Source organism: Halobiforma nitratireducens JCM 10879 (assembly GCF_000337895.1).
Lineage (GTDB): Archaea > Halobacteriota > Halobacteria > Halobacteriales > Natrialbaceae > Natronobacterium > Natronobacterium nitratireducens.
In genome coordinates, this window is the sequence record NZ_AOMA01000048.1 from 1 (window position 1) to 51845 (window position 51845).

The following is a 51845-nucleotide window of genomic DNA, read 5'->3' on the forward strand; positions in this document are numbered from 1 at the left end:
TTCAAAGTACGTATTGGAAACTCGAACTGGAGTGTCGAAGGTGGGCTGATTCCAAGTTGTCGGATTCATCCTGCGGCTAAAGCCGCAGGTATTCTCCTTGATTTCGTATAACTCGCTCACCAGTCGGTCACTGCGTAAGGCTGCAGGGAAAGACCACTCCGCATCGCCGTCAACGCTGGTTCGCTCGTGTTCGACATCGACGAACTGTATCTCGACCGCCAGGGGCTCCTCGGTGAGGGGATCGATCGCCGCCACGAGCCGTTCGACCAGGTCCGTCCGTGTTTCGGTGTCGGGACCGTCGATCGTGATCGCGATTCGGTCGACTGACCGTACGGGATAGTCGTCGTCCAACTCGACCGACACCGAGTTGGCGTCGTACGGGGCGTAGGCCGGGTCTTCTAGCACCGCATCAGTCTCCGTCGCAACGTCGGACTCGAGTTGTGTCGCTTCCAGTTCGACGAGTGTAGCACCGAGAAGCGGCACGAGCAAGAGGACCATCGCCGCGCCGAGGATCGTCACGAACGCGATCGTTCGCCGCCGCGCAGTCGTGACGGCGAACAGCCCGGGGGGTCGGTACCCCCCGATCCAGAGCGTGAGCAACGCGGCGAGGTTGATCGACAGGGCGTTGACGAGGACGAGGACGGTCGCCCCTGCCGCTGCTCCGTACATGCCCCAGGCGAGCGCGACGCCAACTGCCGCGGCCGGTGGGATCAACGCGGCGGCGATCATCACGCCGACGATCGCCTCGGACAGCTCCCGCGTGAGACTCAGGATGCCTGCAACGCCGGCTCCGAGGGCGATCAGGAGCGCGAGGAGGTTCGGAGCGACCCGTTCTTCCAGCTCCGCGACGGCTACGATATCGATGCCCGCGGGCTCGAGCCCGGCCATGCGGGCGAATCCCGCGAGGACGATCGAGCCGAGGACCGCGATGGCGATGCCGCTGCACTGGTAGGAGAGGCCGGTCGAGCGGAGAGCGTCGTCGTCGACCACGATACCGACGCTCGCGGCCAGCGCGGGCCCGATTAGCGGCGCGATCACCATCGAACCGACGACGACGGCGGGCGAGTCGAGCAACAGGCCGCTGGTCGCGACGACGGCGCTTATCAGCGTCATGGCCGCGTACACGGAGAACGTCGGCGTCAGCCCCGCCGCACGGGCCTGCAACTCCTGTCTCGAAATCCGACCCCCGAGCGACTCACCCCGACCGTACTCCGATCTGAGCGTCGCGAACTCCTCTGAGACGACGGTCTCGGCGTCGATGACGACGACCCGAACGTCGTCACCGATCCCGGCCTCGGAGAGTCGATCGAGGACCGATTCGACGGCGGTACTCGGCAGCGGGAACCGAACCGTCGCGGTGTACTCGCGTGCACTCACTTCGTCGCTGACCGCGTAGTCGATTCCCTCGTCGTCGAGAATCTCGAGGACAGCCTCCTGCCGTCCTGCAGGGATCATGACCTCCAGATAGCGCACGGGGGCCGCTACTGTAGACAGTCACATACCAGTTGTCGGCGTTCGGTGGAGAGTCGCCACTCGGTGACAGTCGCGGGTCGCGATCAGTCGCGAGGAGAGCGACGAGGCGGTAGAGAGTGGTCACGACGGGTCGGTGCCGGAAGGGACTGGCGAGGAGCTCCCTTAGCGTTTCAGTTCGGTCGCGATCGCTTCCATGTCCGCCTCCGACTCGACTTCCTCGAGTAACTCCTCGCGTTCACGGACGTCTTCCGCGTTGGCACCGTACGCACGGACGTACTCCGCGCGGCTGTGTTCGTTAAAAGCGTGGCGGATCGCCAGATAGCCATCCGGAACGACGGTCCCACAGACTTTACACTCCCGGCGCTCGTGATCGGTCGCCTGATGGACCACGGCCGACTCGACGTCGGCGAACACCTCACCGCAGCCGTCGATTCCGCATTCCCAGGCCATTTAGGGGGAATCGGTGGGCCGACCTAATGATCTTTTCGTCGTCAGATCGTCCCGAGATAATCGACCGGAAAAGCACGGTAGTTCCGCCTCTGGCCGCCAACCGCTCGATCAGGACCGGCAGTTCACGAATCAGAACCCCTAACTCACCCCTCCCGTAATCCCACCGTGTGAGCGAGAGGGACGGCGATGGCGACGGAGACGCCGACGGAGACGCCGATACCGACGGCAACGCTCCGCCAGCAGGCGGTAACGCGGCGTCCGCGACCACGGCTACGCCCGCCTCGCGGGTCGACTGTCACGTGAAGGTACTCAACGACGACGTCGTCGATCGAGCCAAACGTGCCGGACTGGACGCGATCGTCTATGCACCACATTTCACCCGGCTGCCGGACATCCGGCGAGAGGCCGAACGGTACTCGAGCGAGGACCTGCTCGTCGTTCCCGGTCGAGAGGTGTTCACCGGGCCCTGGCACGAGCGCAAACACGTCCTCGCGATCGGGTTGACGGAGCCGGTGCCCGACTTCATTCCGCTCGAGACCGCGATGGACGAGTTCGACCGACAGGACGCGACCGTCCTCGCACCTCACCCGGAGTTCGCGACGGTCAGTGTCACCGCGGCCGACGTTCGCCGGTACGCGGACCTGATCGACGCGGTCGAAATCTTCAATCCGAAACACCTCCCGTCCCACAACAGCCGCGCACGGGAGATCGCGGAGTCACTCGAGTTGCCGCCGTTTACCTCCTCGTACGCGCATCTCCCCCGGACGGTCGGGGTCTCCCACACCGCCTTCGACGTCCCGATCGAGACGGAGGCCGACCTCCGCAAGGCCCTCGAGGACGGTGTCGCCCGGCGGGTCGTCTACAGAAACGGCCTCCAGCGGCTCGCGACGACGGCGGGCGAACTCGGCCATCTGCTGTACGAGAACACGTGGAAGAAAGGCGACCGACTGTTCCTGTCCGGGATCGAGCCGACCCATCCCCGCCACATCGCTTACGACGGCCGGTTCGATGACGTTTCCGTCTATTAACCGCGCCGATACCGTCTCGTCGAGACTACGCCCGAGCACGCTCGAACCGCGAGACCAGTCACGCGTCGAGCGGCTCTATTCTCCAGCGGCGTCGGGCCCGGGATCGATCCTCGAGAGCGTCGCCTCTACCCGGTCCCAGTGGCTGCCACGCCAGAAGAACTGACCGCAGCTTCGACAGCGCCGGAGTTCGAGGTCCCGGCGACGGTTTTCACCGCTGTCGTCGCTGTCGCCCCCAGCCGTTCCCATCCCCCGTCGGTGCCCGTCGTTTTCTCCAGCCGCCGATCCTGGAGCGCTGACGGGCGTCGGAACGTAGTTCGGTATCTCCCGTCCCGCACGCGCTTCACTGGCGGGGCTGGTTGCCTCGAGCGTGCCGTTGCACCGTCCACAGAACTGTGGCTCGTCCGCGAGTTCGAGGGGGACGCCCGCGGCTGCAAGCTCCTCGAGTTGTGCCTCGACCTCGCGACACTCGAGCAGGATCAAGCCGGGGTCCGACGCCGCCCGGTTCGCGAGCGCGACATCCCGCGTCACGAGCGTTCTGTCCTCCGCTCGTGTAGCGGCGAGGACGGCGTCGTCGGCTTCGAGGTCGCGATCGCCGGCGTAGACGGTGTCGTGGTTACACATCCGGAGGTAAGAGACGAGCCCGCCGCACATGACGTCGAGGAGGAATCGCATGGGTTTTGGTCTGGTTTTCGTTTTCGCTTTCGCTCTCGATTTCGATCTCGATCTCGATCAGTGGAGGAACGCTCGCAACTCCTCGCGGTCCCAGGCGTTGATCACGTCCGCCGGTTCGGCCCAGCCGCGGCGGGCAGTGTGGACGCCCCAGCGCACGAACTCGAGGGTCGTCGTCCGGTGAGCGTCGGTGTTGACCGCGATCGGCGCACCTTCTTCGATGGCGGCCTGGACGGCACTGCCCCACAGGTCGAGTCGGCGGGGGTTGCTGTTGACCTCGAGAGCAGTACCGTGTTCGGCTGCAGCTCGGCCGAGTTCGGCGGCGTCGAACGCGAGGCCGGAGCGTTCGTTGAGCAGCCGTCCGCTGGGGTGGCCCAGCACGTCGACAGCCGGGTTCTCGATCGCGCGGACGAGCCGTTCGGTCGCTGTCTCGGCGTCCTGGTCGAGGCCGCTGTGGGGCGAGGCGACGACGACGTCGAGCGCGTCGATCACGTCCTCTGAGAGGGCGATCTCGCCGCTGGCGTCGACGTTCGCCTCGATCCCCGCGAAGACCTCGATCTCGGTGTCGGCGTCGACCTCGCGGACGACGTCGACCTGCTCTAGGATCTCCTCGTTCGAGAGCCCCATCCCGCCGACGACGCCGGGGCCTTCGGCGTGGTCTGCGATCCCGAAGAACTCGTAGCCGCGTTCCGCTGCGGCCGCGACCATCTCCGCAACGGTGTCGTTACCGTCCGACCACTCGGTGTGGGTGTGGAGATCACCGCGGATGTCGTCCCGGGTCAACAGGTCCGGGAGGTCGTCGGTTTCGGCGGCAGCGATCTCCCCGCGATCCTCCCGGAGTTCCGGTGGAATCGCCGGGAGCCCGAGGGCTTCGTACATCCCTTCCTCGGTATCGCCCGCCACGCGGTCGCCGACGCGTTGCCCTTCCTGGGAATCTTCGAGGTCACTGACGTCGAACGCGCCGTACTCGTTTAACTTCATCCCGCGGTCGATCGCGTAGTTGCGAAGCCGAACGTTGTGGTCTTTGCTCCCCGTGAAGTACTGCAGCGCGGAGCCGAACTCCTCGGGTGCGACGACCCGGAGGTCCACCCGGATCTCGCCGATGCGGACGCTCGCCTTCGCCGGACCCGACTCGATTTCGCTGTCGACGGAGCCCCAGTCGACGAACGCCTCGACAACGGCTTCCGGCGAGTCGGTTGCCGCAAGCACGTCCACGTCGCCGATCGTCTCGCGCCAGCGACGGATCGAACCAGCGACCTCGCAGCGCTCGACCGTCTCGAGGTCTTCGAGGTAGGCGAGCACGTCGTCCGCGAGCGGCCGCCCCTCGCCGAGCAGGTGACGCTGGCCGACCTCGCGGGCGAACTCGAGGTTGTCGCGGATGTTCTGCTCGGTCTTGGGGCCAAAGCCCGTGACCTCCTGAATCTCCCCGGCCTCGGCGGCTACCTCTAAGTCGTCCAGGGTCTCGATGCCGAGTTCCCGGTAGAGTTTCCCGGCCGTTTTCGGGCCGACGCCTTCGATCCGGGTTATGTCCGCGATGTCGATCGGCAACGCCGCGCGTAGCTCCTCGAGTTCCTCGATCCCGCCGGTCTCGACGTACTCGACGATCTTCGAGGCGATGGCGTCGCCGACGCCCTCGATCCCCTCGATGGCTTCGCGGTCCCCGTCGGCGACGTAGTCCGCGATCGGCGTCGGGTGCGACCGGACGTTCTCGGCCGCACGCCGGTACGCGCGGGGCTTGTACTCGACGCCGTCGGCCTCGAGTAGGTCGGCGAACTCCTCGAACCGGCCGGCGATTTCGGCGTTGGTCGCCATCTAGCGCCCCCTCCGTTTGCCCTGGTCGTCGTCCCGTCCTAGCGCCTTTTTTAGGAACGACATCCAGCGTTTGCGGTCCTGGGCCTGCTGGGCCTGCTGCTCGCGCTCGAGGTCCGTCGACCCGAGACTCTCGAGGGCGTTCAGCGCACGGTCGATCCCGATGATACTGCGTGCAAGGTCCTCGCCTTTCTCGCGGGGAATGTCCCCCTCCTCGATCCGCTCGAGGCGCTCGAGCCGTTCGCGACGCAGGTTCTTCTTGGCCTGCTCGACGCGGTCGCGCTCACCCGGCGGGACCGTCTCGCGGCGTTTGATCTCGAAGACGAAGGTCCGGAGGTCGATCTCTTCCCCCTGAACCTCGATCGTCTCCGGGATATCCGCGCCGACGGTCGCGCCCTCGCGCTCGACCCGCTCGAGCAGTTGCTTTCGCTCGTACTCTTGCACACCCGAATGTGGGGCCCGGGGAGCCAAAAGTGTACAGTACGTGGCGAGTCGTCGTTCCGGTGACCGTCGGCCCGCCATCCGAAAGAGAGACGTTTTTACACCTCGTTGACGAATCGGACGCGATGAGCGATCCCGAGAAAGACGAACGCAGGGACGAGGCAAGCGGGGCGGGACACGCGGGAACGGGTTCGACTCGCTGGTTCGACGCCGTCGACGCTCGAGTGCTCCTCGCGGGTACGCTCCTGGTCGGCGTCGCTATCGGCACGGTCGCCGTCGGCGGCTTGTCGTTCTTAGACGAGTCCCCACCCGATCCCGAAATCGAGTCCGTCGAAATCGTCGACTCGGGATGTTACGAGGACGTCCGTGCATACACGAAATCGAGCAGTAGCGGGGTCTGGGTCGGCACGATCAACGAGACCTCGAGACATACCGAGGTCTCCGCCCAAATCCGTCGAACGTCACCGGACGATGCGACGGTCGCCGCGTATCGGGTATACGTCGAGACGCACAACACGACGACCGAGTCAGACGAGTGTCCCGGACAAGTTCTGTACCGCGTCGAGTACGACGCGCCGTATCCCGACGCTGCAGATGCGGTACGGACCGAACGGTATCGCGATGATGACCTCCGTGGGTGTGGCTTTTCGACCAGTGGGCCGGACGCAGGCTGTCTCCAGTTACGGGAAGACCGGCCTGTCCACTACTCCAACGGAACCGTCACACACGAATCGCTCTGACTCGGCTGCCGTGCTATGGTAACAACTGCAACGATTTGCACACTGATCGCCGATCAGTCTGGCGAGCAGGTACGCACTGACTTGCAGTGGCTATAGATAGTGCCCCAGTCACCTCCGACTCACTCGGCCTCGAGGCGACGCGAACCCCAAATCCCTTAGCGACGCCCCACTTACCCCAGCCCAATGGCCCAGTGCGACGTGTGTGGGAAAGACGAAAATATGCCGTACAACTGTCGGCACTGTGGCGGTACCTACTGTGCCGACCATCGGCTCCCGGAGAACCACAGCTGCTCCGGGCTCGAGAACTGGAACGATCCGAGCGGGGTGTTCGACAGCGGCTTCGACGACAGCGTCCAGGCCGGTAGTTCGGGAACGTCGAAGTCGGTCGGCTCGAGGGCCCTCGACGCGCTGCCGATCGATACCGGTCCCGGTGGCCCGCTGGCGTACTTCCGCGGGAACATGACGTACACGTTCCTCGCGTTGATGTGGCTCACGATGGCGGCGCAGTTTCTGGCCTACGCCGTCGGCGGCGTTGGACTGCACGATTATCTGTTCACGCTCTCGTTAGCCAACCCCGAACACGTCTGGACGTGGATCACGTCGATCTTTGCGCACTCGCCGTTCTTCATGCCACTGCCCGAAACGACGATATTTCACATCATCTTTAACAGTATCGTGATTTTCTTCTTCGGGCCGCTAGTAGAGCGTTATACCGGGTCTCGAGACTTCGCGATCCTGTTTATTGTCAGCGGCGTACTGGCGGGACTCGGACAACTCGCAGCCGTGGTCGTCTTCGGAGACCCCACGTTCGGTGCGAGCGTGCTCGGTGCCAGTGGCGCAGCACTGGCGATTCTGGGCGTCGTGACGGTCTTGAACCCTGACCTCCGAGTGTACTTCTTCTTCGTCATCGAAATGCCGATCAAGTACCTCACGATCGGGACGGCGATCATCAGCGCGCTCCTGATCGTAATCGGTGCGCCGGGCGGCCTCGGAATCGCCCACGGTGCACACCTCGTCGGTCTGCTCGTCGGCGTCGCCTACGGCGAGTACCTCAAGCGGAACAAGAACATCCGAACGCCGAATCAACTGCAGATGGGGCCTGGTGGCCCCGGTGGCCCGGGTGGTCCCGGCGGGCCGGGTGGTCGCCGTCGGTTCTGATTCCAATCGCAACGTCGCATCACAACCCTACAACTGATTTTCTCATGCCGGCAACGGTTCCGTATTCATGAGCGATCCGCGCCCCGATCTCGCGCCCGAACCCGGCCTCTCGCGCGACGACATGGAAGCCCTCCAGAGCGAAATCGCCGACGCAGCCGTCTTCGCGGACGACTTCTCGTTCGATGTCGACGCCGTGACGTCGTCGCGACGAGACGACCGGCAGTCCACCCAGACGACCCTCTCGGAGTCGTCGACACCGGCCACAAGTTCCGACGACGACCAGACGCTCGAGAACCCACCTATCGTCGCCGGCGTCGATCAGTCCTTTCTCGGCGACGACCGCGCGCTCTCCGCCGTCGTCGCCATGCAGGCTGGCGAGGTGATCGAGCGCGTCCACGCCGTCACGCCCCTCGAGATACCCTACGTCCCCGGCCTGCTGGCGTTTCGCGAAGGTGGGCCGATCCTCGCCGCACTCGAGGAACTGTCGATCGACCCCGATCTCCTGTTGTTCGACGGCAGCGGCCGCATCCACTTCCGGCAGGCCGGCATCGCGACCCACATCGGCGTCGTTCGCGACGTACCGAGCGTCGGCGTCGCCAAGAGCTTGCTCTGTGGGGAGCCCATCGCCGACACCGAGGGGCTGGCTGCGGGCGAACGGGTTCCTATCGAGGCCGACTCGAGCGTCGACGCGTCAGCGGGGACCTTGCTGGGCTATGCGGTCCAGACCCGCCAGTACGACTCGCCGGACCGGCACATCAATCCGCTGTACGTCAGTCCGGGACACCGGGTCGGGCCGGAGACGGCAGCCGCTCTCGTCCAGGCGCTCGCGTCGACGTACAAGCTCCCGGAGCCCGTCCGGCTGGCCGACAGCTACGCGGAGGAAGCGAAGGGGCTCGTCGATTGATACGACCAGTGGATGTCGTTTCCGGCGCGACCGCAGACGAGAGCGATCGCGCGGGATATCTTACCGCATTCCGTACGAGCCGTTCGCTGTGGCTCGTCGGCCGTGTTGCGGGCGAACGACCGCTGCTCTCTCGGGACGACCGGTACCGCAGGGTGAATTTCAGGTCGGCGCGACAAACCGTCGATACTTAGGTATCGTCTCACGAACGAATCGCACATGGCTACCGCTGACGACGAGGGTACCGACGAGACGACCGGTTCCGTCGGCGACGATTCGGGCGGGGCGACCGACGACACCGCCGACGACCGCTACACCCGGAAACAGTCCGTCCTGATCACCGGCTGTTCCTCGGGAATCGGCCGTGCGACGGCCGAAGCCTTCCTCGAGGGGAACTGGCAGGTGTTCGCGACCGCTCGCGACACCGACGATATCGCGGACCTGGCCGACGCCGGCTGTACGACGTTCGAACTCGACGTTACGGACCCCGACCAGGTCGCACGGGCCGTCGAGCGTACCGTCGACATCGGCGGCGCGATCGATTGTCTGGTGAACAACGCGGGCTACGCCCAGATGGGCCCGCTCGAGGACGTCTCCACAGCGGACCTCCACCGGCAGTTCGACGTCAACGTCTACGGCCCTCACCGGCTCGTCCGTGCCGCCCTGCCGCATATGCGCGCCCAGGGCGCGGGTCGAATCATCAACGTCTCGAGCGCGGCCGGCCGCGTCTCCCTCCCCGGCTCGGGAGCCTACTCGGGGTCGAAGTTCGCCCTCGAAGCGATGAGCGACTCCCTGCGGACGGAGATCGATGAGTTCGGGATCGACGTGGTCGTCGTCGAGCCTGGCCCAGTCGAGACGAACTTCACGGACCGCGTCGACGAGGAGTTGCCCGAGAACGAACGGACACCGGCCTACGAGACGCTGTACGAACTGTACGACGAGATGGAGCTGATCGGCGGTGGGAAAGGCGGCCCCTTCGCCTCCGCGCCCGAAGATGTCGCCGAGGCGATCCTGACCGCGAGCACGACCCCGGACCCGCCGGCTCGGTATCCGGTCGGGCCGATCGCCCAGTACGGCGTCTACGCCAGGTTCCTGCCGGCTCGCATCCGTGATGCTGGGTACGCGTTCCTTCGAAAGCTCGTCTGAGAACGGCCGTCTCCCCCAACTCGCCCGCATCGACACCGCTCGAGCGCGACAGAACGTTCTTGATAGCGGAACGAAAACCACGGTATAAGCGTGCCCTCCGATTCAGACTCTCCGCCCGGCATCGTCGCCCTCGCGGATACCGTCTCGGACCTGCTGTACGGCATCGCCGGCTGGTCACTGGTACTGCTCGCAGTGATGATCGCCTTCGCCGGCGTTCAGGTTCTCGTCTCGCTCGAGACGGCCACGACAGCGGTGATCGGTGCGACGATCCTGTTCTGTATCGCGTTCGTCACCGCCGCGTTCGGTATCTTCGTCAATCCCCGGTTCCGACAGCGACTGGACCGTCGCCACGGCGTGACGACGTTCGGGCGCGTCCATAGCGTCGACCAGCGCGTCGTACGTCCCGAGGAAGACTGTCGCAACCAGTGTGTGTCCTGTCAGAGCCCAGTCAATAGAGGGCTCGTCCGGCGCTATCGCGAAGAGTACGCGTTCGCCGGCATTCCAGTGTATACGAGTTCAGTCGGGTACAATCACTACTGTCTCGAGTGTGCCTCGAGCGAGGTGGTCGGCACCGATCGTCGTGACCGACGAGACGCCGACCCTCCGCGCTCGACGGTCGACTTCGATCGCGGCGACGACGAGCGGGTTCTCGAGACGGAGTAGCGGCCGATCGATCTACCGGTTGTCGTTCGGTAGCTGGGTGTCTGGGAGGAGATGGCCCGCCGAACCGAGTCGGTACGCCTTCGTCGATCCAAACTCGGACCGGCTCGACGATTTCCGGACGATAGTACCCTACGTCCGAAACGCAGACGTGGCTCGATCGGTAGTTGTGGGATAGAACTATTTCACTGTCGACAATCCGTTCGACCATGTTCCGAGTACTGTTACCGATTGATGAATCGGAGTCGCGAGCACGCGAGCAGGCCGAGCGGATCGCCGAACTTCCGGACGCTGCGAACGCCGTCACGGTCGACGTTGTTCACGTCCACGGGGCTTCCGGCCCGGAAGCACCGACCTCGCCGAGCGGGAGCTTCGACCCGAATTCGGCGGCCGTTCAGGAGGACGTGACCGACCTCGAGTCGCTGCCGGACTCCATCGAGACCGCGACGGACCTGCTGGATGCCGAGGGCGTCGAGTATGCGGTTCACGAGGCGAGAGGGGACCCAGCGGAGGTAATCGTTTCCCTGGCCGAGAAGTACGAGAGCGACAGGATCGTTATCGGTGCCCGCTCGCAGTCGCCGGTCGGAAAAGTACTGTTCGGCAGCGTGGCACAGGCCGTCATTCTAGACAGCGACCGCCCAGTGACGACCGTCGTCGTGAGCTGATCGACTCGACTCGAGCACCGGCGGCGATCAATCGCTTGCGACCTGGCTGGCAACGTCTCCCGGCTCGTCGTCGCTCTCTGCGAGGATGAACTTGCCACCCGTGCATTGCCGTATGCGCCCGTCGTGCTGGAGCGCGAAACACCGTCGCTCGATCGTTGCAGGGTGGTCCCCTAACCGGTCGGCCAGCTGCGGAACCGTCGTGGGACCGGTTTCCGCGAGGGTCTCGAGGAGGGCCAGGTCTTGTTCGTCGGGTCGGTCCGGCGGTTGGTCGGTCGGCATTCAGTGTGGTAGGTGTTCACTCGGATAGGTATCAATCGCCGTCGCGGTTCTCAGTTACTGGGAGCGATGGTTCAGCAGGCCGTGTTTCGATTCCAAACGCCGGAGAACACGTCTACGGAACGGACGGTGGCCTCAGTCAGCGGTGCTCTCCGAGACGGGTTCTTCGACCGGGTCGTCCGCGTCGATGTAGCGGTCCTTCCAGGTGCCGCGTGCGAACCACGCCGCGCCGACGATTGCGCCGAGGATGTTGCCGACGGCCATCCCGACCCAGATTCCCGTCGGGCCCCAGTCGAAGATGAACACGAGGGTAAAGACCGTTCCCACCCGGCCGACCCACAGGGTGAGGATCGAGATGACCATCGCGGTCGTCGTGTTCCCGGCCCCGCGGAACGCGCCGAGCATCACCTGTGAGACGCCGATAAAGGCGAACTCGACCGAGCGAATCTGGACGTACTCGACCCCCAGGGCGATCGTCTCGGGAGCGTCGGGGACGTCGCCGAGGAAGACGCTGACGATCGGTTCGGTGAACGTCACGGCGATCACGGCGACCACCAACATTACGCCGGCCCCCGTCGAGGCCGCGAGCCAGGCCGACCGCGCTGCCCGGTCCGCTCGGCCCGCGCCGAGGTTCTGCCCGACCATCGTATCGATGGCCCGGCCGAGCCCCATCGCGGGGAGGAACACGAGCGAGATCAGCCGGTTGCCCAGCCCGTAGGCGGAGACGACCGGCGGGGAGAACGTGACGACGATCGCAGTCAGGGCGATCATCGCCAGCGCACTGGTCGACTGCTCGACCATACTCGGCGTACCGAGCCGAATGATGTCCTCGATGAACTCGAAGTCGGGCCGTAGATGCTCGAGATGGACGGTCGGGCCGACGCCGGTCGCGAACAGTATCCAGAGGCCGATCGCGGTCCCGACACCGCGGGCGACGACCGTCGCGATCGCTGCCCCTTCGATCCCCCAGCCGGCGAACTCGGTCGCGGCGTACAGGGTGTTCTCGAGGGCGGTCAGTCCGAGCCACCCGAACAGTGGGTTGTCCTGAAAGCCGAAGATGAAGACCGGATCGAGCACGACGTTGACGATCACGGAGACGACCATCACGAGCATCGGCGTCCGCGTGTCGCCGTACCCCCGCATCAGCGCGGAGAAGACGAAGAACCCGAACATCAGCGGCAAGCCGAGGAAGATGACTTCCATGTAGTCGGCCGCCAGCGGGATGACGGTCGCGGAGGTGTCCGGATCGCTCGGGAGAATCTCGAGGGCCGGTCTGGTGTAGAAGTAGCCGGCGATCCCGAGGACGACGGACAGAACGCTGACGAAGAAGACGGTCTGGCCGGCGACCATCCCGGCCGATCGATCGCCCTCCGCGCCGGTATACTGGGCGACGAGGATAGCCCCGGCGGTCGTAAAGCCGCCGGCGACGGCGATCAGCAGGAAGATAAGCGGAAAAGCGAGGCTGATCGCGCCGACGGCTTCGGCGGAGAGCCGCCCCAGGTACAGGGTGTCGACGACGTTGTAGGTGACCTGCAGCAACTGGATGACGACGATCGGCCAGGCCAGGTGAAAGAGCGGTTTGACGAGGCTCCCGCGGGTGATCGAACTCCCGGAGGGGAGGGAACTGACTTCCGACTCGGATTCGGCTCCCGATCCCGATCCCGATCTGGAGCCGGACCCGGAAGACCCGTCGCTACTCGTTTCGCCTTCGGGTTCGTCGCCGACGTGGTCGTCGTCGGGGTCGGAGGCTGGCTCTTCCGGACTCATCTATACGGATGCGATTCGGATTCGACAGCGTCCACCGACAGGAGGAAAGGAATCGATACTCGCGCGACCGCACGTCCTCTCGGGGACCGCCGAACCGTCTACTGACTAAATAGTCAGTCATGGACCGTAAAGCTCTTTCGAAGCGGTCGAGACGACGCCACAGCGGCCGCGATTGACAGTCACGCCCGGGTGAGTAACGCGGCAAAAGCCGTCCTCGAGAGGGAATCGACGGGGGACCGAAACAGTCGCCAGCGGACGCCGGCTACCGAAGACAGGCCCCGACGACCCCGAGCATCTCCTCGCCGCGAACTTCGTCCGCGAACAGCGGGACCCGTTTGACCTCGGGGCCCCGGAACAGCTCCTGGGCTTCGGCCAGCGCCGACTGCTGGACGTCCCACCGGCGCTGGCAGAACTCGCAGTCGTCTAGATTCGGCTCGAGGAACTCGGCCTCACCGTCGATCGCCACGTCGTCAGTTACGTCCGACAGCGGCTCCATGACTCGGTTGACTACGACCGTTCCCACGGGAATGTCGAACTCCTCGAGTTGTCCTCGCAGTCGTTTGGATTCGAAGACACTCATTTCTTCGGGAACGAGGACGATCCGGAAGTCCGTCCGTGCCGGGTCCCGCAGCGCCGCACGGAGCCGCTCGATTCGTTCACGGAGCACCTGCAGGTCCTCGAGATCGTCCGGGTCGTCGGGAACGTCTTCCCCGCCGCCGAACATCCCTTTCATGTTCTCGAACATCCCGCTGAGTCGCTGGCGGAACTGGAGGATGCGTCCGAGCATGGTGTCCATGACCTCCGGCAGCTCGAGCAGCCGAAGCGTGTGGCCCGTCGGTGCAGTGTCGACGACGACGCGGTCGAAGCGGTCGTCGTCCAGATACTCGAGCAGGAGTTGCATGGCGGCGGCCTCGTCCGCCCCGGGCATGGAGCCGCCAAACAGCGCGTCCATCGGGGAGTCGCCGCCGAGCATCTCGCCGAGGCCGCCGAAGGGGCCGCCACCGGCCCCCGAGCCCGTCTCTCCGAGGGAGCCGTCGTCGCCAGCGCCCATTCCCATGTCGCCCATCCCACTTATACCACCCGTATCGTCGCCGAGAAACGCTGCCTGACCGCGCTCGGCCGCCGCGTCGGGATCGATCTCGGCACCGTAGAGCGGAACGTCGTCTCGCAGTCGGGCGGGCTCGGCCGGGATGTCGGTCTCGAATGTGTCCGACAGCGAGTGGGCCGGATCGGTCGAGACGACGAGCGTGCGCACGCCTGCTCGGGCGCTGTCGAGTGCCGTTGCGGCGGCCATCGTCGTCTTTCCGACGCCCCCTTTCCCCCCGTAGAGAACGTAGTCGGGCCCGTCGATCGGGTCGTCCGTGGGATCGATGTCGACCGCGTCCCGTCGTCTGTCGGGCTCCTGGTCTCCCTCTTCGCCGACGGAGTCCGTCGGTGTCACTTCGATCGTGTTGTCGTCCGCCGATTCGGCGCTCGAACCTGCTTCGGTCTCGGCGTCGCCGTCGGTCTCCTCCTCGTCGACCGGCTCGACGTCGATGCCACTCATACCACCCCGTTTCCCGGCGGCACACGAGTATTCGTCGGTCTCGAGTGCCGGGTGACTCACTCGAAGTGGGTCGCCAGCCGCTCGGCCGCCTCTTCGACCCGCGGGGTCACCAGGGCAAACCGGACCCAGTCCGACCGGGAGTCGCCAAATGCCGTTCCGGGCATCCCCGCGACGCCGGTCTCGTCGATCAACTCGAAGACGTTCTCGAGTGTCCCCGGATACCCCTCGAACCGCGCCAGCACGTAGAACGCGCCCTCGGGCTCGGTGTACGCCGCGCCGGCCGCGTCCAGGGCGTCGGTGAACGCGTCGACGCGCTCGCGCAGCCGATCCCGGTTTCGCTCGTAGTACGCCGGTTCGGTCTCGCGAAGCGCCTGCAACACCGCGTACTGCGAGGGGCGACTGCCGGCAACGTTGACGAGCATGTGCCGGCTCTTCGCGTTCTCGACCAGTTCCGAGGGAAAGACGGCGTAGCCGACCCGGAACCCGGTAATTGCCAGCGACTTCGAGAAGGCGTTCGTGACGATTCGATGGTCGGAGTCGACCTCGAGTGCGCTCGCGAAGTTCCCGGAGAGGTCGAAGTGGTCGTACACCTCGTCGCTCACCAGGATCGCGTCGTACTCCTCGGCGATGGCGACGAGTTCGCGAACCGTCTCCTCCGGGTAGACCGCGCCGGTGGGGTTGTTCGGCGAGTTGGCGACGATCGCAGCAGTGTCCTCGCTTGCGGTCTCGCGAACGGCCGCAGGATCGAGTTGCCCGTCGTCGTCGGTCGCGACGTAGGTCTGGGTCCCTCCGAGCATCGTCGTTTTTCCTGGGTAGTAGGGGTAAACCGGGTCGGTAAGGACGATCTCCTCGCCACGGTCGCGCTCTAGCGCGCGGGCCATCGCGAGGTAGTTGGCCTCGCCGGCACCGTTGGTGACGACGACCTGCTCGGTGTCGACACCGCGTCGGGCGGCGATCTCCTCACGGAGATCGTCCAGTCCGGGACTCGGCGGATACTGGAAGGCGTCGGGCTCGAGGTCGGCGTACTCGTGAAGCCCGGCCCGAAGCGATTCGGGTGGCTCCCAGTCGGGGTTGCCACTGACCATGTCGATGACGTCCCCGTCGGCCTGCGAGGCGTACTCCATCACGCGGAAGAAAAGTGGCGTCTCGTACTCCATACGGTACTCTCCAGGCTAATCGTACGTCGGTCTTTCCGTTCGTCGGCTCGGGGCTGTCGCGGAAACGGGCGACCGGTCGGCCGCGCCCGCGCTTTGACAACCCTCGAGCGCGTTCGACCGCGTAGATGAACGACGACGTCGACAGGGAACTTCCCATGGCCGTCGCAGACGCGCTGCGGGAGACCGACGCTACTCTCGCGGTTGCCGAGTCCTGTACCGGCGGGCTAATCGGCGCGGCACTGACCGCCGTCCCGGGTGCGAGCGACTACTTCCACTCCGGCTCGACTACCTACGCCTACGACGCCAAACGCCGACGGCTGGGCGTCAGCCGCGAGTCGCTGGACGAACACGGTGCTGTGTCGGAGCCAGTCGCTCGCGAGATGGCTCGCGGCGTCCGCGACGTGGCCGACGTCACCTGGGGAATCGCTACGACCGGAATCGCCGGCCCGACCGGGGGCACCGAGGAGACCCCGGTCGGAACGGTGTACGTCGGCGTCGCGTACGCCGGTCCCTGGGGAAGCGAGTCTTCGTACTCGACCGTCTCCCGGTACGTGTTCGACGGCGATCGAGCCGAGGTCCGGGCCCGGACCGTCGACGCTGCGTTCGAGGACTTGCTCGAGGAAGTCGAACGGGTACGCGACGATGGCGCGGAAGCCGACGGGTGACGAGACACAGCAGGCGTCTCGAACCACGTGGCTCCGGCAGTTCACGGTCACCGAAACGGGACTGTTCCCCGAGAGGAAAGCTATTCAGGACTCGACTCACCAGTAGCGGGTAATGAACAAGCGAGGTCACGTTCTCAACGCCGTGTTACTCAGCATCGGGCTGGGATACCTGCTCGAGCCTGCCGGGAACCTCGAGACGTTCGAGACGATCGTCATGATCGGGGTGCCCGTCACGCTGGGGGCCATGGTTCCCGATATCGACACGGCGTTCGGTAAACACCGGAAGACGCTGCACAATCTCCCCTTACTGGTCGGTTTTTTCCTCTTCCCGGAACTGTTCGATAACCTCGAGTACGTCTGGATCGGCGTCCTCACCCACTACGTGCTCGACGTCGCGGGGAGCAAGCGCGGTATCGCGCTGTTTTACCCGGTCTGGAAAGAGGAGTTCGGCCTACCGATCGGCGTACCGGTCAGCAGCAACCGAGCGGACCTGATGACCGTGATCGTGACGGTCATGGAACTCGCCGTCGCCGCGGCGATCATCTACGAGCTTCCCCGACACGGGTTCGAACTGGCACGCCAGTCGATCGGGATCTAGGGGGTTCCGTGTGTCGGGACGCCTTTCAGACGTCTGTCCGAAACGATCCCCCGACGGAATTTCGCTTCGTAACTCCACGCTGATATCGAGGTCGCCGTCGTCGACGAGGCGCGTGTTTACCGTTGCCGTTCCGAACGAGCCACCCCGGTCGACAACGTGACTGCGTTCCTCGAGTTCGTCGACGACTTCTGGGCGCTGGGGCCGAACTCGGCGACGCTGACGAACTGCAGGGTCTGTCCCCCGGGCTGGGTGTCGACCTCGGAGTTACCGCCGAGCACGTATGGCTCCCCGTCGCGGGTCCCGAGAGCGGGATTGGTGGTGTCTCGAACCGTACCGCTGGGGGTCAGTCAGTTCGGGTCCATTCTCGAGCGAGAGCATTCGCAGCGGTTGTTGCTGTGGCTGCCAGTGTCGCCGACGACCTGGAACTGCGCACCGAGACTGGTGGTTACAGTCCCTGCTCGCCCATTACGCCACCTTTCTCACCCTCGAGTTCCGTTTGCCGATCGGTGTTCGCTGACTCGCGGTCGTGAGGGTATTCGTCGGGGTCGCCCTTGATCCGCATCGCGCGCAGGACAGTGACTGCAGCGAGGCCGAACAAAACAGCCGACAGATACCAGTAGCTCGTCCCGCCGAGAAACAGCGTTCCGGCGCTTGCAACGACACACAGCACCGCAGTGACGCCGTACTCGTTGAGGTCGGATAGCCGAGAAACCGACATACGATCGAAAAACACCTTTTTATTCAAAAAACCTTGCAAAATAGGCCGTCTTCGATGGATTCGGTGGCTACCCGACGGTTTCGAGAGACGGATTCGCCCGTGACGAACAGCCGGACTTCGGATGTCGCCACTCGAGTTCAGTCCCGGTTCCGGTTCGGTTCCCACTCGCCGCAGGCGTCCATGTCGTCCATTGCGGTCTCGTGGTAGGTGCAGTACGGCACCATGCCCGACGAGGAGCGGGCGTACTCGAAGTGCCGGCAGTTTCCACAGTAGCGGTCGGCCGGCTCCCGGTCGGCGTCGGTCTGTGGGTCCGGCGAGCCGACGATCTCGGCGCTGCCTGGACCCGTGTCGTTGGCGTCGAGCGGTGACGTAATGTCCGAGGCAGCCGATCCGCCGTCGCTCGTGGCTCGGTTCGTAGCTCCGATCCGGTTCGTCGACGACCCCTGCGACCCGGACGACTGCGTCCGTCCGTCGCCGGCGTTCGTCTGGGTCTCGACCTCGCCGTCCGGTGTCGATCCGAGAAAGCCAACCCCGCCGACGCCGGTCGCCGGTTCGTCGTCGTCCTCGACCTCGAGGACGGTCTGGTTCTTCCGGGTGACGTTCATCTCGAGCATGCCGCCGGGGTCGTTGCGCGTCTTGAAGTTGACGACGGCGGTGAACAGACACCAGACGGCCGTAAAGAGCCCCAGCAGGTAGATCGCCGACACCTCGAGGGTGAGCTGGTCGCTGCCGTAGCGCCAGTTCTCGGGGTAGGCGTACCAGAAGAGGCTCACACCGAGCAGACAGAGGCTGGCGCTGATCGCCGCGGCAGCCCGTACCCGTGGTCCGGCCGGGAGCACAATGAAGACGCCGACGAGCGCCGCCGGGACGCCCAGTCCTGCCAGAACGCCGGCGACTTGGACGACGACGAACTGGTCGGCTATCCCCCAGTCGACGAGGCCGATCGCGAGGCCTGCGAAGAAGTCCGTCGTCGCCACGAGGACGGCGACGATCGAGAGCGCCGCCCCGAGCAGTACAAGCGCCGTCCCTGCGTACAGCCGCCGGAGGCTCGTCACCTCTCGTTCCGCCCCTTCGTAAACCTCCGTCAGGCTTGTCATACCCGGGTCGTTCGACCTCCCGTCACAAAACGGTACGTCAGACACATCTCGAGAGTCGGAGAGGTGAGGCCGCTTGTAGTCATCCCACGGACCTGTCCGGATATGGCCCATGATAACGTGGGTAGAGAGAAGTTATTTATGTCTGCTCCGCGTCGCCAGGACTGTACCGGAAATAAGTTTCCGGCCTGTGTCGACGATGGAACGGAACACTCCCACCGCGACGGACGGGCTACTCTCCCGCGAGAAGAGCCGCTACCGGGATCGAACGACCGACTCAGCCGAGATGGCCGACGAGTTGCGGGAACTGGTACCGGCCGGCGTCTGCAGCACCTTCCGAGCCTACGATCCGCATCCCGTACACGCCGACCGAGCCGAGGGCACGTACCTCTTCGACGTCGATGGCAACCGCTACGTCGACTTCGCGCTCAACAACGGGGCGCAACTCGTTGGCCACGCACACCCGCGACTGACGGATGAGATTACGGAGCAGGTACAGCGGGGGACGCTCTACACACGCCCGAACGAACTGCTCGAGGCCGCGGCGCGACCCCTGATCGAGCGCTGGGAGGCGATCCAACAGGTCCGCTTTACCAACAGCGGCACGGAGTCGGTAATGCACGCCAGCAGGCTCGCACGAGCCTACACCGGCTGTGAGAAACTCATTCGGATGGAAGGTGCGTATCACGGCGCACACGACCCGGCGCTCGTGAGCAAGATGCCGCCTCTCGAGGCCGTCGGCCCCGCGGACGACCCGAACCCGGTCCGGGAGTCGAAGGGCGTCCCCGCCGACGCCGAGGACCAGCTCCTGTTGGCCCAGTACAACGACGCGGACAGCGTCGAACGGCTGTTGCGGGACCACGGGGACGAGGTCGCAGCGATCCTCGTCGAACCCGCCTGTCTCAACCTCGGGCTCGTCGAGCCGGAAAGCGGTTTCCTTCATCGCTTGCGCGAACTCGCCGACGAGCACGACGTGTTGCTGGTGTTCGACGAGGTGAAAACCGGCGTCAAGCTGGCTCCAGGGGGCGGGGCGGAGTACTACGGCGTCCAGCCTGATCTGGTCGCGCTGGCGAAAGCCATCGGCGGGGGATACCCCGTCGGCGCGTTCGGCGGCCGCCGCGAGATCATGCAACTGATCGCCGACGACCTCGAGGACGGGACGGCGACCGGTGCCGCCCACTACGGCACCTACAACGGGAACCCGCTCGCATTGCGGGCGGTCAGCGTCACGCTCTCGGAAATTCTGACCGACGATGCCTACGAGCGGATCGACGACCTCTCCGAGCGGCTGGCCGCGGGCTACCGCGGGATAATCGAGGACGTCGGCCTCGAGGCTCACGTACGACGCGCGGGCTCCCAGGGCATGGTCTACTTCACCGACGAGCGGATCAGCACGTTTCGTGACTGGAGCCGCATCGACGAGGAGTTCCACGAAGCGTACTGGCTGGGGATGGTCAACCGCGGCGTGTTCCCTCACCCACACGACGCCTCCCAGCAGTGGACCGTCAGCGTTCAGCACGACGCCGACGACGTCGACGCCCACCTCGAGGCGTTCGCGGACCTCGCCACTGATTTAGCCGCCGCCCAGCAGTGACCGAACGAGCATGACGAGCGATCCCGACCGCCGGACCTACGACGTGCTTCGCCTGCTGTCTGCCCACGAACCGATCGGCAGCGTCCATCTCACCGAGCACCTCAGGGAGCGAGGGTACTCGGTGACCGAACGAACTGTGCGGCTCACGCTGGCCGAACTCGACGAGGAGGGGCTGACCGAGAAAGCCGGCTCGCGGGGACGGCGGCTGACCGAGGCTGGCCACGCGGAACTCGAGCGCGGCGGCGTCGCGGGTCGTACCGAACGGCTCCGGGAACGGCTCCTCGAGCTGACCAGCCACGTCACCTACGACCCGGGCAGCGACGAGGGAGACCTTGTCGTCGGTACCGTAACTGTGCCGGCGGCCGAGCGGGATCGACTCGAGGAACTGCTAACACGGATCGACGAGTCGCCGATGGGGCCGGTTCGTGTGTCGGTCCGGCCAGTCGGCGGCGAGGAGGACGCGGATCGACTCGAGGTCGCGGTCCCCTCGAGCGTCACGATCGACGGTGTGCTCCTCTCACGGGGAATCGATGCCGACCTCGAGGCAAGCGGTGTAATCGAGTATCACGCCGCACCCGATCCGGAGATCGTTCCCTACGACGACCTGGACCCGGCGACGGACGGCGGCGCTGTCCTGCGGTTTACGGACGTGATCGGCGACGAGCGGGCGACCCTCGATATCGTTTCCCTGCTTATCGAGGCCGGCCGGACCGACGTCGCCGGTGCGTTGGCGGACGAACGCGGGTTGCTCGTCGCGGACGCCCTCGAGTTCCCGCTGTCGCGGTACGAGACCGTCACCGACGTAGCCGGCGAGACCAGAGACCGGCTCGGGGGCGTCCTCGACCATCGGCGACCCCGGGAGACGGGACCGTTCCCGTGGGGCGAGCCGGGGTGGACCTCCGGAACTCTGACTTACGCCGGCGCTGCCGGGTGTGTCGTCGCCCGGTGTGTCGAAGCCGGTATCGCAGACGAGTGGCGGATGCTCGACTCGGTCCGGTCCGTCTCGACGCTCGAGGACGGTCCCTCGAGTGGGACGTACTGACAGGGCGGACGTTTTGCCGGCCGATCCGCGTCGACGCGTCGGATATCGGTGTGCGAAGTTTTATACCGGTCACATGGATACTGAGGCGTAGGTGGCAATGACATGCCAGGGAAAACCACGCACGATCGACGGACGTTCCTGCGGTCCGCCGCGGCGACCGGCGCGGCTGCGACTCTCGGGGGGCTCGCAGGCTGTACGGGCTTTCTCGAGGACGACACGTTGAGCGTCGCCGTCTACGGCGGCGTGTTCCAGGACGTACTCGAGGACGAACTGTTCGAACCGTTCAACGACGAGGTCGACTTCGAGGCGACCTCCGAAGAGCAGCCGACGGCCGAGGAGGCGCTGGCCCAGTACGAGAGCGCGGTCAACGCGGGCGAGGCACCCGTAGACGTCGCGATCATGTCCACCGTCGGGGTTCTCCGGGGTCTGAACTCCGATCTGTGGCACATCTGGGGGAGCGAAGACGAGTTCGAGAACCTCGAGTACATCAGTGACGACCTGATCGAGGAGGCCGACGGCGGTATCGCGAGTATCGGTGCTCTCTCGTGGTACATCAATCTCGTCCAGAACACGGAAGTCGTCGACGAACCACTCGATAGCTGGGAAGTCCTCTGGGACGACGAGTACGAGGATACGTTCGGGCTGTTGGGCCTGGCGTCGAACTCGTTTCTGCTCGATATCACTGCGGAAGTCCAGTTCGGCGGTCAGGAGATACTCGAGGACCGCGACGGCGTCGAGGACGTGTTCGAGGAACTCGAGGGCGTCACCGACCAGGCGAACTTCTGGTACGAGAACGAGGCCGAGTTCCAGCAGCGACTCCGCGACGGCGAGGTCCCTGCCGGGATGCTCTACAGCGATATCACGCGAGTGATGCAGGACGACGGCGCGCCCGTCCAGTCGAACTTCGTCGAGGAGGGATCGGTGCTCGACTCCGGCTCCTGGGTCACGCTCGAGACCTCCGATCGCACCGAGGAGGCCCGACAGTTCATCGACTACGCCAGCCGGCCGGAGATCCAGGACCGCGTGGCCGAGAACCTCTATACGGCCCCGACGATCGACCGTGAACACTCCGAGATCGACGACGAGACCTACGAGGAGATCGCGGGTCCGGGCCCGGAGGAAGCGATCGTCCCGCACTACGAGCTGTATCTCGAAGAAGAGGACTGGGTCAACGAACGCTGGGAGGAGTTCATCATCGGCTAAGCGATGAGCGGCATCACACTCGAGGGCGTCGAGAAGCGGTATCCGGGCGGCGTGCTCGCAGTCAAGGGCGTCGACATCGATATCGAGAGCGGCGAGTTCGTCACGCTCGTCGGCCCGTCCGGCTGCGGGAAGACGACCACGCTGCGGACGATCGCCGGGTTCGAGCAGCCGACCGACGGGACGGTCTCGATCGCCGACGAGGTCGTGACCGATCTGCCGCCGTACGAACGGGATACGGGGATGGTGTTCCAGGACTTCGCACTGTTTCCCCACATGACCATCCACGACAACGTCGCCTACGGGATGGAGGCCGACGGCGGCTACCTCGACGAGGAGATCGACGCTCGGGTCGCGGAGATGCTCGAACTCGTCGAACTCCCGGGAATGGGCGATCGGACGCCCGACCAGCTGTCGGGTGGGCAGCAACAGCGTGTTGCTCTCGCTCGCGCGCTCGCGCCGAAACCCCAGGCGTTGTTGCTCGACGAACCGCTCGCGAGCCTGGACAAGAAGCTCCGGGAACAGATGCAAGTTGAGCTCCGGCGCATCCAACAGGAGGTCGGCATCACCACCGTCTTCGTCACGCACAACCAGGAAGAGGCGCTGACGATGTCCGATCGAATCGCCGTGATGAACGACGGCCGCTTCGAGCAGGTCGGGCCGCCGGGCGAGGTGTACGACGACCCTGAGACGCGGTTCGTCGCCGACTTCCTCGGGACGGCCAACATCTTCGACGGCACCGTCGAATCGGTCGCAGACGGCGTCGCTACCGTCGAGTGTGGCGACACAACGCTCCGGGCGCGGAACGTGGGCAGCGTCGGAGCCGGAGACAGCGCGTCGGTCGTAATCCGTCCCGAGCGGTTCGACCTCGAGGCCGCCTCGACCGACGGGGGAACGACTGCTACGGCCTCCGAGGGTGCGAACGTCTTCGAGGGCACGATCACGTTCCGACGACACCTCGGGAGCAGCATCGAGTACCACCTCGAGACGCTCGCGGGACGCGAACTCGTGGTCGTGAGACGCAGCGGACACGACGAACGAACCGCCGGCGATCGGGTCTCGGTCCGTGTCGGCGTCGACGACTGCCGGATCGTGGAGGCATAGATGGCGGCGGAAACGCCACCGTCCGAGGCCGACGCGGACGACCCGGGCTCCGGCTCCGAGACCGTCAACTCCGGCCGTGCAGGGTTGAAGGCCAACGCGAAGTGGTACGTCGTCTCCTACCCGCTGTTCTGGCTGGGGCTGATCTTTCTCGTACCGCTGGCGATGCTGTTCGCGTTCAGCTTCTACGTGAACATCCCCGGCGGTCGGTACGAGATGGGCCTTACCCTCGAGAACTACGCCCGCTTTCTGACCAGCGAGCTCTACCTGGGCCAGCTGTGGCTGACGATCGAGATCGCGCTGGTCACCGCGGCGATTTCGCTGCTGCTTGGCTACCCCATCGCGTACTATCTCGCACGCATGGAGCGGGCGTGGCTGCGGAGTCTGCTACTGATCACGATCATCTCGTCGCTGTGGGTAACCTACGTCATTCGTGCCTACGCGTGGCAGGTGATCCTCGCGTCGGGCGGGCTCCTGAGTTCGGTCGGCGTCAGCGTGGGACTCCTGTCCGAACCCCAGGCGTTCTATCCCGGCTACTGGGGACTGATCGTCGGCATGGTGTACGTCTTCCTGCCGTTTATGATCCTCACGCTCTACAGCAGCATCCGCAACATCGACGGCGAACTGCTCGAGGCCTCGAAGAACCTCGGAGCGGGACCGGTTCGGACGTTCCGGCGCGTGACACTCCCGCTCTCGAAGAACGGGATTATGAGCGGATCGGCGCTGGTCTTTATTCTCGCACTGGGTTCGTACGTTCTGCCGCGACTGCTTGGAAGCTCCGCCGAACGGACGCTGCCGGTGCTGATCGAGCAACAGATCATGAGCGAGGCGAACTACCCCTTCGGTGCCGCGATGAGTATCGGGCTGATCGTCGTGGTCGTCGCGTTCCTGTGGGTAATGGTCCGGTTCACGAACCTCACGACTGGCAGCCTCGGCGGTTCCGAGACGGCGACACCCGACGGTGAGTCGCCGAGTTCGGCAGCACAGTCGACAGGCGTGGGTGGCCGACTCCGGAGTGGGTTCGGGTCGCTCGCCGCGGCCGTCGGGCTGACTCGAGCAGTCGCCGGCGTCGGGTCGGCCGTCAACGCTGCCGTCACCGTCGTCAACGCCGAGACGCGCGAACGGGTGCTTTCGATCGCCAGCAGGGCCTACGCGGCCGCCGTGATGGTCTTTATCGCCGCACCGCTTGCGATCATCATCGCCGTCTCGTTCACGCCCGAACAGTTCCTCACGTTCCCGCCTGGCGGGTTCTCGATGCAGTGGTACGTCGAGTTCTTCACGGACCCCGACTGGGTGCTGGCGCTGTTGAACAGCCTCGGGATCGCCGGTGCCGTCGCGGTGCTCAGCACGACGATTGGCGGTAGCCTTGCGTTCGCCCTCGACCGGTTCGACTACCGCTGGGGGACGATCTTCGGGACGTTCGGTGTCCTGCCGATCCTCGTCCCGCCCGTCATCGTCGGGGTTGCGTTCCTAGTGTTCTTCTTAGAGCTCGGGCTGGCCGGCTCACGGTTGAGCATTATCGTCGCTCACGGGATTTTCTACGCGCCGTTTCCCTTCATCTTGATCTCGCAGGGACTGCGCGAGATCGATCGGACCTACGAGGAGGCCGCGATGAACCTCGGTGCGTCGCCAGGCCGGACGATCCGGACGATCACGTATCCGCTCTTGCGGGCCAACGTGGTCTCTGGTGCGCTGTTTGCTTTCATCCTCTCGCTGAACGAGTACATCATCGCGTGGCTCCTGTCGCTGTTTTTGGTCGATACGATCCCGATCCAGATATTCAACTCGCTGCGATACGGGTATACGCCGACTATCGCAGCCGCGAGCGTGGTCTTCATCGTACTGACCGTGGTCGTGATGAGCTCGATCGACCGCATGTCCGGAGGGATCTGGGAGTGACAGCCGAGCGCGTCCGCGTCGCTGTCGCCCAGACGGTCCCCGAGTTCGGGGCCGTCGAACGGAATCGGCGACGAACACTCGAGATCGTCCGGCACAACGCCGACGCCGACCTCGTCGTCCTCCCCGAACTCGCGACGACGGGGTACGTCTTCGAATCCGAGGACGAACTCGACGCGCTCGCGGAACCTCGAGAGGGCGAGACGGTAACCGCCTGGGCTTCCGTCGCCGCGGAAACGGACACCCGGATCGTCGGTGGGATCGCCGAGCGCGTCGATGCTTCTGCGGGCGAACCGGGCGAACCGGGAGAACCGGGCGAACCGGGCGAATCGACGTACTACAACAGTGCCGTCGTCGTCTCACCCGACGGCCTCGAGGGCGTCTACCGGAAGGTTCACCGCTGGAACGAGGAGAAACGCTGGTTCCGGGCCGGCTCGGAACTACCCGTCTTCGAGACGCCGTTCGGACGGCTCGGCGTGCAAGTCTGTAACGACCAGTGGTTCCCGGCGGCGACGATCACCCAGGCGCGAGCGGGTGCGGACTTGATCGCAGTGCCGACGAACTGGGTGCCGAACCCGGTCGTCGGCGACGGTGAACACGAGCTCCGCAGCGAGAACGGGGGCGACGACTACGACGACGACCGCCTGTCGGGTTGGACGATGGGCGTCCACCAGGCGATCGCTCACGCCGACGCGAACCAGGTCTGGATCGCCTGTGCCGACAGAGCCGGCACCGAACGGGGCACCCAGTTCGAAGGACAGAGCGTGATCGTCGGTCCTGGCGAACTGGCCGCGGGGCCGGCCCCGGCCGACGGGGAAGCCGTGCTGACAGCCGACTGTGATCTCGCTCGAGCGCGGGACAAGGCGTTGACTCCGCGTGACGACGCGCTCGAGGATCGCCGGCCGTCGGTGTACGATCTCCAGGGCGGATCGAACAGAGAGGAAGACACCGACGCCCAAACGGAAACCCCGACCGAAGCCGAAACCGACGGCGACGAGGCTTCGAGCCGACGCTAACCGTCCGCCGTTTCCGGTGGAACGCGTGTGACGCTTTCGAACTCTCGACGCGGCACCGTCCCGTACAGCGTCTCTCACGATACCGCGAGGCCGTACTCGTCTATGGCCGCAAGCAGTAGCTCGCCCGTTCCGACGTGGGTGACCAACCCGAACGTCCACGCGGGGTCGCCGCCAGGCAACCGATCCCGATCTCGCGGTCGTTGCCGACGAGGAGACCGGTACCGGCCGTTCGCGTCGGTTGCACGCTCGTCTCCGTCTCGTCGGTTTCCTGGAGGAAACGCAGGACGCGATGACGTCACCCGTATCCTCGAACGGATCGTAGGTTACCCGACTCGAGAGCGTGGCGATGCGGGTCCGAATGTGCTCGAGTCGGGCGTTGACGTCGCCGTGCTCGAGCTCCTGTCGGCCGCGTTCGGTGAGTCGTCGGCCCTGGCCGGGCACTTTTTCGGTGAGTCCGTGGTCCTCGAGTTCGGGGAGCGCGAGCCGGATCGTTCGGTCCTTGATGTCGTAGCCGTGGTGCTGTATCAGTTCGACCAGCTGGATGCTGCCGATCGGGCCGTGGTGGTCGACCAGACGAAGAATGTCGTACAGCCGCCGATCGAGGTACGGCGGCATTCGACCGCTCGTTGGAGAGTGACGACACTAACCTTTCGGGCGGGACCCGTGGGGTCGTCCTTGCCTCCCAGATACGCTTTTGTGCCTGCTCGATCAACCGATTGGGTGGCAACAGATTGCCGGGTTGTGCACATATGGCACTCGAGCTGAACGAACGCGAGCGGTCGAGGGGGCAACGTGTAGGGGACGTGTCGACAGTGGGATGGAACCATGAGTGAGCGCAATCGTGCGACCGAGTTCCGTGAGTCGGTATCGGGCACGAACGTCGAACTCGGCTACGCGGGTATCAAGACGTTCCTGAAAAGCGACACACGGGACGTAGACGACGTGGCGGACGTCGACGCGGCCGTCCTCGGCGTTCCTTACGACGGGGCCGTCTCGAACCGGCCCGGAGCCCGCTACGGCCCCGACGCGATTCGCCGGGCCAGTGGCTGGTGGGCCTACCTCTCGGCGTACAAAGGCGGGCTGACGAACATGCGGACCGAGAAGACGGTCGATTTCGACGATCTCACCGTTGCGGACTGTGGCGACGTGCCCGTCTTCCCGATGGACAGTGAAACGACGGCCGAGAGCATCGCCGCACATGTGGCGACGGTCGCCTCCCAGGCATTTCCCGTGTTGCTCGGCGGCGATCACTACTGTACCTTCCCCGCGTTCCGGGGCTTCGCCGAGGGCGCGGGCCACGACAGCGTTGGCTTCGTCCAGATCGACGCCCACACCGACACCGTCTCCGAGAGTCCAGTCTTCGGCTCGGAGTTTCACGGCTCGAGTACGGCCCGGATCGCAGACTCGCCGTACGTCGACTACGACTCGGTGAGCCAGATCGGTATTCGGGGCTACGAGTCGCCCGACTTCTTCGAGTTCGCGGACGAAACCGGGCTCGACCTCTATACGATGCGGGACATCTCCGAACGTGGCGTAGGACCGGTGATCGAGGAGGCCGTCGCGGCGGCCGCGGAGGACACCGACGCGGTGTACGTCAGCTTCGACATCGATGCCGTCGATCCGAGCGTCGCGCCCGGGACCGGGACACCGGTTCCCGGCGGCCTCTCGGCGGATCAGGCACTCGAGATCGTGGAGGTGCTCGGCGCTCACGACGCCGTCGGTGCCGCCGATCTGATGGAGGTCTCGCCCCGATACGACTCGACCGACGGGACCCAGCGACTCGCGGCGTACCTGCTGGTCACGCTGCTGGAACGGGCCTTCGCCGAGTGAGCCGACGGTACGGCTACCGGGATGGTGACGCCCACGAGCGATAGACTGGTTCGGAACACAGTCCGAACCGGACGAACCGGCGTCATCGCCGAGTCGGTCGTCGGGGAGGTTCGCCCCCAGAAGCGAAACCTTGAATCGACGCCCTCGCGAACTGCCACCCATGAGCGACGAGGAGGACGAGGAACCCGCCGTCACGCTCGGGGACCGAACGCCAGTCGAGGGCGCACCGCTTGCCCGCGTCAGCTCCCGGCTGACCTGGCCGAAGGAGAAAAGCGAGGTCGACCGCCTCGAGGGCGAAAGCACCATCCGGACGCCCGACGGCCCCCGCGAGCTGTCGGCCGTGCTCGAGGAGATCGACGAGACCTACTTCGAGCGCCGCCAGGAGTTCGAGACCCACGTCCGCGATGTCGTCGGCACTGGCCCGGTCCCGACGGCCGAGGAGTGAACGGTCGCTGCCACTGCTACTACCACTGCTGTTGCACCAACGGAGACTAGACAACTGTGGTGACCGAGGAGAGCCGACCAGTCCGCGACCGTCTCGGTTGGGTTCGCGACCAGTTCGATCGGCTATCCTGGTTCCAGAAGTCGCTGCTGACCGGGGCCGTCCTGACCCTGCTGTGGATGCGGTACGTCCCCGGCGACCTGCTGGGTCGGGCCGTCGTCGACGCCGTCGTTCTCATCGGCGGTCCGCTCGCGCTTGGCTTTTCCCACGGCAGACACATCGGCTGGACGATCAACCGCGTCGCGGTCAGAAACGCCGTCCTGCTCTCGCTTTTCGTCTTGCCGTTCTACGTCGTCGGCTCGACGCTGCCGACGATTCGGGCGTTCTACCCGATGTGGGAGACCTCGGCGGCGGCCGGCGAGTTCGTCCCCCACGCGCTGAAACTGTTCGTTCTCGCGCTGGCGGCCGAAACCTACTACCGTGGACTGCTCTGTGTCGGCGTCAAGGAGATCGGGTTCAAGGCCGTGCTCATCAGCCCCGTCGTCTACATGATCCATCACTCCTCGAAGCCGCCGATCGAGTTTCTCCTGTCCGGGCCGACGGACGTGCTCTTCGGTGCGGTCGACTACAAGTCCGACTCGATCCTCCCCTCGGTGATCGCCCACGGGGCCGGCCTCGTCTTGCTCGACTGGCTCGTCCTCCACGAGCCGTTGTTCGATCCGACGCCGTTTCTCGCCGTCCTCGAGTGGGCACCGATTCCGCTGTAACTGCCCTCGAGCCGAATGAACGAGCACGCATCACGATGTGTCCTCACTCGTGCCAGTGGTCGTGAACGACCTCGGCTAGCTCGACTGCGGTCGTCCCGTACTCTTCATACGACTGATTGCGGAACGTCCAGTAGGAGACCCAACCGACGGCGTTTGCGTCCCGAAAGAGGACACGTACCTGGGTCGGCTTGTCGGAAGGGGTGACGCCACCAGCGACACTCTCGGTAGCGACGTCTACCATCCCTTCGAATTCCTCGAGGTCACGTTGCTGATCCGGATGTGCCTCGTACCGTTCCGTTGTGTCGTCGGAATCGTCGTGTTCCCAGACGAGCAGTTGTACTCTCCCGGCGGTGTCGGCACGCGAGTCTGCGTCTACGCGACTGGCCATTTCGTCGTCGTCGGGGTCGTGCGAGAACGCCGTGAGGTGGGTCGCCTCGTCGGCGAGCGGCGCGGTGATCGACTCGTCGTTCTGTTCCCACTCGTCGCCTTCAAGCACCTCTCGAATCCGCTCTTCGGGCGGCAGTTGCGGCTCCGGATCGCCGCCTGGAGCGTCCCCCTCGAGGAAGTCTGCCCCGGTACAGCCGCTACCGAGCAATAGTCCGACGCCACCGGCGGTGCCTCGGAGGAGAGTCCTGCGGTTCATGTTTCCCGTCCATCACGTGGGATGGTAAGTATTTGGGGACCATCACATGCATCCGGCACTGGCTCCCGGAGTCGCAAGTCATCGCCGGACTCCCCCTATGGCCTGTCTGTGATACACCCTCTCGCACCGTCTACGAGCCGGCGGGAAGAAGCGTGAGCCACGTACGAATGCTCATACCCGCGTCTCTCGGGAAGAGCGTTCATCACAGCCGAGACCGACGCAATCGCGATCCAGTCCAACGAGGAACGACGATCGGATCGACGGCCAACCAGCGACCGATACCGTAAACGACGACATTGCGGTCGTCCCAACCATCATATATGGACTCACGCACGTCAGCGCGCGAAGCCGTTCGCCGACTCAAGTACGACTACTGCTATGCCATCGACGACGGCGAGTACGAACGCTGGGTCTCACTGTTTACCGAGGACGGACGGTTCGTCCTCGAGTTCGAGGGCGAACAGGTCTACGAGGGTCACCAGCAACTGCGGACGTTCGCCGTCGACACGTTTGACGACCTCTACGAGCATACTGCTCACTTCGTGACCAATCCCGTCCTCGAGGTCGATCCCGAGGACGGGACCGGAAGCGGTCGCTGGTACCTCCTGTTGTGTTACCGCGACGCGGACGGTGCGACCGGCTGGCGACAGGGTCGATACGTCGACGAGTATCGCCGGATCGACGGGCAGTGGCGGATCGAGTCGTCGCGTGCGTCGTTCGGGCTCTCGAGTTCGATCGCGTCTAGCGAGTCCTAGCGGCGCGGACGGGCCTGTCCGTGCCGGGTCGGGATACAAACGCGGTCACGCCGAATGGGACGCAAGCGAGTCGACGCGACCGCCCCCGTATCCGGACGGATATTCGCGCATATGGGGTGTCGTGGACTCTTGTTTAACTGAGCGGTCCAAAAAGGTTATAATTGCCAGCGGGTAAGCCACGCATAGAGATGGTAGCCGAAATCGCACCGCTGTTCATCCCCGGCGCACCCGGGGGTCCGGAACTACTGATCATCCTTTTCATCGCCATCCTGCTGTTCGGGGCGAACAAGATCCCGAAGCTCGCCCGGTCGACCGGCGAGGCCATGGGCGAATTCCAGAAGGGGCGTGAAAAGGTCGAAACGGAACTCGAAGAAATGCGCGACGGAGACTTCGACGATCTCGACGAAGACGATGACGACGACTTCGTCGACACGGAGCCGGTGACCTCCGAGAACGACGACACCGAGACGGAAACGGAACCCAACTGACGACGTTTTTCCGGGGCGTGTGGCCTAGCGGAGAGGGCAGAAGGTTCCTAACCTTCTGATCGTGGGTTCGAATCCCGCCACGCCCGTGCAGCGAGCCACGTAGTGGCGAGCGAACCGCCACGCCCGTCTCGTTACCGTGACTCCGAGCCGAACTTCGGAGTCTCGTCACTCCGGTCGTCGGTTCGGCTCGCCAAACCGGGTCAGTGGCTCGAGTTCGTCCGCGTTCACGTCCTCGAACGCGGCGCGGGCGATCACGCGGCGGTGGACTTCGTCAGTGCCGTCGACGATACGGAACTGTCGGACCGACTCGTAGAAGTCCGACAGCGGGAGGTCCTTGCCGATCCCGTTAGCGCCACAACACTGCACCGCGAGGTCGATCGCGTCCTGGGTGACGTTCGCGGTAAAGACCTTGCACATCGAGACGGGGACGCGAGCGTCGTCACCTGCGGCGATCCGATCCGCCGCATCACGGATCGCGGTGCGTGCGACGTGGAGTTGCGTCTCGGCGTCGGCGATCCGATGGCGAAGCGATTGTTTCTCGGACAGTGACGAGTCGAACCCTCGCCGTTCGGTGAGATAGGCCTTCGCGATCTCGAGCGAGCGCTGGGCCATTCCCGAGTACCGCATGCAGTGAGTTAGACGGGCGGGCCCGAGCCGCTGCTGGGCGTGGGCGAACCCCTTGTTCAACTCACCGAGCAGGTGCTCTTCGGGCACCCGAACGCTGTCGTACCTGATCTCGGCGTGGGAGACGCCCAGCGGTCCGCCGCCCATGTGGGGCACGTCGCGGACGATCTCGACCCCCTCGGCGTCCGCGGGAACGAGAAAGAGCGAACAGCCCTGGTAGGGATGAGCGTCCTCGTCCGTTCGTGCGAGGACGATCAACACGTCGGCCTCGACGCCCTGGGTCGTCCACCACTTGTGGCCGTCGATGACCCACTCGTTGCCGTCTCTCTCCGCCGTGGTCTCGATCATCTTCGGATCCGATCCTGCCCCTTGCATCGGTTCGGTCATCGAGAACCCCGAACGGATGTCGCCGGCGACCAGCGGCTCGAGGTAGGTCTCCTTCTGGAGGTCGTCGCCGGCCAGTTCCAGCAGATGCATGTTCCCTTCGTCGGGGGCGTCGACGCGCATCGCGACCTGCCCGAGGAGACTCCGCCCGGCTTCCTCGAACGTAGGCAGGGAGTCCCGAAAGCCAAGCCCCATTCCGCCGTACTCCTCCGGAATCTGTGGGGCGTAGACGTCGTACTCCCGTGCGGCTTCGCGGAGGTCCGCGATCGTTCCGCTCGAGAGCGCCATTCCGCCGGCCCGCTCGCGTTCGAGCGGGAGGACGACCTCTTCCATCAAGGCGTGGGCCCGGTCGGCGACCTCCCGGGCTCGGTCCGAGTCTGCGTACTGCATGCGATTCGGTCTCGGACCGCCACGGGTATAGTTTCTGGCTGCCATCTGAAAGTGAAGGCCAGTCAGAAATTAACAGAATACGGTCATAGGGAGAATGCGTTTACATAGGAGGGCATTTTCGTATGTCAGACAACGTGATCCGAAACGCCTGGCTAGAACTGCCGTCGATCCAGGTCTGTCGCGTTCGTTTCAATCTTTCTCGAGCCGGTATAATGTCTGTCGAGAATCATTATATTACTGGTACATTCAGATGGTGATCGCTACCATCCACCAGCAGCGGAATCACCGAAGCGACGTAATTGGCCGTTTCAACGCTGACAAACGGTAACGGAGTCTCTGTTATCAGAGATGGTAATGGGTACGTGACCTTTTTGAAGCGTGAGTATTTGCTTGAATGTAATGGCTATTGACGAGGCCGACCGGTCGGACGCCGGGGACTTCTCCGATGGTGAGGCGTCCGACGCTGTGTCGGAGGGGGACAGCACCCCAGCGGGTGATGAACGATCATCGGCCCGGGTCGGGGAGTACACGTGGGCGAACTTCATGGAAGAGTATGGGTACGGCCACGAGGTTTCTACTCTCTATCCCGACGATCCGGGGCCGGGTTCCGAAAGCGGCGACCAGCTTGGGCTGGATACCGGCGAGAAGACCGAGCCTTCGGTCCCCACCGGTGACGACTGGGACGCCGTCGAGTTCGATCCGAAATCCTATCTCGGCTACCATCCGGACGACCTCGAGGATCACGTGCTGCCGATCGCCGGCGACAATCACGACGTACTCGAGGCCGAATTCCTCGAGTACGTCGATCCGGAGACGACGCCGGTCGTCAAAGACGTCTGGACGTGGGAACACTACAAGTGGGAGTATTACTACGACGAAAACGGCGATCGGCCTCGCGACAGCGACGGTGAGGTCGTCGATCACGACGCGGAGGAGACACTAGGGTTCGACCCCGACGCCATCGAAGAGCGTCTCTCGACCGCCAGCGACATCGCGATGGAACTGGACGATGTCGTCGACGAGCGGACCGTCAACGTCCAGGAAGAGATCGACGAGGACGAGTTCTTCTCGACTGCCACGGAGAACACGACCCTCGCGAACCGCTACGACCTCGAGAAAGCGGTGCCGATGGAGAAGAAGACCCACTTCCGCGAGGTCGAGCGCTACTGGGTGAACAAACCCTACGCCTACGTCGTCATCTTCCACTCCGAGAAGGAAAACGAGAAAAAGTACTACGTAGTCGAGCCGTACCTAAACGAGATCGAAGAGGAACTCCAGGAGTTTCTCTCGGGCAAACTCAGAACGGCGATCAAGTACTCCGAGGAGGGAATCAAGGACAAAACCAGCGAGGACGGCCGCCGGACGGTTATCGAGGACGAGACCAGGCGACTACTGAAGCGGTACGACCTCTTCCAGGGCACCTCGGGCAGTGCCGACGCCGGGATCGTCGAGACGGTCAAGCGACTGCTCGACGACGACGAAGAGGCCGACGAGGACGACGGGCCGAGCGAACTCGAGGGGATTTCGGTCCGCCCGGAGCCGGCGATCCTCGCGGACGACCCGGACACTCTAAGCGAGTATCAGGTCGAGAAGCTTCTTTACCTTCTCAAGCGTAACTTCATCGGCTACGAACGGATCGACGGCATCAAACACGACATCAACGTCGAGGACATCTCCTGTGACGGCTACAACTCGCCGGTCTTCGTCTATCACTCGGAGTACGAGCAGATCATCTCGAACATCTACCACGGCGAAGACGAACTCGACGACTTCGTCGTCAAACTCGCCCAACGCTCCGGCAAAGGGATCAGTAAACGACTGCCCCAGGTCGACGCGACGTTGCCGGACGGCTCGCGCGCCCAGTTGACGCTTGGGAAAGAAGTCTCGGACCACGGGACAAACTACACTATCCGCCAGTTCAAGGACGTCCCCTTTACGCCGATCGACCTCATCAACTGGAACACCTTCTCGCTGGACGAGATGGCCTTCCTCTGGCTCTGTATCGAGAACCACAAGAGCCTGATCTTCGCCGGCGGTACCGCATCCGGGAAGACGACCTCGCTGAACGCTGTTTCGCTGTTTATCCCCAGCAACGCAAAGATCGTCTCGATCGAGGACACCCGCGAGGTCGAACTTCCACAGCGAAACTGGATCGCCTCCGTTACGCGTCCCTCGTTCACCGACGACGAACAGGGTGACGTCGACGAGTTCGACCTGCTGGAAGCCGCACTGCGTCAGCGTCCCGACTACATCGTGATGGGTGAGATCCGTGGTGAGGAGGGTCGAACGCTGTTCCAGGTCATGTCGACAGGTCACACCACCTACACCACGTTCCACGCCGACTCCGTCGACGAGGTCCTCAAGCGGTTCACGACCGATCCGATCAACGTCTCGAAGACGATGTTCACCGCCCTCGATCTGGTGTCGATCCAGACCCAGACGCGGGTGCAAGGCCGGAAGGTACGTCGGAACAAGTCGCTCACGGAGATCAACCACTACGAGGCCGAACACGACGAGATCAACGTTCAGGACGTCTACCAGTGGCAGGCAGAAACCGACGAGTTCCTCAAGATGGGGGACTCGAACACCCTCGAAGAGATCCAGTTCGACCGCGGTTGGAAACGCGAGAAACTCGAGAACGAGCTGTTCAAGCGTAAAGTCATTCTCGCCTATCTCATCAAGAACGAACTGAACACCTACGCCGAGGTCGCCGCGACCGTCCAGGCGTTCATCAACGACCCGGACACGATCCTCACGCTCATCGCCAACGGACAACTCGAGGACAGTCTCGAGGACCTCCGGGAGATGGAGAGCGTTCTGATCGACGTCGATCAGGAGAAAGAGGAGCTCGTTCCCCGACCGGAGGCGACCACGGAGACGTACAACACGTCGATGGACATCCTCGAGCAGGCCGAGGAATCGCTGTTCGAACAGTACCGGGGCAAGATACCGAGCGGCCTCGCTGGCGCGCTCGACGACGTGTCGGACGCGGACACGATCGAGGTCGACGACGAGGATTCCGCTCGAGAGGACGACGGGCCGTTCGAGCCCGACCTCGACGATGCACTCGACGCGGAGAGCTGGAACCCCGATCCAATGCCGGAATCGGGCGGCGAATCGGCGACGTTCGATGCCGGTGACGACGAGGACGGATCGCCTGCCTGGCTAACCGACGAGAGCGGGTTCGATGTCGGCGGTCCCGACGGAGCGTCGGCGGACGCACAGTCCATCACGGCGGACTCGGCAACGGACGCGGGCGCGGGTGCGGATAGCGCTGGGGCCGGTATCGGAGGCAGTGAGACCGGCACGGACGCCGACGGGACCGATACGTTCGAGAGCGACGCCGGTGCCGGGACGCAACTCGAGATTCCGGACGAGGAAAGCGAAACGGACCTCGCACTCGACGACGCCGGCCCGTTCGAGGGAACGACCAGTCCGACCCTGGAGGGAAGCGGGGCCAGTGCCAACACTGGGTCCGGTACTTCGTCCCCCGAATCGACCGACGACGCCACCGTCTTCCCGTCCGACGATCCCGAAGAGAGTGATTTCGGTGGGCTCTTCGACGATATGGACGAGACCCTCGACGAACTCGAGGACGCCGAATCCGAGACGGAACCCGAGAGAGAGACAGGGGCCGACACCGAGACGGGAGGGCGGACAGATGTCGGTCGAACCGAATCGACCGACGACACTCCGGTTTTCTCCGTGTCGGATGACGACTTCGAGTCGATTTTCGACCCCGACTCGGCGGCTGACTCCTCGACTGACTTCTCGGCGGAACTCGAGACGGAGAACGATGCCGCTGGCCTGGACCCGAGTTCGGAACCGGAGTCCGTCTCAACGGCCATACAGGAACCCGACGCCGACGCGAGCGAGGACTCGTCTCTGAGCCGTGACCCGCCGACGATCGAAATCGACGAGGACGCCGAAGAGACAAGCGACGAACGATCGACCGACGACGAAGACGACGCTACAGACGCCCCCGAGAACGGCAGCGACGCGTCCCCGGAGTACGGACGGGAACCGCCGACGATCGAAATCGACGAGGAAACGACCGGCTCCGAACCCGGCGGGAACGATACGTCGGACCCACCGACGGACGACGGAGGCGGCAGCGATAGCGTGGCCGAAAGCAGGGGTGATGCCGGCTCCGAGTCCGATTCCGACTCCGAGGACTCTATTTTCGGTTCCGATACGGACCGGGAAGAACGAGCGCTGTTCGACGAGGACGACGTCGACGGCGAAACCGACGGAGACGAGTCGCTGCTCGATACTGACGACTCCGGGGTCGCCGACGAATCGATATTCCGGTCCGACCGAGAGGATATCGAACGCGACGCCGGGGAAACGATGGACGGTGACGCGACCGACGCCGACGCCGACGAGGATACCGACGCATGAGTCTGCCAACCGACGACGGCGGAAGCTCCGGCGGTATCGCCGGAACCGGAGCCAGTTCCGACGGACTTGGGGAAGCGTTTTACCCCCTCTACGACCGACTGTTCGACGAAGACAGCGAGTTCGTCTCCGACGTCGAGACGAAACTCGCCCAGGCCCGGATGACCGACACGGTCGAACTCTACCTCTCTCGGGCGCTCGGGATCGGCTTCATCAGCGGCCTCGCGCTGTGGCTGATCGGCCTGCTTCTCGGATACGGTATCTTCGCGACCGGGCTCGTCACCGTCGACGCACTGCTTGGCATCCCGATGGAGAACCAGACGCTGATCGCGATTCTCGAGGCACTTCGTGTCCCTGCACTGGTCTTCTTTACCGGGCTGTTGTTCGGAACGATCGGGTTCGCGCTCGGGTTCGGCTCGCTCGTAGCGATTCCGTACTCGCGTGCCTCTGCACGCAAGCGCGAGATCAACATGCTGCTGACCGACTCCGTCTCGTTCATGTATGCCCTCTCGGTCGGCGGTCTAAACCAACTCGAGATCATCGAGGCGATGGCCCAGGCCGACGACACCTACGGGGAGGTCGCAAAGGAGTTCCAGAGTATCGTCAAGGAGACGGAGTACTTCGATGTCGACTACCGGACCGCCATCCGAAAACAGGCTCTCGAGACGCCAAGCGACGAGCTCTCCCAGTTTCTCACCGACATGCTGTCGATCGTCAACAGCGGCGGTGACATGGAGAGTTTCCTCGAGGACAAGAAAGAAAAGCACATGCGAACCGCCAAGCAGGAGCAGGAGGTAACCCTCGAGACCCTCGAGCTGTTCGGCGAGATGTACATGACGCTGTCGCTGTTCCCGCTGTTGCTGATCATCATCATGGTTGTCATGCAGATGATCCCGCAGGCTGGCGTGAGTGACGGGATGCTGTATATGACCGTCTACGGGTTGATCCCGCTGACGGGTATTGGCTTCCTGGTTCTCGTCTCGACGGTCAAACACGACGAGCCCGGCGACGGCTACCTCACGATGAACGTCGGGGAAGCCGACGACCGGACGGAAACCGGGAAGCAGGACAGCGTCCTCGATCTGGGCCTCGTCGAGCAGTTCACTGGTGACCACAGCGTCTTCACTCGGATCAAGAACCGCGAGGGGACCCACGCCACTCTCGAGGTGCTCAAGCAGCCACACATCTTCTTCCGGGATAACCCGCTTTTCACTCTCGCGCTAACTGTTCCCGCCGCGCTGGTCGTCGTCGTGACGGCCATGGTCAACGGCTCAGCGCCGACTTCCTGGGACGGAATGCTCGCGAATCCGATCTGGGGGACGTTCATCTACATCTACGTCCCGCTGTATATCATCGCCATTCCGCTGGCGATCTTCCGGGAGTGGAACGTGCGACACCGCAACGCCGTCGTCAGCCAACTCTCCGAGGACCTTCGGAAGCTCTCGAGCGCCAACGACACTGGGCTGACGCTGCTCGAGTCGCTCAAGTCGGTCGCGGATACGACGAACGGCAAGCTCGCCCGCGAGTTCGAGATGATGCACACGAAAGTCAACTACGGGACGAGCCTGAAGGCGGCGCTCATCGAGTTCAACAACAAGTACCACATCCCGCGTCTCGCCCGGACGACGCGGTTGATCACGGAAGCACAGGAGGCCTCGAATCAGATCACCGACGTGCTCCGGACCGCGGCTCGCGCAAGCGAGAACCACGACGACATCGAACGGGAACGCAAGTCCCGGACTCGGATGCAGGTCGTCATCATCATCATGACGTTCATGACTGTCCTGGCAGTGATCGCGATCCTCAAGACCCAGTTCATCGATACGATGGCGGGCCTCGAAGCCGGCGGTGGAGATGTCGATGCCGGCGGCGGGGCCGGGGGCGACCTCGCACAGGCGGACATGAGCGAGAACATCGATGTCGACATGCTGTCCGTGTTGTTCTTCCACGCGGTGACGCTGCAGGGGATCATCTCGGGGTTCATCTGTGGGTACATGCGCGACGCGGATATCCTGAGCGGGCTGAAATACGCCGTCATACTGGCGACGATCGCACTGGTCGGCTGGACGCTTGTGGCCTGACGCTTCCACTATGACTCGAGATACAACCCGAACGCAAACGTCGGACGGGCCGGGTGGGAGAACTCGTGCCCGGCAAGCCGGGAGCGCCGAGAGGAAGCGTCGGCGACGGACGATATCGATCTCGAGTCCGCTGTCCGGGCGTGGACAGACGAACCTGGACTTCGTGGTTGGCATCGGGATCTTCATTCTCGCGGTCGCGTTCGTCTTCGCGTTCCTCCCGACGATCATAACGCCGTTCGACACGTCGACTGGTGGAGCGGAGACTGCACAGGCGGACCGTATCGCGGACCGCGTCGTCGAAGACGTTTCGACGGCCTACTCGGAGCGCCCAAACGAGATCGTTCGGGACGAATTTGAGGACTACACCGACAAAGCGAGCCACGAGTTAGCCGCGGACTGGGGGCTCCGATCATCCGAAGCCGACGATATCGCGTATGACCAGGTCAACGTGAGTATTCAGCATCTCGAGGACACTGACGGCGAGCCAGTTGACGGCCCTGATGGAACACTAGCTGCCGGCGACGAGTACGACGGTCAGGCCGCCGCAAGCGCCGCTCGCATCGTTACGGTCGTCGACGGAGACGGCCCGCTGGAATCGGACGTACCGGCTTATCGACTCGTAGTACGGGTGTGGTGATATTATGAAGGGACAACAGGAACGGAATCGAACGGAGAACACGAACCGGACACCTGTCCGGACCGATTCGACGACCGACCGTGGACAGGCATATACCTTAGAAGGATTTCTTGGTGCGATGATCGTCCTCACAGCGGTACTGCTTGCGATGCAGTCGGTCGTGTTGACGCCGACGGCTGGTGGTACTGCTGATCGGGCGATCCAGGAAGGGATTCAACAGGAGACTCGAGATGCATTGCTCGTCGCGAGTCAGGACGGTAATCTCTCCCAGATGGCCCGTTACTGGGACGGGGGCGGTGGGTTCGAAGGGACAAACCAGCAACTGTCTGACGGGGAGTTCGAAGAGGCATACGGCACCGAAGAGTTCGCCGACCGGTTCCTCCTCGGGTCGATCCTCAGTAATCGGTTTACCGAACGAGGATCGAGCTACAACGTTGCCCTCCAGTACGAGGACGAGGACGGCGACCGAACTCATGGCTACCTCGTCTACCAGGGGAGCCCCGCGTCGAACGCTGTCACGGCGAGTTATACGGTGACGCTGTACGAAGACCAGCTAGTCACGTCGACGAACGACGAGACCCTCGAGGATGCCGACGACGCCGGGAATGCTGCTATCCCCAATGTCGGTGACGATGACGATGACGTCTACAACGTTGTCGAAGTACGGGTGATCGTATGGTAACCGAGCGGTCGGGCTCGGAGGGTATCGCAGGGGACCGCGCCCAGTTGATCCTGATCGGGGCGCTCGCGCTTGCGTTTATCATCCTCGGCGTCGTCGTCGTGTTCAACGGCGTCCTCTATACGGAGACGATCTCCTCGGGGTCGTCGGGACAGGCCGCGAGCGAAGCGACGGTTACCGAACACGAGATCAATACCGGTATCGCCGGGCTCGCACATCGGACGAATACTGACAACGAACTCGATGATGCCACCCAGTTCGAGGCCGAGTTAGATGTTGAGGCGTTTACTGCGTCGTACCTCGAGACGACGGCGAATAGCCAGCCGGCAGCAACTGGCGTGGAGTTCGTTCGTGTAACTGAGAGCGCGAACGTCGTGACTGCGGATGCTGACGGTGTCGCCGGAGAACGTATTGCTACAGCCGGCTCTCATACCGATCCACACCGGATCGGCCATCTCTCGTTCGAACTCGAGCATACGGGAGCCGGTGGCGAGATCACCGTCAGCGTCGACGATACTGAAGGTACCGAGGAGGAAATCGTGATCGAAGAGACGGAAAACGGATTCGAGATCGACGGAGACGGTACCTGTTCGGTCGATGTCGATACGGGCGAGCCCGTCTGGATCGACCTCGTTTCCGGGACAGTCGGCCCGTCTCCTGACGACTGCCTCGACCCTACGTGGATCATTCCTCCAGAAGAATACGTCGTCGAGGTCGATAGGGAAGAAGAGGGTATCGAGGGGACACTCGAGTTGGTTACGAAGGGTGACGAAGACGATGTCGGCCCTGAGGCCGACCGCGATTACGGAGCCTGGAGTATCGAGGTCCAAGTCACGTACACTTCCGAGACAACGTACTTCAGCCGCACACAGCCGGTATCGATTTACGAGGGAAGCGAGGTTCACACGTGAGTATGATTGCTAGTTACATCGGCGGTGGTCTCCCATGACTAGTAGTCTCGAGCCCGATGACCGTGGCGTCTCCGTCGCGGTTACCCACGTCCTCACGATCGGTATCGCGACGATCCTTATCGCAATGTTGATGATGAGCGGCGCGACCCTCCTCGAAACCGAGACCGAGCGCTCTGCCGAATCCTCGCTCGAGACGATCGGCGAACGCCTCGCACACGAGGTCGAAAACGTCGATCAGATGACCTACGACGAAACAGAACGGATCGAGGTGACGTCTCAGCAGCCACGAACGGTGGCCAACTCGAGGTATACCGTGGAGCTACTGGAGGGTGAAAACGGGGCCGGCGAGTGCTCCGAAGCACCGTTACTCGACGGAACCACTGACTGTCTTCGGCTGACGGGCGACGATGGTGACGTATACGTCCCGCTGGTCGTCGGCTCCGATATTGGGGCCGACGATCCAGTAACTGGAGGGACGGTCGAAATAGTCTACGACGGTGATGAACTCCGACTCGAGGGTGGGAACCAATGAGGTGTCGCGATGACCACTCCGGGATCGAAACGAACTGGCACCGGGATGACCGCGGTGTCTCCGAAGTCGTCGCGTTCGTCCTCGTGTTCGGCATCATCCTCAGTTCGATCGCGATCCTTTCGGTCACCGGATTCCAGGCGATGGACGACTACCAGGAGTTCGAACAGCAAGAAAACGCCGCGCGAGCGATGGGCGCGCTCTCGGAGAACTTCAACGACGTGCTCCGATACGATGGGATCGATCAGCGATACGGTGAACTGGCCCTTCGTGGCGGGACGATTTCTACCGGGAGCGATGGAACGACTTTATCGATCTCTGCCGAGGGGGACGGGGGCGAGGATTTCTCCGACGACATCGAACTCGGCGAGTTTAGCTACGAGTCCGGTTCCAGTACGCTCTACTACGAAGGCGGTGCCGTCGTCCGCGAAAGCGACGGCGGCGGGGCCGTCGTCCTCGAGGAACCGAAACTGACGTACAACGAAGACAGCGAGACGGCAATCGTCTCACTCGTCGAAATCGACGCCGAGGAACGGTCGATTCAAAGCAGCGAGAGTACAGGATTTACGCTTTCGGTCGAAGACCGAGAAACGACAGTGATCAACGAGGCCGACGAAATAGAGATCACCACCACAGGAGAGAGAGCTGCGGAGTGGGACGAGGAGATAGAAAAAGCGTGGAACGGCGAAAACGAACTCAAAGACGACGATATCGAGACGATCGTCATCACGATCGTAGAAGTCGACATCGAGTACTAACCGCGTTCAGCCCCAGTCGCCCGTCACCATCGCCCGCAACCCCGCGCGATCGGCGAGCGCTCGAGCCAGTTCGGCCCGTGTTTCGACCTCGCCACCGACCTCGAGGTAGAGTCCGTTCGAGAGTTCGCGGGGATCGGCCATCGGGACGCCGTCGGATCGGGCGGGTTCGTCGTTCAGGACGGCCGGCCCGTCGTCGGTCGGGGTCCACGGAACCGAAATCCCGGAGAGACCGCGGTCGAAGAGATATTCCACAGCGGCGACGAGTGCCTGATCGGACTTGGAGTGTCCGACTGCGCCGATGGAACCGCGCTCGTTGAAGAATTTGACGACGTACTCGCCGTCGTCACTCTCGCCGTCCTCCTCGAGGGGGTCCCCGTGTTCGGGTCCGTCGTCATCGTCTGTCACCGTTTTTCTCTCTCGCTCTCTCTCGCCCTGTTCTTCCGGCACTGAGCCGCTGATCGACGAAGACGCAGTCCCGTCGTTCGCTCGCGTCTTCGAGTTGCTCGAGTTGCTCGAGTTGCTCGAGTCGGCTCGTGGTCCGTCGTCGCCGTCGACGGCCGACGCTCCAGTTCCGTCGAGAGCCGGTTGCTCCTGGTCTCCCCCGTGTCTCCTCTCGGGGACGTTGCTGTCCGGCCCTCGAGCCCCATCGAACGTGAGTGTGTCGCCTGCGGTCGTGTCGATCGAACCGGCGACGCCGCTCTCGTCGGAAAACGCGCCGATCAACTCCGCGAGAAACGAGTCGGCGGCCGACTCGAATTCGGCGGCGTGACTCTCGCCGCCAGTCACGTTCGCGGTCAACTCGCCGACGATCGCGTCGACGAGCCGCTCCCGATCGAACGCGAGTTGTCTCGCGACGTGGGCGCGAGTGTGACGCTCGAGTCTGGTCGCGAGACCGGACCGCGCGTAGTGTTCGAGCGCCGAGGCGCAGTCGGGCAGCGCCGGGAGTCGACAGCCGAATCGCTCGATTTCCGAGCCGGCCCCGGCAAGCAAGAGGTACTCGCGGCCGTTCGTGTAGATCGCCCGGTCGACACCCGACCGGCGCATGCCGTCGGCGAGTGCATCCGCACGGGACTCCTCGAGAGAGTCGGTAGCGGGTTCGACGGCGACGAAAACCGCCGGAACGCCGTCGACGGAGAACGCGTACTCGAGCTGGAGACTGTCGAGGGACGGGTCGCGTTCGCAGGCGGTCGATCCGCCTTTCGCGTCCCACCCGAGCGTCTCGAGGAAGGGTTCGACGAGCCAGGTTCGCGTCTCTCGACGGGTCGTCGGCGGCGAGGTCTCGAGGAGTACTCGTGAGCGGGCGACGAAGGCGCTCACGTCGACGGAGCCGGGACCGAGTGCGGGGTCGGGATCGGAGCCGGCGGTGTTTCCGTGGTCTCCGCGGTCCGTTCCAGACTCCGGTCCGGTTCCCGAACTGGACCCGGACCCAGACCCGGAATCGGAGTCGGAATCGGAATCAGTCATACTCCCAGCATTCGAACGCGACAACGTAAGCGTATCCGAACGGCCAGCCGGTTGGTCACCCGTCTATCGTCTCGGTCCGCTCACTGTCGCGACTGGCATCGCTCTCCGTGACCGAATCCGAGCCAGGCCGAGCGGATACGTGCTGGTTCCAGAAAAAGCGGTTAGTCGTCACGCTGGTAGATCCGCAACCGCGCATCGTGGACCGAAAAGGCCGATTTGAGATTCGGTGGGATGGTTTCGGCCTTGCCGATCACGAGGTAGCCATCCGGACGGAGCGATTCGGCGATGACCTCGAGCATCGACCGCTTGTACTCGTTGTCGATGTAAATAAAGAGGTTCCGACAAACGACCATATCGAAGCCGGATTTCGGATCGTCGTTTATCAGGTCGTGCCGTTCGAAACTGACGCGTTCTTTGACCTCGTCGGCGATCCGATAGATCCGATCGTCGCGCTCGACGTACCGGGAGTAGTCGTCGAGAAAGGTAAGTTGGTCCTCCATGTCGACCGTCCTCGATTCCTCGTAGACGCCTGCTCTGGCCGTCTCGAGGGCGGGTTCGCTGATGTCGGTGCCGAGAATATCGATCGCGGAGTCGTCGATCCGTCGGTCGTCGTGGGCGAGCATCGACAAGGAGTATGGCTCGCGTCCGTCGGCACAGGCGGCGCTCCAGATGTCGACAGTATCGGTCCGGCCGTCCGCGTCGGCCGACAGCGTCCGGAGGACGTCCCGAATGCCCGACCAGACGTCCGGGTTACGGAAGAATCCAGTCACGTTGATGCTCATCGCCTCGAGCAGCGCCTCTTGCTCGTCGGGGTCCGATCGGAGCGTTGCCAGATAGTCGGCGTAGTCGTCGCTTTGGGTGCGACGCATCCGGGAGGAGACCCGTCGGTCGAGGTAACTATCGTTGTAGTGGCTGGTCGCGAACCGGAGTTCGTCCTCGACGAACGCGAGCAAGTCCTCGAACGCCTCGTCAGTCATAGTTCCGACACTCCGCTGGTTCCATCCGCTTCGGTGGTCTTCACCATAAGGGTACCGGAACCGGGGGTAAATTCGACGGTTCGACCGCGGTCGCCGCCGACGTCCTCCGCGACGAGCGGGACGCCGAGTTTGTCAAGTTCTTCCCGCGCAGCGACGACGTTTCGCTGGCCGACCCCGTCGCCGAAGCTTTCGAATTCGAACATATCACTTCCTCCCGCGATCTTAGCTTCGACGGACGTATAACTCGCTCCTTTTTCGACCATCCGTCTCAGAAGCGCACGGATCGCGGTGTCGGCGTACTTTCCGGGTTTTCGTTCGCTGTTTTCGGCCGTGTCGCCGTCGGGTAACATCGCGTGGGCGAGCCCACCGATCCCGCTGTCGGGGTCATAGAGGGCGATCGCGAGACAGGAGCCGAGACCGTACGATTTGAGCGTCTCGTCGCCGTCGCTGATGGCCAGCTCGGAGATACCGACCTGGACCGGCGTTGGCGCGCCCGGTTCTGTTCCGTACGTTTTCATGTGTTATCGACTTCCTGGAAATCGGCGGTCGTCGGTGCGTCCTCGATCCGATCGACCTCGAGGTCGTTCAGCGCCCGCTCTAGATCGTCCTCGTCGGGGATCGCGTACACCTCACAGTCGAACTCCTTTCCGTCGGCCGTAATGACGGTGTCGAATACGAACGCGAACTCCTGGTTCTCGCCGAGTTGGACGATCACGGGGTCGACGGCGGCGGTGCCGATGTCGTGGACGAACTCCGGCGTGGAGTGGTCGATCGTCGTGTCGAGTACGTTCGCCCAGCCGTCGAGGAACCCACTTGCCATGATGTTGCCCAGTTCCTTGATCGCGCTCGTCCCCATCTCGTCGAAGCTTTCGGGACCGTCAGCGTCGTCATCGTCGTCGCCGTCCCCGTCGTCCGACGCCATGGGCACCATCGCGTCGACGATCTCCCGCGCGGACTCCTCGTCGAACAGGAAAAGCAGGTAGCCGCTTGGAACGCCGTCGAACTCGAAGGCGACGCCGACGAGTCGTTCGTCGGGAACCTCTTCCGGGATCGCCTCGAGCGAGACGAAGTTGAGCCGCCGAATCTCGACGCTGGTGTCGATCCCGGTCAGCGTCGTCGCGGTCTTTGCGACCTCCTCGGCACCGCGTTCGGCCATCCGGTCGAACCCCTCGAGCTTGTCGTACTCGATGCCGCCGCTGGTGCGAAGTTGCTCGAGCACACGGGACATCGACTCTCGCTCGGGGAACAGGTAGTGACTGAACCCGACCTCGGTGTCGACGGCTTCGATATGGCTCTGAAAGAGCAAGGCGAGGTCGTCGTCACCCGGTGCTTCCTCGAGATCGCTGAAGAAGACATCCGCCGACTCGCCTTTGACGAACTCGGGCGTCGAGACGTCGATGACGGTCTCGAGGACGTCGGCCCAGCCGTCGATGAACCCGTTGTTCATGATATTGCCGACCTCCGTGGCGGCACTTTTGTTCATCTCGTCGAACTCCTCGGCGTCGGACTCGGAGACGATCGTCTCGACGATTCGGAGGGCGTTTTCCCGGTCGAAGACGACGACCGAGTAGCCCTCTATCGCGCCGCTGAGTTCGACCCGGACCCCGATCTTCTCCGTCGAGTCTTCGAAGTCGTGGCGAATCTCTCGACCACGCATGAAGTTGAGTTTCGTCACGCCGACTCGGGTTTCGACGTCGGTCATGTGAGTCAGCCGACCCGCCGCGAGCCCGGCACCTTCTCGGGCCATTCGGTAGAACGTTCCGAGCGCGTTGACGTCGAGTTTCATGGGGAGTGGGATTGTGGCGTCGAACTCGAGTTCGAGGGCACCTCCATGGCGTTGACCATCTCGACGAACGTCGCGAGGTCGGGGAACGCGTAGATTTCCGCCTCGATCTGGTAGCTTGGAACCGACAGATCCGAGTCGAAAAACAGGGCGAGCTCGTCGCCACCCAGCCCTGCGGTCCGGGTGACGATCTCGCCGCCAGGCGCGTAGACCAGCTGTGGGGCAGCGATGTCGATGACGCGTCCGAGGACGTCGGCCCAGCCGTCGATGAACCCGCTTGCCATCATCGTCCCCATCTCCTCGACGGCGCTTCTCGCCATTTTGCCGGAGACGTCCGACATATCCTCGACGACATCGTCGAGCATGATCGCCGTGATCTTCTTCGCGCTTGTCTCCGGGAAGAGGATGAGAATGTGGCCGTGTGGCGGGTCGTTGAGCCGAACCCGGACGCCGACGCGTTTCCCGTCGTCGAGTTGCCCCTCGAGGTCGTCGACGTCGATGAAGTTGGTCTTCGTTACCTCCATCTGGGCGTCTTCGCCGGTCAACTTGCTCATGTTGTCGGCAACGCCGTTGGTGCCGACTTTCGCCATTTCGTTTATGAAACTCAGCTTTCGGATATCGACTTTCATCGTCATGTATCACTCCGTGTCCGTATCTGGGGTTGTCGTTGTCGCTGTCTCCGTGGTCGCGATCGCCCTCGAGGTCGGGTGTCGTACTCCGATCGAACTCGGACTCGGACTCGGACTCGGACTCGAACTCGAGGGGTTCGCGTCGGGGACTCGTTTCTGGATCTCGTTTTCATAGTGTCGTTACGTCGAGGATATTGACGACCTGGCCACGACCTCGGACTGTTGCGCCGCTGAACCCGGGAATGCCGCCCATGAACCCTTCGAAGGGTTTGACGACGACTTCCTTCTGGTCCCGGACGCGGTCACAGTGGATGGCAATGGGGCGAACGTCGTCCCGAACGCGGACGACCATCCCGTCGTCGCCACCACCGGCGATCCTGCCGGCGACCGAGTCGTCGGATGCGGCCACACCGTCTGCACCGGCAGACGCAACGCTGCCGGTATCGGTCTCGATATCGGTACCGTCGTCGCTCGTCGTCTCCATCTCTTGGCCGCTTTCGGCGGCGGAACGGACCTCTAGCTCCCGATCGCCTTCGAACCCGAGTTCGTCCGCGAGCTCGAGCACCCGACACTCCTCGTCGCCGTCGACGATCACTGGCTCGCCGTCGGACGTTTCGACTGACGTAGTCGATTCTACGTCCTGAACGACTTTGGTCGGGACGCCGAACTCGGTGTCGCCGACTTCGAGGAAGAGGACGTCTTCGATGGCGATCGAGACCGGAAGCGTCATCGTCACGGTCGTTCCCTGTCCGGGCTCGCTGTCGACATCGACCGTTCCGTCGAGGTTCTCGACGGTCCGCTTGACGACGTCCATCCCGACGCCGCGTCCGCTGACATCGGTCACCGAGTCGGTCGTCGAGAACCCGGGGTGGAACACGAGGTCGTAGGCTTCCTCGTCAGTGAGATCGTCGGCCTCCGACTCGTCGAGGGCGTCGGCCTCGACCGCTTCCGTGCGCAGTCGGTCGGGGTCCAGTCCAGCGCCGTCGTCCGAGACCGAAATCGTCACGCGGCCACGGGATCGGGTCGCGGTGACCTCGACGGACCCCTCTCGAGGTTTGTCGGCCGTTTCGCGTTCTTCGGGGGACTCTATCCCGTGATCGACCGCGTTTCGAACGAGGTGGACCAGCGGATCACGAATCCGATCGAGAATACTCCGGTCGAGCTCGACACCCTCACCCGAGAGATCGAACGCCACCTCTTTTTCCTGTTCTCGAGCGATGTCGCGGACGATCCGCGGCAGCCGGTTGACGACGGTCTCGAGGGGGACAAGCCTGACGTCCATCACCGTCTCCTGGAGATCGGTCGTTAGCTCCGCCAGGTCCTCGAGTTCCGGCTCGACCTCGGTAATGTCGTCCCCGACCTCGGCCGCGTGTTGGAGTCGGACCCGGGTCGTCACGAGTCCTTCGACGAGCGTCCGGAGTTCGTCGATGCGGTCGACATCCACGCGGATCGACTGGATATCGTCGTCCCGGTCGTCGGCCCCGTCCCGGTCGGGGGTTTCGGGGAACGCGATCTCCGGTATCTCGAGTTCCGGTTCCTCGACGACCCGCTCGAACTCCGGTTCCGTTCCGGGTCCTGTCCCGCTTTCGCTGCTACTCTCGCTTCTGTACCCGGTTTCGGAACCCGAGCCGGCTGCGGTGGTGTCAGGCTCGGGGTCGTCGAACCCGGTTTCGAACCCGTCCTCGGACGGGTCCGATCCGATGGACGCGAACTCGTCGTCGTCCGTTTCGAACGACGAGGGAGAGTCGACATCTACGTCGACGTCGGACGCGAGCGTCGGGTCGTCGTCGAGCTCGATCTCGTCGATGACGTCGGTGTCAGTGCCTGTATCGGTGTCGGAGCCGTGTTCGGACTCCGAACCGAACTCGGCTGTCGACTCTGATCGAGACTGTGGCTCCGCTTTGGCCGACTCCATCTCCGGACCGGAGTCATCACCAGCCCCCGTCTCGTCGGTCGTCGATTCGACGGCCGACTCGAACCGGAAGCCGCCGATCTCCTCGTGATCGTCGTCGGCACCGTCGTCGGTCGCGGCTTGGTCCGTCTGGTCGTCGCTTTCGGCTGTTCCGTCGTTTCCGAACTCCTCCGCGTCGAAGCTCGTCTCGAGCGAGAGGTCGCCGGTACCGTCGTCGAACCCATCGTCCTCGACGTCGGGGTCGAACCCGTTGCCGGTCTCGAACGACGTTTCCCCGTCGAACCCGTTGCCGGTGTCGTCACCGAACGCCTCGTCGAATCCGTCGACCTCGCCGAACTCGGCTGCGGGGTCGTCGGCTGCGATGCCATCCGCGTCGGCGTCCGCGTTCGCGGTTTCGGTTTCGGTTTCGGTGTCCGGAACCGACTCCGAAACGTCGGTTTCGAAGCCGGAATCGAACTCGAGGTCCTCGCCGTCTGGACTGGGGTCGATCTCGAAGTCGTCCGCAGGAGCCGTGGTGGCTGTCTCTTCCACGTCGTCCCCGATCCGGTCGGCTCCTTCGCTCTCGACGCTGTCGGGATTATCGTCGTCCCCGACATCCGCTGTAGCCGCCCCAACGACCGCCGAATCGTCCGACTCGGCCCCAGTGTCTCCGAAGTCGACGATTTCGTCGGATTCCTCGTCGCCTTCGACGAGGAACGGTTCGCTTTCGTCGTCTCCGACCCAATCGTCGTCACCACTCGAGTCGACTGGGTCCGCCGCTTGCCCGCGCGTTTCGGCGTCGTCGGCTCCGTTAGCCGCTTTGGCCGCTCCAGGACCGTCTACGCTTTCGGCATCGGGAGCGACTCCGGGGAACGGCTCGACGGCGTCCGAGCCGGTTTCGGCCGCAGTATCGTCGACGACTTCGTCGGATTCCGTCTCCGGGCTCGTCTCGAACGCTCCGTCGTCTTCGCCGTCTTCCTCGATGCCGGCGCTCGTTTCGGTCGGCGTCGACTCCGACTCGGCCGTACCGTCGTCTGCCACCTCTGGAGCGTCCGGTTCCGCCACGCTTCCGTCGGCATCGACGGGTTCGGCGTCGACTTCTGCCGTCCCCGCAGGGTCGGTCTCGGCGGCAGCCGGCTCCGTCGCGGGTTCGTCGGCGTCTTCGAACAGGTCGTCGAACTCGTCGACCGCGTCCGTCTCCGACGTCTCCGCCGGTTCGTCGACCGCTCCAGTAGCTTCGGCGACGGATTCGGACGCCGAATCGGATTCGGATGTTGGCTCGGACTCGGGCTCGGACTCGGACTCGAGTTCGAAGTCCTCGTCGGCCGACCGTGCGTCCTCGAGGAACGCCTCGTCGTCCTCGTCGGCTTCGTCTCCGAGCAGTTCGTCCATTCCGACCTCGTCGTCGGAGTCGAACTCGTCGAACTCGAGTTCGTCCAGTTCGTCCTGGAGTTCGTCGAAGCCGACCATCTCGACTTCGTCTTTGAGCTCTTCGAAGACCGCGCTTGCGTCTTCGACCTGTTCGTCGTCGCCGCTCGCGTCGATATCAGCGGCCGGTGTGGCTCCCGTATCGTCGGCAGCGGCCTCGACGTCGGTATCGGACTCGGAGTCGACCGACGCATCGGCGGCCGGCTCCGCCTCGTCGTCTACGTCGACCGCCTCGTCGACAGGGTCGGTATCGATGTCTTCGAGGAGGTCGTCGAACGACCCCGCATCGCCCATGTTCTCGAAGGCTTCCAGATCCTCGTCTTCCTCGACGTCTTCGACCAGTTCGTCGAGGTCGTCGAACTCGTTGAACTCGTCGAGCAGTTCGTCGACCTCGAGTTCTTGTGCTTCGTCGGGAGAGAGGTCAGCGCCGGGTGCTGCTCCGGGCTCGAGGTCCGCGAGCGGATCGTCTTCGTCCACCGAATCGCTCGGGCCAGTCGGCGAGGAGTGGGTACCGGGTCCGATCCTGTCTCTTATACACATCTCTGAT

At 64.0% G+C, this 51845-nt stretch carries 46 protein-coding genes, 1 tRNA gene and 1 pseudogene; 28 read left to right on the top strand and 20 right to left on the bottom strand.

The features are described from left to right. Positions 1-1473: TIGR00341 family protein (locus C446_RS03510; protein WP_152419357.1), on the bottom strand; the 1473-nt coding region annotated here is incomplete at its 3' end. Positions 1474-1635: 162 nt separating this feature from the next. Further along, a complete protein-coding gene (locus C446_RS03515) occupies positions 1636-1923 on the bottom strand; it encodes a DUF7565 family protein (protein ID WP_006671683.1) in 288 nt (95 codons plus the stop codon). 299 nt (positions 1924-2222) lie between these two features. On the opposite strand from C446_RS03515, the gene C446_RS03520 reads away from it, so the two are divergent. Continuing rightward, positions 2223-2951, top strand: coding sequence for a PHP domain-containing protein (locus C446_RS03520; RefSeq protein ID WP_049920009.1), 729 nt, complete (start codon positions 2223-2225; stop codon positions 2949-2951). Between the two features lie 75 nt (positions 2952-3026). On the opposite strand, the gene C446_RS03525 is transcribed toward C446_RS03520, so the two are convergent. The 3 genes from C446_RS03525 to C446_RS03535 are packed head-to-tail and all read right to left on the bottom strand — an operon-like array spanning position 3027 to position 5873. Beyond that, positions 3027-3623: a Mut7-C RNAse domain-containing protein gene (locus tag C446_RS03525; RefSeq protein ID WP_006671685.1), complete on the bottom strand. Its 597-nt coding sequence runs from the start codon at positions 3621-3623 to the stop codon at positions 3027-3029. A gap of 57 nt (positions 3624-3680) precedes the next feature. Next, the gene (polX, locus tag C446_RS03530) at positions 3681-5432 is read right to left on the bottom strand and encodes a DNA polymerase/3'-5' exonuclease PolX (protein WP_006671686.1); all 1752 of its coding nucleotides are present in this window, start codon (positions 5430-5432) and stop codon (positions 3681-3683) included. Continuing rightward, entirely contained in the window at positions 5433-5873 is a 441-nt protein-coding gene (locus tag C446_RS03535) for a DUF5788 family protein (protein ID WP_006671687.1), read from the bottom strand. A gap of 122 nt (positions 5874-5995) precedes the next feature. Between C446_RS03535 and C446_RS03540 the strand changes: the two genes are divergently transcribed. The 6 genes from C446_RS03540 (at position 5996) to C446_RS03565 (ending at position 11140) form a co-directional block, all read left to right on the top strand. Next, entirely contained in the window at positions 5996-6610 is a 615-nt protein-coding gene (locus tag C446_RS03540) for a hypothetical protein (protein WP_049920010.1), read from the top strand. 183 nt (positions 6611-6793) lie between these two features. Further along, on the top strand, positions 6794-7768 hold the full coding sequence (locus C446_RS03545) for a rhomboid family intramembrane serine protease (protein WP_049920006.1): 975 nt from the start codon (positions 6794-6796) through the stop codon (positions 7766-7768). Positions 7769-7835: 67 nt separating this feature from the next. Beyond that, complete coding sequence (locus tag C446_RS03550) at positions 7836-8672, top strand: endonuclease V (protein ID WP_006671690.1); 837 nt, start codon at positions 7836-7838, stop codon at positions 8670-8672. Between the two features lie 216 nt (positions 8673-8888). After that, a complete protein-coding gene (locus tag C446_RS03555; RefSeq protein ID WP_006671691.1) occupies positions 8889-9815 on the top strand; it encodes an SDR family oxidoreductase in 927 nt (308 codons plus the stop codon). Between the two features lie 90 nt (positions 9816-9905). Further along, a complete protein-coding gene (locus C446_RS03560; RefSeq protein ID WP_006671692.1) occupies positions 9906-10478 on the top strand; it encodes a hypothetical protein in 573 nt (190 codons plus the stop codon). A gap of 206 nt (positions 10479-10684) precedes the next feature. Beyond that, positions 10685-11140, top strand: a complete 456-nt coding sequence (locus tag C446_RS03565) for a universal stress protein (protein ID WP_006671693.1) — start codon at positions 10685-10687, stop codon at positions 11138-11140. 27 nt (positions 11141-11167) lie between these two features. Here C446_RS03565 and C446_RS03570 read toward each other — a convergent pair whose 3' ends face one another. The 4 genes from C446_RS03570 to C446_RS03585 form a co-directional block, all read right to left on the bottom strand. Next, positions 11168-11419, bottom strand: a complete 252-nt coding sequence (locus C446_RS03570) for a winged helix-turn-helix transcriptional regulator (RefSeq protein WP_006671694.1) — start codon at positions 11417-11419, stop codon at positions 11168-11170. Between the two features lie 132 nt (positions 11420-11551). Beyond that, positions 11552-13183 (bottom strand): MATE family efflux transporter, encoded by a 1632-nt coding sequence (locus tag C446_RS03575; RefSeq protein WP_006671695.1) that lies wholly within the window; start codon positions 13181-13183, stop codon positions 11552-11554. A gap of 262 nt (positions 13184-13445) precedes the next feature. Beyond that, positions 13446-14729, bottom strand: coding sequence for an ArsA family ATPase (locus tag C446_RS03580; RefSeq protein ID WP_049920011.1), 1284 nt, complete (start codon positions 14727-14729; stop codon positions 13446-13448). A gap of 56 nt (positions 14730-14785) precedes the next feature. Further along, positions 14786-15886 carry a pyridoxal phosphate-dependent aminotransferase gene (locus C446_RS03585; protein ID WP_006671697.1) on the bottom strand — a complete coding sequence of 367 codons (1101 nt, stop codon included), beginning with the start codon at positions 15884-15886 and terminating at the stop codon, positions 14786-14788. 125 nt (positions 15887-16011) lie between these two features. Here C446_RS03585 and C446_RS03590 point away from each other — a divergent pair, with 125 nt between their 5' ends. Continuing rightward, positions 16012-16551, top strand: coding sequence for a CinA family protein (locus C446_RS03590; RefSeq protein ID WP_006671698.1), 540 nt, complete (start codon positions 16012-16014; stop codon positions 16549-16551). Positions 16552-16663: 112 nt separating this feature from the next. After that, positions 16664-17149, top strand: coding sequence for a metal-dependent hydrolase (locus C446_RS03595; RefSeq protein WP_006671699.1), 486 nt, complete (start codon positions 16664-16666; stop codon positions 17147-17149). Positions 17150-17594: 445 nt separating this feature from the next. Here the strand turns inward: C446_RS03595 and C446_RS03600 are convergent, their stop codons facing one another. Both C446_RS03600 and C446_RS03605 read right to left on the bottom strand, forming a co-directional pair. Continuing rightward, entirely contained in the window at positions 17595-17867 is a 273-nt protein-coding gene (locus C446_RS03600; protein ID WP_006671700.1) for a hypothetical protein, read from the bottom strand. 137 nt (positions 17868-18004) lie between these two features. Further along, positions 18005-18964 (bottom strand): DUF7139 domain-containing protein, encoded by a 960-nt coding sequence (locus tag C446_RS03605; protein WP_006671701.1) that lies wholly within the window; start codon positions 18962-18964, stop codon positions 18005-18007. A gap of 196 nt (positions 18965-19160) precedes the next feature. Here C446_RS03605 and C446_RS03610 point away from each other — a divergent pair, with 196 nt between their 5' ends. The 6 genes from C446_RS03610 (at position 19161) to C446_RS03635 (ending at position 26810) form a co-directional block, all read left to right on the top strand. Further along, positions 19161-20555: an aspartate aminotransferase family protein gene (locus tag C446_RS03610; protein WP_006671702.1), complete on the top strand. Its 1395-nt coding sequence runs from the start codon at positions 19161-19163 to the stop codon at positions 20553-20555. A 10-nt stretch (positions 20556-20565) separates the two neighbouring features. Further along, positions 20566-21597, top strand: coding sequence for an NrpR regulatory domain-containing protein (locus C446_RS03615; protein ID WP_006671703.1), 1032 nt, complete (start codon positions 20566-20568; stop codon positions 21595-21597). Positions 21598-21699: 102 nt separating this feature from the next. After that, positions 21700-22800: an ABC transporter substrate-binding protein gene (locus C446_RS03620; RefSeq protein ID WP_006671704.1), complete on the top strand. Its 1101-nt coding sequence runs from the start codon at positions 21700-21702 to the stop codon at positions 22798-22800. 3 nt (positions 22801-22803) lie between these two features. Then, positions 22804-23901 (top strand): ABC transporter ATP-binding protein, encoded by a 1098-nt coding sequence (locus C446_RS03625; protein WP_006671705.1) that lies wholly within the window; start codon positions 22804-22806, stop codon positions 23899-23901. After that, positions 23902-25797: an ABC transporter permease subunit gene (locus C446_RS03630; RefSeq protein WP_006671706.1), complete on the top strand. Its 1896-nt coding sequence runs from the start codon at positions 23902-23904 to the stop codon at positions 25795-25797. It abuts the gene before it with no gap. Further along, positions 25794-26810: a nitrilase-related carbon-nitrogen hydrolase gene (locus C446_RS03635; RefSeq protein WP_006671707.1), complete on the top strand. Its 1017-nt coding sequence runs from the start codon at positions 25794-25796 to the stop codon at positions 26808-26810. The genes C446_RS03630 and C446_RS03635 overlap by 4 nt, the downstream gene beginning before the upstream one ends. Positions 26811-27092: 282 nt before the next feature. On the opposite strand, the pseudogene C446_RS20695 reads toward C446_RS03635, so the two are convergent. Then, positions 27093-27425: pseudogene (locus C446_RS20695) on the bottom strand (winged-helix domain-containing protein); the annotation flags it as partial. Between the two features lie 210 nt (positions 27426-27635). Here C446_RS20695 and C446_RS03645 point away from each other — a divergent pair. From C446_RS03645 to C446_RS03655, 3 genes are all read left to right on the top strand, one after another. Next, the gene (locus tag C446_RS03645) at positions 27636-28640 is read left to right on the top strand and encodes an agmatinase family protein (RefSeq protein ID WP_006671709.1); all 1005 of its coding nucleotides are present in this window, start codon (positions 27636-27638) and stop codon (positions 28638-28640) included. Between the two features lie 160 nt (positions 28641-28800). Beyond that, complete coding sequence (locus tag C446_RS03650) at positions 28801-29085, top strand: DUF5789 family protein (RefSeq protein ID WP_006671710.1); 285 nt, start codon at positions 28801-28803, stop codon at positions 29083-29085. Positions 29086-29141: 56 nt separating this feature from the next. Next, positions 29142-29849 (top strand): CPBP family glutamic-type intramembrane protease, encoded by a 708-nt coding sequence (locus C446_RS03655; RefSeq protein ID WP_049920008.1) that lies wholly within the window; start codon positions 29142-29144, stop codon positions 29847-29849. A 43-nt stretch (positions 29850-29892) separates the two neighbouring features. On the opposite strand, the gene C446_RS03660 is transcribed toward C446_RS03655, so the two are convergent. Continuing rightward, positions 29893-30492, bottom strand: a complete 600-nt coding sequence (locus C446_RS03660; RefSeq protein WP_006671712.1) for a hypothetical protein — start codon at positions 30490-30492, stop codon at positions 29893-29895. 320 nt (positions 30493-30812) lie between these two features. On the opposite strand from C446_RS03660, the gene C446_RS03665 reads away from it, so the two are divergent. From C446_RS03665 to C446_RS03675, 3 genes are all read left to right on the top strand, one after another. Then, the gene (locus tag C446_RS03665; protein WP_006671713.1) at positions 30813-31247 is read left to right on the top strand and encodes a nuclear transport factor 2 family protein; all 435 of its coding nucleotides are present in this window, start codon (positions 30813-30815) and stop codon (positions 31245-31247) included. A gap of 188 nt (positions 31248-31435) precedes the next feature. Then, positions 31436-31735, top strand: a complete 300-nt coding sequence (gene tatA, locus C446_RS03670) for a twin-arginine translocase TatA/TatE family subunit (RefSeq protein ID WP_006671714.1) — start codon at positions 31436-31438, stop codon at positions 31733-31735. Positions 31736-31748: 13 nt separating this feature from the next. Further along, positions 31749-31821: transfer RNA gene (locus C446_RS03675), tRNA-Arg, on the top strand. 79 nt (positions 31822-31900) lie between these two features. Here the strand turns inward: C446_RS03675 and C446_RS03680 are convergent. Then, positions 31901-33133, bottom strand: coding sequence for an acyl-CoA dehydrogenase family protein (locus C446_RS03680; protein WP_006671715.1), 1233 nt, complete (start codon positions 33131-33133; stop codon positions 31901-31903). A 399-nt stretch (positions 33134-33532) separates the two neighbouring features. On the opposite strand from C446_RS03680, the gene C446_RS03685 reads away from it, so the two are divergent. From C446_RS03685 to C446_RS03715, 7 genes are all read left to right on the top strand, one after another. After that, positions 33533-37534 (top strand): ATPase, T2SS/T4P/T4SS family, encoded by a 4002-nt coding sequence (locus C446_RS03685; protein WP_006671716.1) that lies wholly within the window; start codon positions 33533-33535, stop codon positions 37532-37534. Continuing rightward, positions 37531-39612, top strand: coding sequence for a type II secretion system F family protein (locus tag C446_RS03690; protein ID WP_006671717.1), 2082 nt, complete (start codon positions 37531-37533; stop codon positions 39610-39612). The genes C446_RS03685 and C446_RS03690 overlap by 4 nt, the downstream gene beginning before the upstream one ends. Before the next feature lie 10 nt (positions 39613-39622). Continuing rightward, positions 39623-40249, top strand: a complete 627-nt coding sequence (locus C446_RS03695) for a DUF7287 family protein (protein ID WP_239639452.1) — start codon at positions 39623-39625, stop codon at positions 40247-40249. 118 nt (positions 40250-40367) lie between these two features. After that, positions 40368-40931, top strand: a complete 564-nt coding sequence (locus tag C446_RS03700; protein WP_239639453.1) for a DUF7288 family protein — start codon at positions 40368-40370, stop codon at positions 40929-40931. After that, positions 40925-41839, top strand: a complete 915-nt coding sequence (locus C446_RS03705) for a hypothetical protein (protein WP_006671720.1) — start codon at positions 40925-40927, stop codon at positions 41837-41839. Before C446_RS03700 ends, C446_RS03705 begins: the two co-directional genes overlap by 7 nt. A 34-nt stretch (positions 41840-41873) precedes the next feature. Beyond that, entirely contained in the window at positions 41874-42371 is a 498-nt protein-coding gene (locus C446_RS03710) for a DUF7266 family protein (protein WP_006671721.1), read from the top strand. Then, positions 42368-43126, top strand: a complete 759-nt coding sequence (locus C446_RS03715; protein ID WP_006671722.1) for a DUF7289 family protein — start codon at positions 42368-42370, stop codon at positions 43124-43126. The genes C446_RS03710 and C446_RS03715 overlap by 4 nt, the downstream gene beginning before the upstream one ends. 6 nt (positions 43127-43132) lie before the next feature. On the opposite strand, the gene C446_RS03720 is transcribed toward C446_RS03715, so the two are convergent. The 6 genes from C446_RS03720 to C446_RS03745 all read right to left on the bottom strand — a co-directional run bounded on the left by C446_RS03720 (position 43133) and on the right by C446_RS03745 (position 51775). Then, complete coding sequence (locus C446_RS03720; RefSeq protein WP_006671723.1) at positions 43133-44590, bottom strand: hypothetical protein; 1458 nt, start codon at positions 44588-44590, stop codon at positions 43133-43135. Positions 44591-44751: 161 nt separating this feature from the next. Further along, positions 44752-45567 carry a CheR family methyltransferase gene (locus C446_RS03725; protein ID WP_006671724.1) on the bottom strand — a complete coding sequence of 272 codons (816 nt, stop codon included), beginning with the start codon at positions 45565-45567 and terminating at the stop codon, positions 44752-44754. Next, complete coding sequence (locus tag C446_RS03730) at positions 45564-46085, bottom strand: chemotaxis protein CheD (protein ID WP_006671725.1); 522 nt, start codon at positions 46083-46085, stop codon at positions 45564-45566. The genes C446_RS03725 and C446_RS03730 overlap by 4 nt, the downstream gene beginning before the upstream one ends. Continuing rightward, entirely contained in the window at positions 46082-47353 is a 1272-nt protein-coding gene (locus C446_RS03735; protein ID WP_006671726.1) for a chemotaxis protein CheC, read from the bottom strand. Before C446_RS03735 ends, C446_RS03730 begins: the two co-directional genes overlap by 4 nt. Then, on the bottom strand, positions 47350-47985 hold the full coding sequence (locus C446_RS03740; RefSeq protein WP_006671727.1) for a chemotaxis protein CheC: 636 nt from the start codon (positions 47983-47985) through the stop codon (positions 47350-47352). The genes C446_RS03735 and C446_RS03740 overlap by 4 nt, the downstream gene beginning before the upstream one ends. A gap of 163 nt (positions 47986-48148) precedes the next feature. Next, complete coding sequence (locus C446_RS03745) at positions 48149-51775, bottom strand: ATP-binding protein (protein ID WP_006671728.1); 3627 nt, start codon at positions 51773-51775, stop codon at positions 48149-48151. Between the last annotated feature and the right edge of the window lie 70 nt (positions 51776-51845).

Coding starts and splice junctions, on each gene's coding strand:
- C446_RS03565 (WP_006671693.1), top strand. CDS start 10,685: ATGTTCCGAGTACTGTTACCGATTGATGAATCGGAGTCGCGAGCACGC.
- C446_RS03545 (WP_049920006.1), top strand. CDS start 6,794: ATGGCCCAGTGCGACGTGTGTGGGAAAGACGAAAATATGCCGTACAAC.
- C446_RS03595 (WP_006671699.1), top strand. CDS start 16,664: ATGAACAAGCGAGGTCACGTTCTCAACGCCGTGTTACTCAGCATCGGG.
- C446_RS03705 (WP_006671720.1), top strand. CDS start 40,925: ATGGTAACCGAGCGGTCGGGCTCGGAGGGTATCGCAGGGGACCGCGCC.
- C446_RS03715 (WP_006671722.1), top strand. CDS start 42,368: ATGAGGTGTCGCGATGACCACTCCGGGATCGAAACGAACTGGCACCGG.
- C446_RS03555 (WP_006671691.1), top strand. CDS start 8,889: ATGGCTACCGCTGACGACGAGGGTACCGACGAGACGACCGGTTCCGTC.
- C446_RS03615 (WP_006671703.1), top strand. CDS start 20,566: ATGACGAGCGATCCCGACCGCCGGACCTACGACGTGCTTCGCCTGCTG.
- tatA (WP_006671714.1), top strand. CDS start 31,436: ATGGTAGCCGAAATCGCACCGCTGTTCATCCCCGGCGCACCCGGGGGT.
- C446_RS03660 (WP_006671712.1), bottom strand. CDS start 30,492: ATGAACCGCAGGACTCTCCTCCGAGGCACCGCCGGTGGCGTCGGACTA.
- C446_RS03540 (WP_049920010.1), top strand. CDS start 5,996: ATGAGCGATCCCGAGAAAGACGAACGCAGGGACGAGGCAAGCGGGGCG.
- C446_RS03695 (WP_239639452.1), top strand. CDS start 39,623: ATGACTCGAGATACAACCCGAACGCAAACGTCGGACGGGCCGGGTGGG.
- C446_RS03570 (WP_006671694.1), bottom strand. CDS start 11,419: ATGCCGACCGACCAACCGCCGGACCGACCCGACGAACAAGACCTGGCC.
- C446_RS03585 (WP_006671697.1), bottom strand. CDS start 15,886: ATGGAGTACGAGACGCCACTTTTCTTCCGCGTGATGGAGTACGCCTCG.
- C446_RS03515 (WP_006671683.1), bottom strand. CDS start 1,923: ATGGCCTGGGAATGCGGAATCGACGGCTGCGGTGAGGTGTTCGCCGAC.
- C446_RS03610 (WP_006671702.1), top strand. CDS start 19,161: ATGGAACGGAACACTCCCACCGCGACGGACGGGCTACTCTCCCGCGAG.
- C446_RS03625 (WP_006671705.1), top strand. CDS start 22,804: ATGAGCGGCATCACACTCGAGGGCGTCGAGAAGCGGTATCCGGGCGGC.
- C446_RS03740 (WP_006671727.1), bottom strand. CDS start 47,985: ATGACGATGAAAGTCGATATCCGAAAGCTGAGTTTCATAAACGAAATG.
- polX (WP_006671686.1), bottom strand. CDS start 5,432: ATGGCGACCAACGCCGAAATCGCCGGCCGGTTCGAGGAGTTCGCCGAC.
- C446_RS03580 (WP_049920011.1), bottom strand. CDS start 14,729: ATGAGTGGCATCGACGTCGAGCCGGTCGACGAGGAGGAGACCGACGGC.
- C446_RS03720 (WP_006671723.1), bottom strand. CDS start 44,590: ATGACTGATTCCGATTCCGACTCCGATTCCGGGTCTGGGTCCGGGTCC.
- C446_RS03605 (WP_006671701.1), bottom strand. CDS start 18,964: ATGACAAGCCTGACGGAGGTTTACGAAGGGGCGGAACGAGAGGTGACG.
- C446_RS03550 (WP_006671690.1), top strand. CDS start 7,836: ATGAGCGATCCGCGCCCCGATCTCGCGCCCGAACCCGGCCTCTCGCGC.
- C446_RS03650 (WP_006671710.1), top strand. CDS start 28,801: ATGAGCGACGAGGAGGACGAGGAACCCGCCGTCACGCTCGGGGACCGA.
- C446_RS03685 (WP_006671716.1), top strand. CDS start 33,533: ATGGCTATTGACGAGGCCGACCGGTCGGACGCCGGGGACTTCTCCGAT.
- C446_RS03645 (WP_006671709.1), top strand. CDS start 27,636: ATGAGTGAGCGCAATCGTGCGACCGAGTTCCGTGAGTCGGTATCGGGC.
- C446_RS03620 (WP_006671704.1), top strand. CDS start 21,700: ATGCCAGGGAAAACCACGCACGATCGACGGACGTTCCTGCGGTCCGCC.
- C446_RS03680 (WP_006671715.1), bottom strand. CDS start 33,133: ATGCAGTACGCAGACTCGGACCGAGCCCGGGAGGTCGCCGACCGGGCC.
- C446_RS03525 (WP_006671685.1), bottom strand. CDS start 3,623: ATGCGATTCCTCCTCGACGTCATGTGCGGCGGGCTCGTCTCTTACCTC.
- C446_RS03710 (WP_006671721.1), top strand. CDS start 41,874: ATGACTAGTAGTCTCGAGCCCGATGACCGTGGCGTCTCCGTCGCGGTT.
- C446_RS03665 (WP_006671713.1), top strand. CDS start 30,813: ATGGACTCACGCACGTCAGCGCGCGAAGCCGTTCGCCGACTCAAGTAC.
- C446_RS03630 (WP_006671706.1), top strand. CDS start 23,902: ATGGCGGCGGAAACGCCACCGTCCGAGGCCGACGCGGACGACCCGGGC.
- C446_RS03735 (WP_006671726.1), bottom strand. CDS start 47,353: ATGAAACTCGACGTCAACGCGCTCGGAACGTTCTACCGAATGGCCCGA.
- C446_RS03725 (WP_006671724.1), bottom strand. CDS start 45,567: ATGACTGACGAGGCGTTCGAGGACTTGCTCGCGTTCGTCGAGGACGAA.
- C446_RS03730 (WP_006671725.1), bottom strand. CDS start 46,085: ATGAAAACGTACGGAACAGAACCGGGCGCGCCAACGCCGGTCCAGGTC.
- C446_RS03690 (WP_006671717.1), top strand. CDS start 37,531: ATGAGTCTGCCAACCGACGACGGCGGAAGCTCCGGCGGTATCGCCGGA.
- C446_RS03700 (WP_239639453.1), top strand. CDS start 40,368: ATGATCGTCCTCACAGCGGTACTGCTTGCGATGCAGTCGGTCGTGTTG.
- C446_RS03575 (WP_006671695.1), bottom strand. CDS start 13,183: ATGAGTCCGGAAGAGCCAGCCTCCGACCCCGACGACGACCACGTCGGC.
- C446_RS03590 (WP_006671698.1), top strand. CDS start 16,012: ATGAACGACGACGTCGACAGGGAACTTCCCATGGCCGTCGCAGACGCG.
- C446_RS03600 (WP_006671700.1), bottom strand. CDS start 17,867: ATGTCGGTTTCTCGGCTATCCGACCTCAACGAGTACGGCGTCACTGCG.